Annotated in this window: 54 protein-coding genes and 1 pseudogene (2 of these 55 running past the window's edge); 32 read left to right on the top strand and 23 right to left on the bottom strand. The window is 71.9% G+C overall.

The window, feature by feature from the left end; all coding sequences use genetic code 11:
- Both DFQ13_RS20510 and DFQ13_RS20505 read right to left on the bottom strand, forming a co-directional pair.
- Nucleotides 1-45: the 5' end (the start) of an argininosuccinate synthase domain-containing protein gene (locus DFQ13_RS20510; RefSeq protein WP_146241301.1), read on the bottom strand. The gene continues 1,308 nt to the left of window position 1, outside the view; only the first 45 of its 1,353 coding nucleotides appear in the window; it begins with the start codon at nt 43-45; its stop codon lies off the left edge, out of view.
- Nucleotides 35-1,030 carry a TauD/TfdA family dioxygenase gene (locus DFQ13_RS20505; RefSeq protein WP_052021336.1) on the bottom strand — a complete coding sequence of 332 codons (996 nt, stop codon included), beginning with the start codon at nt 1,028-1,030 and terminating at the stop codon, nt 35-37. Before DFQ13_RS20505 ends, DFQ13_RS20510 begins: the two co-directional genes overlap by 11 nt.
- 715 nt (nt 1,031-1,745) lie before the next feature.
- On the opposite strand from DFQ13_RS20505, the gene DFQ13_RS20500 reads away from it, so the two are divergent.
- The 3 genes from DFQ13_RS20500 (at nt 1,746) to DFQ13_RS20490 (ending at nt 3,941) form a co-directional block, all read left to right on the top strand.
- Complete coding sequence (locus DFQ13_RS20500; RefSeq protein ID WP_110081033.1) at nt 1,746-2,825, top strand: ornithine cyclodeaminase family protein; 1,080 nt, start codon at nt 1,746-1,748, stop codon at nt 2,823-2,825.
- A 97-nt stretch (nt 2,826-2,922) separates the two neighbouring features.
- On the top strand, nt 2,923-3,315 hold the full coding sequence (locus DFQ13_RS20495; RefSeq protein WP_110080965.1) for a hypothetical protein: 393 nt from the start codon (nt 2,923-2,925) through the stop codon (nt 3,313-3,315).
- A 113-nt stretch (nt 3,316-3,428) separates the two neighbouring features.
- Entirely contained in the window at nt 3,429-3,941 is a 513-nt protein-coding gene (locus DFQ13_RS20490) for a hypothetical protein (protein WP_110080964.1), read from the top strand.
- A gap of 33 nt (nt 3,942-3,974) precedes the next feature.
- Here DFQ13_RS20490 and DFQ13_RS20485 read toward each other — a convergent pair whose 3' ends face one another.
- The 7 genes from DFQ13_RS20485 to DFQ13_RS20455 form a co-directional block, all read right to left on the bottom strand.
- Nucleotides 3,975-5,327, bottom strand: a complete 1,353-nt coding sequence (locus DFQ13_RS20485) for an alpha/beta hydrolase (protein ID WP_110080963.1) — start codon at nt 5,325-5,327, stop codon at nt 3,975-3,977.
- Nucleotides 5,324-6,709 (bottom strand): alpha/beta hydrolase domain-containing protein, encoded by a 1,386-nt coding sequence (locus DFQ13_RS20480; RefSeq protein ID WP_219994549.1) that lies wholly within the window; start codon nt 6,707-6,709, stop codon nt 5,324-5,326. The genes DFQ13_RS20485 and DFQ13_RS20480 overlap by 4 nt, the downstream gene beginning before the upstream one ends.
- 114 nt (nt 6,710-6,823) lie before the next feature.
- Nucleotides 6,824-7,402, bottom strand: coding sequence for a QsdR family transcriptional regulator (locus DFQ13_RS20475; protein WP_052021340.1), 579 nt, complete (start codon nt 7,400-7,402; stop codon nt 6,824-6,826).
- 535 nt (nt 7,403-7,937) lie between these two features.
- A complete protein-coding gene (locus tag DFQ13_RS20470; RefSeq protein WP_052021341.1) occupies nt 7,938-8,321 on the bottom strand; it encodes a lasso peptide biosynthesis B2 protein in 384 nt (127 codons plus the stop codon).
- Complete coding sequence (locus DFQ13_RS20465; RefSeq protein WP_035284307.1) at nt 8,318-8,584, bottom strand: PqqD family peptide modification chaperone; 267 nt, start codon at nt 8,582-8,584, stop codon at nt 8,318-8,320. The genes DFQ13_RS20470 and DFQ13_RS20465 overlap by 4 nt, the downstream gene beginning before the upstream one ends.
- Nucleotides 8,581-10,395, bottom strand: a complete 1,815-nt coding sequence (locus tag DFQ13_RS20460) for an asparagine synthase-related protein (RefSeq protein ID WP_146241300.1) — start codon at nt 10,393-10,395, stop codon at nt 8,581-8,583. Before DFQ13_RS20460 ends, DFQ13_RS20465 begins: the two co-directional genes overlap by 4 nt.
- Before the next feature lie 105 nt (nt 10,396-10,500).
- Complete coding sequence (locus DFQ13_RS20455) at nt 10,501-10,719, bottom strand: lasso RiPP family leader peptide-containing protein (protein ID WP_110080961.1); 219 nt, start codon at nt 10,717-10,719, stop codon at nt 10,501-10,503.
- A 168-nt stretch (nt 10,720-10,887) separates the two neighbouring features.
- Here DFQ13_RS20455 and DFQ13_RS20450 point away from each other — a divergent pair, with 168 nt between their 5' ends.
- The 4 genes from DFQ13_RS20450 to DFQ13_RS20435 all read left to right on the top strand — a co-directional run bounded on the left by DFQ13_RS20450 (nt 10,888) and on the right by DFQ13_RS20435 (nt 14,970).
- Nucleotides 10,888-12,600, top strand: coding sequence for an ABC transporter ATP-binding protein (locus DFQ13_RS20450; RefSeq protein WP_219994547.1), 1,713 nt, complete (start codon nt 10,888-10,890; stop codon nt 12,598-12,600).
- 128 nt (nt 12,601-12,728) lie between these two features.
- Complete coding sequence (locus tag DFQ13_RS20445) at nt 12,729-13,442, top strand: ABC transporter ATP-binding protein (RefSeq protein ID WP_035284311.1); 714 nt, start codon at nt 12,729-12,731, stop codon at nt 13,440-13,442.
- Nucleotides 13,439-14,200: an ABC transporter permease gene (locus DFQ13_RS20440; protein WP_035284313.1), complete on the top strand. Its 762-nt coding sequence runs from the start codon at nt 13,439-13,441 to the stop codon at nt 14,198-14,200. The genes DFQ13_RS20445 and DFQ13_RS20440 overlap by 4 nt, the downstream gene beginning before the upstream one ends.
- Nucleotides 14,200-14,970: an ABC transporter permease gene (locus DFQ13_RS20435; protein ID WP_035284315.1), complete on the top strand. Its 771-nt coding sequence runs from the start codon at nt 14,200-14,202 to the stop codon at nt 14,968-14,970. The genes DFQ13_RS20440 and DFQ13_RS20435 overlap by 1 nt, the downstream gene beginning before the upstream one ends.
- Before the next feature lie 43 nt (nt 14,971-15,013).
- Here DFQ13_RS20435 and DFQ13_RS20430 read toward each other — a convergent pair whose 3' ends face one another.
- Nucleotides 15,014-15,790: a hypothetical protein gene (locus tag DFQ13_RS20430; protein ID WP_110080959.1), complete on the bottom strand. Its 777-nt coding sequence runs from the start codon at nt 15,788-15,790 to the stop codon at nt 15,014-15,016.
- Between the two features lie 337 nt (nt 15,791-16,127).
- On the opposite strand from DFQ13_RS20430, the gene DFQ13_RS20425 reads away from it, so the two are divergent.
- From DFQ13_RS20425 to DFQ13_RS20395, 7 genes are all read left to right on the top strand, one after another.
- On the top strand, nt 16,128-16,973 hold the full coding sequence (locus tag DFQ13_RS20425) for a sensor histidine kinase (RefSeq protein WP_035284428.1): 846 nt from the start codon (nt 16,128-16,130) through the stop codon (nt 16,971-16,973).
- Entirely contained in the window at nt 16,970-17,632 is a 663-nt protein-coding gene (locus DFQ13_RS20420; protein ID WP_035284317.1) for a response regulator, read from the top strand. The genes DFQ13_RS20425 and DFQ13_RS20420 overlap by 4 nt, the downstream gene beginning before the upstream one ends.
- Nucleotides 17,633-17,792: 160 nt before the next feature.
- The gene (locus tag DFQ13_RS20415; protein ID WP_110080958.1) at nt 17,793-18,803 is read left to right on the top strand and encodes a protein kinase family protein; all 1,011 of its coding nucleotides are present in this window, start codon (nt 17,793-17,795) and stop codon (nt 18,801-18,803) included.
- A gap of 2 nt (nt 18,804-18,805) precedes the next feature.
- Entirely contained in the window at nt 18,806-19,792 is a 987-nt protein-coding gene (locus DFQ13_RS20410) for a hypothetical protein (RefSeq protein WP_110080957.1), read from the top strand.
- Nucleotide 19,793: 1 nt separating this feature from the next.
- A complete protein-coding gene (locus DFQ13_RS20405; protein WP_110080956.1) occupies nt 19,794-21,041 on the top strand; it encodes an adenylosuccinate synthetase in 1,248 nt (415 codons plus the stop codon).
- 19 nt (nt 21,042-21,060) lie between these two features.
- The gene (locus DFQ13_RS20400; protein ID WP_110080955.1) at nt 21,061-21,714 is read left to right on the top strand and encodes an NUDIX domain-containing protein; all 654 of its coding nucleotides are present in this window, start codon (nt 21,061-21,063) and stop codon (nt 21,712-21,714) included.
- Between the two features lie 581 nt (nt 21,715-22,295).
- Nucleotides 22,296-23,216 carry an aminoglycoside phosphotransferase family protein gene (locus tag DFQ13_RS20395; RefSeq protein ID WP_110080954.1) on the top strand — a complete coding sequence of 307 codons (921 nt, stop codon included), beginning with the start codon at nt 22,296-22,298 and terminating at the stop codon, nt 23,214-23,216.
- A 9-nt stretch (nt 23,217-23,225) separates the two neighbouring features.
- Here DFQ13_RS20395 and DFQ13_RS36000 read toward each other — a convergent pair.
- The 4 genes and pseudogenes from DFQ13_RS36000 to DFQ13_RS20375 all read right to left on the bottom strand — a co-directional run.
- Nucleotides 23,226-23,786, bottom strand: a pseudogene (locus DFQ13_RS36000) (transposase); the annotation flags it as partial.
- Nucleotides 23,787-23,837: 51 nt separating this feature from the next.
- A complete protein-coding gene (locus DFQ13_RS20385) occupies nt 23,838-25,289 on the bottom strand; it encodes an ArnT family glycosyltransferase (RefSeq protein ID WP_181400075.1) in 1,452 nt (483 codons plus the stop codon).
- A 189-nt stretch (nt 25,290-25,478) separates the two neighbouring features.
- Nucleotides 25,479-26,510, bottom strand: coding sequence for an NAD-dependent epimerase/dehydratase family protein (locus DFQ13_RS20380; RefSeq protein ID WP_110080951.1), 1,032 nt, complete (start codon nt 26,508-26,510; stop codon nt 25,479-25,481).
- 10 nt (nt 26,511-26,520) lie between these two features.
- Nucleotides 26,521-27,690, bottom strand: a complete 1,170-nt coding sequence (locus DFQ13_RS20375) for a hypothetical protein (protein WP_325050946.1) — start codon at nt 27,688-27,690, stop codon at nt 26,521-26,523.
- Between the two features lie 230 nt (nt 27,691-27,920).
- Between DFQ13_RS20375 and DFQ13_RS20370 the strand changes: the two genes are divergently transcribed.
- Together DFQ13_RS20370 and DFQ13_RS20365 are read left to right on the top strand one after the other, a co-directional pair.
- Complete coding sequence (locus DFQ13_RS20370; protein WP_110080949.1) at nt 27,921-29,060, top strand: DegT/DnrJ/EryC1/StrS family aminotransferase; 1,140 nt, start codon at nt 27,921-27,923, stop codon at nt 29,058-29,060.
- 28 nt (nt 29,061-29,088) lie between these two features.
- A complete protein-coding gene (locus DFQ13_RS20365) occupies nt 29,089-30,021 on the top strand; it encodes an aldo/keto reductase (RefSeq protein WP_110080948.1) in 933 nt (310 codons plus the stop codon).
- Nucleotides 30,022-30,080: 59 nt separating this feature from the next.
- Here DFQ13_RS20365 and DFQ13_RS20360 read toward each other — a convergent pair whose 3' ends face one another.
- The 5 genes from DFQ13_RS20360 to DFQ13_RS20340 all read right to left on the bottom strand — a co-directional run bounded on the left by DFQ13_RS20360 (nt 30,081) and on the right by DFQ13_RS20340 (nt 35,138).
- Nucleotides 30,081-30,680: a phytanoyl-CoA dioxygenase family protein gene (locus tag DFQ13_RS20360; RefSeq protein WP_110080947.1), complete on the bottom strand. Its 600-nt coding sequence runs from the start codon at nt 30,678-30,680 to the stop codon at nt 30,081-30,083.
- A gap of 8 nt (nt 30,681-30,688) precedes the next feature.
- The gene (locus DFQ13_RS20355) at nt 30,689-31,531 is read right to left on the bottom strand and encodes a glycosyltransferase (RefSeq protein ID WP_219994545.1); all 843 of its coding nucleotides are present in this window, start codon (nt 31,529-31,531) and stop codon (nt 30,689-30,691) included.
- A gap of 85 nt (nt 31,532-31,616) precedes the next feature.
- Nucleotides 31,617-32,660 (bottom strand): inosamine-phosphate amidinotransferase 1, encoded by a 1,044-nt coding sequence (locus tag DFQ13_RS20350; RefSeq protein WP_110080945.1) that lies wholly within the window; start codon nt 32,658-32,660, stop codon nt 31,617-31,619.
- Between the two features lie 53 nt (nt 32,661-32,713).
- Nucleotides 32,714-33,481, bottom strand: a complete 768-nt coding sequence (locus DFQ13_RS20345) for a phosphotransferase (RefSeq protein ID WP_219994544.1) — start codon at nt 33,479-33,481, stop codon at nt 32,714-32,716.
- A gap of 136 nt (nt 33,482-33,617) precedes the next feature.
- A complete protein-coding gene (locus DFQ13_RS20340; protein ID WP_110080943.1) occupies nt 33,618-35,138 on the bottom strand; it encodes an FAD-binding protein in 1,521 nt (506 codons plus the stop codon).
- A gap of 172 nt (nt 35,139-35,310) precedes the next feature.
- On the opposite strand from DFQ13_RS20340, the gene DFQ13_RS20335 reads away from it, so the two are divergent.
- From DFQ13_RS20335 to DFQ13_RS20325, 3 genes are all read left to right on the top strand, one after another.
- Nucleotides 35,311-36,555, top strand: coding sequence for a DegT/DnrJ/EryC1/StrS aminotransferase family protein (locus tag DFQ13_RS20335; RefSeq protein ID WP_219994542.1), 1,245 nt, complete (start codon nt 35,311-35,313; stop codon nt 36,553-36,555).
- A gap of 136 nt (nt 36,556-36,691) precedes the next feature.
- Entirely contained in the window at nt 36,692-37,792 is a 1,101-nt protein-coding gene (locus DFQ13_RS20330; RefSeq protein WP_110080942.1) for an inositol-3-phosphate synthase, read from the top strand.
- Between the two features lie 57 nt (nt 37,793-37,849).
- A complete protein-coding gene (locus tag DFQ13_RS20325) occupies nt 37,850-39,076 on the top strand; it encodes a DegT/DnrJ/EryC1/StrS aminotransferase family protein (RefSeq protein ID WP_110080941.1) in 1,227 nt (408 codons plus the stop codon).
- 50 nt (nt 39,077-39,126) lie between these two features.
- Here DFQ13_RS20325 and DFQ13_RS20320 read toward each other — a convergent pair whose 3' ends face one another.
- Nucleotides 39,127-39,909 carry an inositol monophosphatase family protein gene (locus DFQ13_RS20320; protein ID WP_219994540.1) on the bottom strand — a complete coding sequence of 261 codons (783 nt, stop codon included), beginning with the start codon at nt 39,907-39,909 and terminating at the stop codon, nt 39,127-39,129.
- 92 nt (nt 39,910-40,001) lie between these two features.
- Here DFQ13_RS20320 and DFQ13_RS20315 point away from each other — a divergent pair, with 92 nt between their 5' ends.
- From DFQ13_RS20315 to DFQ13_RS20305, 3 genes are read left to right on the top strand one after another with little or no spacing between them, the layout of a single operon-like run.
- On the top strand, nt 40,002-40,616 hold the full coding sequence (locus tag DFQ13_RS20315) for an HAD family hydrolase (protein ID WP_110080940.1): 615 nt from the start codon (nt 40,002-40,004) through the stop codon (nt 40,614-40,616).
- Complete coding sequence (locus tag DFQ13_RS20310) at nt 40,613-41,611, top strand: Gfo/Idh/MocA family protein (RefSeq protein ID WP_110080939.1); 999 nt, start codon at nt 40,613-40,615, stop codon at nt 41,609-41,611. Before DFQ13_RS20315 ends, DFQ13_RS20310 begins: the two co-directional genes overlap by 4 nt.
- 10 nt (nt 41,612-41,621) lie before the next feature.
- A complete protein-coding gene (locus DFQ13_RS20305; protein WP_110080938.1) occupies nt 41,622-42,416 on the top strand; it encodes a glucose-1-phosphate cytidylyltransferase in 795 nt (264 codons plus the stop codon).
- A gap of 26 nt (nt 42,417-42,442) precedes the next feature.
- Here DFQ13_RS20305 and DFQ13_RS20300 read toward each other — a convergent pair whose 3' ends face one another.
- Entirely contained in the window at nt 42,443-43,774 is a 1,332-nt protein-coding gene (locus DFQ13_RS20300; protein WP_233438500.1) for an NAD(P)H-dependent oxidoreductase, read from the bottom strand.
- Nucleotides 43,735-44,283, bottom strand: coding sequence for a dTDP-4-dehydrorhamnose 3,5-epimerase (rfbC, locus tag DFQ13_RS20295; protein ID WP_110080936.1), 549 nt, complete (start codon nt 44,281-44,283; stop codon nt 43,735-43,737). Before rfbC ends, DFQ13_RS20300 begins: the two co-directional genes overlap by 40 nt.
- A gap of 230 nt (nt 44,284-44,513) precedes the next feature.
- On the opposite strand from rfbC, the gene DFQ13_RS20290 reads away from it, so the two are divergent.
- The 8 genes from DFQ13_RS20290 (at nt 44,514) to DFQ13_RS33990 (ending at nt 53,639) form a co-directional block, all read left to right on the top strand.
- Complete coding sequence (locus DFQ13_RS20290; protein ID WP_110080935.1) at nt 44,514-46,295, top strand: ABC transporter transmembrane domain-containing protein; 1,782 nt, start codon at nt 44,514-44,516, stop codon at nt 46,293-46,295.
- Nucleotides 46,292-48,034: an ABC transporter ATP-binding protein gene (locus DFQ13_RS20285; protein ID WP_110080934.1), complete on the top strand. Its 1,743-nt coding sequence runs from the start codon at nt 46,292-46,294 to the stop codon at nt 48,032-48,034. The genes DFQ13_RS20290 and DFQ13_RS20285 overlap by 4 nt, the downstream gene beginning before the upstream one ends.
- A gap of 41 nt (nt 48,035-48,075) precedes the next feature.
- Nucleotides 48,076-48,837 (top strand): class I SAM-dependent methyltransferase, encoded by a 762-nt coding sequence (locus DFQ13_RS20280; protein ID WP_110080933.1) that lies wholly within the window; start codon nt 48,076-48,078, stop codon nt 48,835-48,837.
- A gap of 34 nt (nt 48,838-48,871) precedes the next feature.
- On the top strand, nt 48,872-49,564 hold the full coding sequence (locus DFQ13_RS20275) for a StsF protein (protein ID WP_110080932.1): 693 nt from the start codon (nt 48,872-48,874) through the stop codon (nt 49,562-49,564).
- Nucleotides 49,564-50,535 carry a phosphotransferase family protein gene (locus tag DFQ13_RS20270; RefSeq protein WP_110080931.1) on the top strand — a complete coding sequence of 324 codons (972 nt, stop codon included), beginning with the start codon at nt 49,564-49,566 and terminating at the stop codon, nt 50,533-50,535. Before DFQ13_RS20275 ends, DFQ13_RS20270 begins: the two co-directional genes overlap by 1 nt.
- 132 nt (nt 50,536-50,667) lie before the next feature.
- Nucleotides 50,668-51,831, top strand: coding sequence for a glycosyltransferase 87 family protein (locus tag DFQ13_RS20265; protein WP_181400074.1), 1,164 nt, complete (start codon nt 50,668-50,670; stop codon nt 51,829-51,831).
- 248 nt (nt 51,832-52,079) lie between these two features.
- Nucleotides 52,080-53,153, top strand: a complete 1,074-nt coding sequence (locus tag DFQ13_RS20260; protein WP_233438499.1) for a ParB/RepB/Spo0J family partition protein — start codon at nt 52,080-52,082, stop codon at nt 53,151-53,153.
- Nucleotides 53,154-53,498: 345 nt separating this feature from the next.
- Nucleotides 53,499-53,639, top strand: coding sequence for a hypothetical protein (locus DFQ13_RS33990; RefSeq protein WP_181400073.1), 141 nt, complete (start codon nt 53,499-53,501; stop codon nt 53,637-53,639).
- Nucleotides 53,640-53,647: 8 nt separating this feature from the next.
- Here the strand turns inward: DFQ13_RS33990 and DFQ13_RS20255 are convergent, their stop codons facing one another.
- Entirely contained in the window at nt 53,648-53,971 is a 324-nt protein-coding gene (locus DFQ13_RS20255) for a hypothetical protein (RefSeq protein ID WP_146241299.1), read from the bottom strand.
- A gap of 485 nt (nt 53,972-54,456) precedes the next feature.
- On the opposite strand from DFQ13_RS20255, the gene DFQ13_RS20250 reads away from it, so the two are divergent.
- Together DFQ13_RS20250 and DFQ13_RS20245 are read left to right on the top strand one after the other, a co-directional pair.
- A complete protein-coding gene (locus DFQ13_RS20250) occupies nt 54,457-55,662 on the top strand; it encodes a S1 family peptidase (protein WP_110080928.1) in 1,206 nt (401 codons plus the stop codon).
- Nucleotides 55,663-55,778: 116 nt separating this feature from the next.
- Nucleotides 55,779-56,421: the 5' portion of a helix-turn-helix domain-containing protein gene (locus tag DFQ13_RS20245; protein ID WP_110080927.1), read on the top strand. Its footprint extends 296 nt past the window's final position; the window shows 643 of its 939 coding nt (coding positions 1-643); the start codon lies at nt 55,779-55,781; the stop codon falls past the right edge of the window.

The following is a 56,421-nucleotide window of genomic DNA, read 5'->3' as shown; positions in this document are numbered from 1 at the left end:
GCTGGAGACGAGGCCGGGCCCGCGGCCCCCGCGCTCAGAAGACAAGGCGGTGCCGCCCGTCGAGGTAGACCCGGCTCGACCACAGGTCGCCGCTGCGCACCAGCACGCGCAGGCACCAGCGGTCGAGGCCGCGCCACTGCGGGGCGAAGCTGCTGCGCCCGTGCAGGACCTTGCGGTTGTCCAGCACCAGCAGGTCCCCCGCCTCCAGCGCGACCTGCGTGGCGCAGCCGCCGCACCGCTGCTCGAACGCGGCCATGGCCCGCTGCGCCCGGTCGTCGATGCCGCGCATGTCGGCGAACTCGGCGTGCACCTCGGGGGCCGAGGACGGGCCGCTGATCAGCGGGATCGGTCCGGAACCCATGGTGTGCCCGCCGAACGACAGCGGCGCCCGCACGTGGAACAGCGGCAGCCGCAGCACCTCCAGGACGTCCTCGGGCAGCCGGGCGCACACGTCCCCGGCCGCGACCACGCTGGTCCGCGCGTCCGCGGTGGGGTCACCGCGCAGGCACAGCAGCGCGACGAAGTCGGGGGAGTGCGGGTGCAGGTGCACCGACTCCGAGTGGTGCGGCAGCACCGCGCGGGCGCCGCTGCTGGACACCGCGTCGGCGGCGGCCCGCGTCGGCAGCACGTGGGTGACCAGGTCGCCGTGGTACTCGCCGCGGTAGCCGTAGGGCTCACCGAGCAGTCGGGTGGTGCCCACCAGGGCCCCGGTGGCCACCGGGGCCAGCCCGCGCGGGTCGCCCCGCTCGCGGTCGGTCGGCGTGGGCGGCAGGTCGCGGTCGACGGGCAGGCCGCGCACGAGCAGCACACCCGGCGCCCCGGGGTCGCGCAGGCCGAGCAAGCCGTGCAGCACTTCGGCGGGCAGGTGCGGCAGGACCGCGGCGGTGGCGTCGTCGGCGAAGGCCGCGTCGTCCCCGCCCGCGCGCACGGGGCCGAGGGCGTCGGCGAGCCGGGCGGCGTGCGGTGCGGGGAGGGTGCGGGTGACGTCGGCCAGGTCGAGCCCGGCGCCGAACGCCGTCGATCGGACCACGAATTCCCCCTGTCACCCGAAATGCTGTTCGCGACCAACAGCCCAATTCGGATGCTAACCACGCCCTCGCGGCTACCCGGTGGAATGTAACGCAGGTCACTTCTGGTTGGTGAAGATGTGGCAACGGCCGGTAGCGGCCATTCGAGCGGAATGGTTGCGATGTTCCCACGGGTGTGTGCTAAGGTGGATTTAGTCACTGTGTGTGACCATGGATAGCAATGGATGAGTAGTAGCCGTCTGATCCGTCTGGGGGAACAGAATGGTCCAAGTGATCGCGGAAAGATAAACGCCGGGCGTGGTGGCTGCCGTTGCCCCGGTGTGCCGCTCGGTGTCCCCGGCTGTCTCGACAACCGCCGTGACCTGCGCTTTTGCCATGGTCGGCGTCGTCGTTCGCCTGTGGGAACCAGCGCCGGACCGCGCCGTGCGCCGTGCCGCGAGTCGGGTGGGGTCGGTTCACCCCCCGCCGGTCGCAATCGCGGTGGCGTACCCCGATGGGGTGCGGGTGGTGTGCCGGGCGGGCTGGTCAAGATCGGGTTTGCGACCCGGTCGCGTTGGTGATCGCGCTATTCCCGGGCTGCGGTCGGCCGGGTTCGGTGAATCGATTCTTTCCGATTCCCGTCTCCTTTGCGCGGTCCGGCGGCCTTCTCCCCGTGCTTTCCGGATAAGGATGACCGGCCGGTCCGGCCGGTTTCTCGCCCTGCCTTGGGGGTCTGTGGTGGAAACGTGGCTGCTCGGCCAGGACGACGTGGGCCGCGTCCTGCGCGTCCTCGGTCGCGACACCGTGATGCGACGGGTGATCGACGCGCTGCGCGCCGCGCTGGCCGACCTCGGCCGGGGCGTCCTGGCCCCCTCGCCACCCCGCACCGGCTTCACCCGGGGCGGGGCGGTCCCCGGTGTCATCGAGGTGATGCCCCACCGCCAACCGGGCCGCGGCGTCACTGTCAAGACGGTCGCCTACAGCCCGCGCAACGCCCGCCGCGCCGGGCTGCCGACGATCCTGGGCACCGTCGCCCGCCTCGACGACGACACCGGCCACCTGGTGGCGCTGGCCGACGGGGTCCTGCTCACCGCCCTGCGCACGGGCGCCGCGTCCGCGGTCGCGACCAGCCTGCTGGCCCACCCGGGCGCCACCACCCTCGGCCTCGTCGGCGCGGGCGCCCAGGCGGTCACCCAGGCGCACGGCCTGGCCCAGGTCCTCGACCTGCGCCGGGTGCTGGTCAGCGACACCGACCCGGCGCACGCGGCGGGCTTGGCGGCGCGCATCGCCTTCCTCGGCCTGGACGTGCGGGTCGCCGCGCCCGCCGAGGTCCTCGCCGGGGCCGACGTGCTGTGCACTGCCACCTCGGTCGAACCCGGCCGGGGCCCGGTCTTCCCCGACGGCCCGCACCGCGAGCACCTGCACGTCAACGCCGTCGGTGCCGACGAGCCGGGCAAGACCGAGCTCCCGCTGTCGCTGCTGCGCCGGGCCCGCGTCTGCGTCGACCACCCCGAGCAGGCCCACGCCGAGGGCGAGTCGCAGCGCTTGGCCCCCGGCGAGGTCGCCGCGACCCTGGACCGGCTGTGCGCCGACCCGGCCGCTGCCGAGGGCTGGCGGCACGGGCTGACCGTGTTCGACTCCACCGGGTTCGCCCTGGAGGACCACGTCGCGCTCGACGTGCTGCTGGCCGCGGCCGAGGAACTCGGGCTCGGCACCAAGGTCGCCATCGAACACCTCCCCGAGGACGTGCTCGACCCCTATGCGACCCGCCGCGCCACCACTGACCACTATGGACAGTCCACCGTGGTCGACGAGTGAGGACGCACACCCCCGAACGGCGGTGTCGTGGGAAAGTGGCGACTGCTGTACTGGTTTGGCAAGGAATCAACCGATACACCGACTGGGGATCATGACCATGCGCAACTCCTTGAAGAACGCCTGTCGGAACGTGCTGGCCGCACTGGTGCTGGCGCTCCCGCTCGTCGCGGCGGGCGCCGGGTCGGCCGCGGCGGCGCCGGAACTGCCGAGCGTCCAGGTCGACGCCCGCGCGTGCAGCGACACCGACCCGACCCCGCAGATCCGCCTGGTGCTCGGCCCGGGCGCCGTCGTCTGCTACGGCGGCTACCGCGGCTCCCTCCGCGTCGACGACCTCTGGGCGACCGGGCTCGCGTCCGGCGGGTACTGGGGCTACGTCACGTGCAACCTGAACCCGAACTACCCGCAGGAGCTGTTCGCGCCCAACGAATTCGTCCCCCTCAGCTGCCCGGTGATGTGGATCGGCATCACCGGCCCGAACTGGACGCCGTGACAGCGGGAAGCACCACCTCCCGCTGACAGTCGCGTGTGGACCCCCCGATGACGGGGGGTCCACACGTGTACCGTGACGAGGACTCCACCCGACGACGGAAACAGGTGCGCGTGATGGGTCCCGGCGGCACACCCCCGGTCGGCGACGCCCCACCCCCCGGGGTGCTCGGGGTGCTGATCCCCAAGCAGGAGATCCTGACCCGCACGCGGGACGCGGTCATCGCCCTGACCTGCTTGCGCGTCCACGAGGAAGGCTGCGTCCTCGAACTGGTCGCCGCGGCCCGCCGGGGCGACCGGCCGCACGAAACCTGGTTCGGCCGCACCGACGCCCAGGCCGGTGCCCTCTTCGCCCCCGTGCCGGGCCGCACCGACCCCGCGGCGGTCCGGGTCCGCGTCGCCCACGCGGGCGCCGACCCCGGCACCCCGCCCCTGCTGCGCGGCAGCGCCGGAACGTCCACACCGGACCTGCTGGAACTCACCCTGCGCTTCTGGCTCTCCCCGAACCCGCCCCCGACCCCGTTCGACCTCGTCGTCGAGTGGCCCGCCGCGGGCATCGCCCCGCACCGCCACCCGATCGACGGCGGGGAGATCGCCGAGGCCGCCCGCCGCGTCCAGCGCTTCTGGTGACCCCGGAGCGCCGCCACCCGCCTCCGGCGGTGCTCAGGAACCGATGCCGACGTAGTCCTTGAACTGCACCGTGATCGAGTGCCGGTCCGACGGCCAGTTCCGCGTGGCCACGGTGCGGGTCGCGCCGCCGCTGCCACGCACCGCCTGGGTGACCCGGACGGTGCGGCCCGCGTCCGGCTGGGCGGGCACGTACCGGTCGGTCCCGGTCACGAAGGGCAGCGTGCTGAACGGGGGCAGCGCCACCCCCGGCGCGGACGCGCCGTCGCAGCCGTCGTCGAAGACGAAGGCCGCGAGGATCTGGCGCAGCCGGGGGGCGGTGGCGGGGGCCAGGACGTCCACGCCGTCGAACCGCAGGCGGTCGTTGTCGCCCGCCGCCTGCTGGTCGGCCCACCACTCGCGGTTGCGGATCACGGTGAAGGCGGAGTGGCCGGGGCACCTGTCGACGTGGTCGGTGATGCCGCCGGGGCGGGAGATCTGCAACCGCACGAAGCGGTTGGAGCGCTCGAAGGGCTCGAAGTAGTAGTGGTGGGTCTGCTGGCCCTCGCGCACCACCTCCGCCTCGTAGTGCTTGCGGCCGTTGACCTCCAGCGGGCCGAAGGAGCCGTCCGGGCCGGTCGTGACCGTGTGCGCGGCCCCGCCCCGGCGGGCGCCGGTGCGGTCGTCGACCTCCCAGACCCGCAGCACGCCCTCGACGCCCTGGTTCTGCGGGTAGTACAGCGCCCGCCCCGCGATCACGACCCGGTCGGGCGGTTCGGGCAGCACCGCGGTGGTGCGGGCCGGGCGGTCGCGCAGGAACCGGTGGATGTGGGCGAAGCCCTCGGCGGAGGTGGTGGTCTCGGTGTGCCCCAGGGTGGGCAGGTGCACGTTGGCCGCGCCGCCGATCGAGCCGTCGGGTTGCAGGCTGCCCCAGAGCGCGAGCGTGGGGACGCCGCCGGGCAGGGTGGCGCTGGAGCGCCCGTCGACGTTGACGTACCTGCGCACCGAGGCCGCCCGCTCGGGGGTGGCGAGGTAGGTCTGCGCGACCGACGTGCCCCGGGAGTGCGCGACGACGTCCACCCGGGGCGAACCGGTGCGGGCGCGGACGCCCGCGATGAACCCGTCGAGGCCCGCGACGGCCTGGTCGTTGCTCGCGGTGCTGGTGTCGTACTCGTAGGCGTGCAGCAGGCCGTCGGCGTAGCCGTTGACCGAGAACCGCATGGCGTTGGACTCCCACTGCTGCGCCGAACCCTGCTGGCCGTGGACGAACACGACCGGGGTGAACCCGGCCCGCACCGCCTCCACCGCGGCCCGCGCAGGCGCCACCGCCACCGCTGAGGTCGCGACGAGCGCCAGCAGCCCCGCGAACACCCCCGATCGGCGCCACCGGGTCGACGTCAGGACGTTCATGATCCTCCTCCGTGGCGGGCGGGCCGCCCGATGCCGCTCGCGACGGCGTCCCGCAGGTTCTCCCGCGCGTCGGCGGGCAGCAGGTGACCCGCGTGGACGTTGGCGGCGTCGGTGCTGACGACCGGGCCCAGGTAGCTCGCGGGGTTCGGGTAGAGCCGGGACAGCGTCGGCCCGTCGAAGGGCTCGTGGGTGCCGAACAGGCGGCAGAACGCCTCGCCGGTGTTGTCACCGGTGTTCAGCGCGATCGGCGCGACCACCTGCGAGAGGCGGATGCCGCCCAGCGCGAGCCCCAGCGCGTCGCGCTTCTTGGTGACCCCGTCGGCCTCGAACTCCAGCGGCCGGGCCGTCGGCGGCGGCGTGCCCCGCTGCACCCACGCGCGCAGGTGCTCGTAGGCCGCCGCGGTCACGTGGTGCATCGGCACCCGGCTGAACGGCGGCCGGTCGCAGGCGTACTCCGGCGCCCCGCCCAGGTCGCGCTCGGAGATGGGGGCCCGGTAGGCCTGCCCCTCGTACCCGGAGTGCGCCGCGCCCGCGACCTCCCAGCGGCGGAACCGGTCGGTGTCCGCGGGCCGCTGCGCGCTGCGCACGTCGGTCTCGGACTGGACCTGGAAGACCGGCTCCGCGCCCGCCCGCGTCGGCGCCGCGCCGACGACGAAGGCGTAGCCGTCGAACACCGGGCTCGTCTGCGGCAGCACCCGGTCGTAGAGGATCGCCATCCGGGCCGAGGACTGGGAGGCCCCGATCGCCAGCAGGGTCCTGGTCCGCAGCCCGCCCATGACCGTGCCCAGGTCCACGGCACGGCCGGCCTGGGTGAAGATGTCGTAGGACAGCTCGTCGGCGGGGAAGCGGCCGCCGCCGGTCACGTCGAGGTTTCCGTAGCGGGCGGGACTCCACCCGCGTAGCTGCTCCACCCCGACCCGCTGGGCCGACACCCCGACCCACGCGTGGCCCGCGCGCACCACCGAGTCGGCGTTCCACAGCGCGTCCAGGTCGTACCCGGCGGTGACGTTCTGCCACTCCACCAGGGTCGTCCCGGAGAAGTCGCGGGCCCGCGCGGGCCGCCGCACCACGACCCTGGTCGTGTACGGGACCTCGTCGGCCACCCGCGCACCCGCGGCGGACCAGCCGTCGGCCAGCCCGGAGAGGTGGAACTCCTGCTCGACGTAGCCGCTCGCGGCCAGGTCGACGGGGGTGGCGAAGAAGGGGTAGGTGTCCTCGATCCGCTCGGCCAGCCGATCACCGGGCGCGGTCCCCGGCAGCGGGCCGACGACCCGGGGCACGGGGTCCGCCGCGGCGGTGGCCGACGCCGGGACGGCGGTCGGGGCGAGCAGGGCGAGCGCGGCCGTGACCAGGCCGACGCGGCGCCAGGGGGAAATCGGCATACCGGCTCCCGCGACGATGGGGGGTGGGGGCACACGGAACGTAACCGGACCCGCACACCCCGCACCAGGACGGGCGGAAATCGTGAGACCGCCGTCGCACGGGCGCGGGGCACCTCACCCGGAGGGCCGCAGCACCGCCCTGGCGGCCCGCTCGGCCAGGGCGGGGTCGAGCGGGGCACCGCCCAGCAGCTCGGCGTAGATCATCGACTCGACGATGCGCACGTAGAGGTAGGCGAGCTGGTCCAGCGCCGACGGCGACCACGGCCCACCGGGGCCGTGCACCTCCCGCAGGATCTCCCGCTGCGCCGACACCGCCCGCCGGTGCACCCCGCCGGTGGCGTTGAGCAGCACCCGCGCGGCCGTCTCCGGCTCACCGCGCAGGAACGCCCGGAACGGCGCCGACCCGCGGATCTGGTCGGTGAACCGCTGGGTCACCTCCAGGACACCGTCGTCCCCGCCGCGCCTGCGCTGCTGCCGCGCCCGCACCAGGAGCCGCTCGGCCAGCAGCCACAGCACGTCACCGAGCAGACCGTCCCGGCTGCGCACCACCCGGTAGAGGGTCGCCCGGCTGATGGCCAGGGCCGTCGCCAACCGGTCCATGTCCACCGTGCCGTGCTCCAGGAAGAACCGGGACGCGCCCCGCACGACCTGCTCCCGGCTCACGACCCGCTTGGCGCCGATCGGGGTCGCCATGACGCCTCCACTCCCGCCGGGCCGCCCGCCCGCACTCCCACCCATCATCGTCCCCCACCACCCGGCCACGAGGGTCGCGCGTGCGCCGGTCCGCACCGCGCGGAAGCGGGGTGAGCCCACGAGGTGGCCGACCTCACGCGGCACCGGGCGACACCGTCGGTTCGTCCACCCCCGAACTCCGGTTCGCCCGGCGCACCTGCCCGTCTGCCACGTCGGGAGCAGCCCTCGCCGTGGGGGAAGCGGTCGCTGAGGACGTTCTCGCCCCCGCCGTGGTGCTTCCCGGCACCGCTGAGCCGCGCGGTCCCCCATCGTCGTCCGTGCCCGCTCGGTACCCGGGGAACTGGTCGCCGCGTGGTCGACGGTGTGTCCGGCGCCGCTGCGCACCAGCACAACCGGTTGAGTCGGCTCGGGTACGAGGACCTGGCCGAACCCGCACTCACGCCGTGCACGGGCCTGGGGGCACACCCCGCCCGTTGTCCTGACGGGCCGGGGGCGGTGCGGGATGATCGCACCGGCCCCGGCCTCGTCCGCTGCCTCAGGCAGCGGCAGGCGACCGCAGTCGGACAGCCTGGCTGATGATGTACTCGGCGACCTTGGGCGGTTCGCCGACCGGCGCGCCGTCCACCTCCACCCAGGCGTGCGCGGTGAACGGGTCCAGTGCGAAACCGGTGCACCAGTCCGGTGCGCGCCCGTGCAGGCGACAGTACACGACCACGGCCACCGAGCGCGGCAGGCAGCCCTGGCCGGTGCACCGCGCGCTCGTCGCGCAGACGGTGTCCCGCGCCCGCTGGGTGAGTTCCGCGGACGCCGGGCGCGCACCGCGGTGCAGGAACGCCACCGCCCGCGCCAGCCGCCGGGGCGGGAGCGTGATCAGCACCCGGGCGACGCCCACGGCGAGCCGGGCCCGGATGCCGGTCATCCGACGTCCTCCGCGAGCTTCGCGTCCACCAGTGCCGTCACCAGGTTCTCCACGTCGCGGCGGACCACGGCGGCGTCGGCCGCCACCAGCGCGGTGGTGGCCGTGACGACGGCCTCGACGTCGCGGCCGTCGAGCAGGAGGGTGACCATCTGCTTGGCGGTCCCGTTGAGGCGCCAGTAGGCGGCGTCGCGGCCGGTGCCGAGCAGGATCGCTTGGTCGCCGGACTCGTGGATGGTCACGCCGGGGCGCAGGCGCAGTGTCATCCGGTGCTCCTCGTCTCGTTGTCGATGGCCCGCAGCCACCGCTCGGCGCCGACGACCCTCTCCAGCTCCAGCAGACCCACGTCCGCCAGCGCGGGGGAGTCCAGGTGCGGCAGCAGGCGGTGCGGGTCGACCAGCCCGAGGTCTGCGAGGCGGGCCGTGGCGAAGCCCGCCACCAGGTCGTGCCTGCGCCTGCGGTGCTCGGCGTAGATGTCGGCGGTGAAATCACCGCGGTCCCGCTTGGCGAACAACGCGCGCGGCATGAACGGGGCCACCGCCTCGGCCAGCAGCCGCTTGTCCTCCCGGGCGTCCAAGCGCGCCGACACCGGCGCCCGCAGCGCCGCTTCGACCACCTGGCGGTCGGTGAACGGGGCCTGCCAGGTGATGCCGGTGCCCGCGAACACCACGCCGAACTGCCGCAGGATCTGCCCCTGGTAGCTGATCGACTCGACCACCTGGTGCGCGGTCGGGTCCGCGCCGAGCGGCTCGGGGTCCCCGGCCGCCGCCTCCTCGAGCGCGCCCACCACCAGCGCGCGCCCCTCGGCGGTCAGCCAGCCGGGCAGCACCGGCGGCGGGAACCACGAGTAGGAGTCCGCCCGCCGCGCGGCTCGGCCCGCGGCCACCGCGGCCACCATCGACCGCAGGTGCGCGGCGTAGGAACGCCGGTCGGCGACCCCGGAGGCGAACGGGCGCAACGGGAACTTGCCGGACAGCTGGTGCCTGCGCAGGACCCCGAGCGCGCCCAGTCCGCGCTCAGCCCACACCGACCGGTACACACCGGGCACGACGTCGAAGAGTTCGTCACCGCCGAGACCGGTGAAGTGCACCCGCGACCCCGTCGCGGCCACCGCCGGGGCCAGCACGTCCAGGTAACCGCGGGAAGCCGACCACACCACCGGGCCCTCGGCCAGCTCCACCGGGTCGGCGCGGGCGTCCAGCGTGAACGCCGTGCTGGTCTCCGACAGCGGTGGGAACTCGACCAGTTCGACCCCCAGATCGGCGGCGGCTGCCCTGGCCCGCCCGGTCTCGTCGTTCCACGGGCTCGTCGAGGAGGTGCGGAAGGCGCGGAACCGCCTGCCGAGGTCGTCGAGCGCATAGCAGATGCTCGTCGAGTCCAGGCCTCCCGACAGGTCCGCGGTCACCAGGCCCGCCGACCGCGACTGCGCGCGCAGGACGTCCCGCAGCGCGTCGCGCACACCGGCCGCGGCTTCCGCGACCGGGAGCGCGGGCCCACCGGTGGGTGACCACCAGCGGTGCGTGCTCGGGACCCCGCCGGGTGGCAGCCGCAGCCACCGCCCGATCCCCACCGCGGTGATCCCCGACCACATTGTGCGGTGCGCGAACGGCTGGATCGGCATCGCCTTCGCCAGCGACAGCGCCACCGAGGTCAGGTCGGGCGCGGCACCGGTCATGGCGCGCAGCACGGCGGGTGAGTCCGACACGAGTGGCAGGTTGTTGTCCAGCGCCCAGAAGAATCGACAGGAACCTGACAGGTTTCCCTGGAAACGGGTGCCGCCCGGCCCTTGGCCGATAAAATGGGCGTGGGCAGAAATATGTCCGGCGACGGAATTCCACGAGTGGTGATCAATGGGATTCCCGGTCAACCGGTCGATGTCGAGCGCGGTCGCCGGGGGGGTGGTGGAAACAATTCGGGCACCGGGCGGGGACGCGATCTCGTGCCACTGCGCGTCCGGTGTCGAGATGATCCACGGGCGCCCGGACGGGTACCGCAGGACCTGGTCGCCGACGATGTCGCCTGCCCGCTCCCCGGCGGCGGCGGAGAGTGGGTCGTCCGGGAGCACGACGAAGGGCACGACTGCCTCCGCGATCTTGGTTGCCTGGTCAGACCCGCTTTTGCCGCTGTGTGCGGCGGTGGTGCCGGTGGGGCGGGTTCCGGACCCCGCCCCACCGGCGGGTGCTCAGCCGATGAAGGTGTAGCCACCGAAGATGTCGCGGTTGTCCCAGAACGGGTAGCCGTTGGTGACCTCGCGGAAGCCGCCGATCTTCTCGAAGACCGGTGCGATGTAGACGGACAGCACGATGTACCTCCCAGTGTGTTCCAGCGTGTTGGTGGAAAGGAAGACAAAAAGGTCATCCTGAGCGGCGAAAATCACGCTCTCCCCGCTCGGCAGCCCCATGCCGTCTCCCCGAAATCAACGTAGCACGCACTCGACGGAATCGGCAAGAAATCTGTATGGTGACCACCGCGGCCGCAGATTGTCCGGCCGGGCGACCAATGAAAACGGGGGTTTGGTGCCATGGGTGCGATCACACGTCCACGCCCGGCGAAGGTGTTGTGGGGGTTGGTGCGGCAGCAGCGCGGGACACTGCTCCCCGCGGCCGGGCTCAGCGTGCTCGGCGCGGTCGCGGCCCTCGCGCAACCGGTGGTGGTGAACGCCATCATCACCGCGGTCCAGCACGGCGACCCCGGTGCCGCGCTCGCGGTGGGCGCCTGCGCGCTGTTCCTCGCGGTCGGGGTGATCATGTCGGTGCAGCAGTACCTGTTGCAGCGAATGGGAGAGGGGGTCGTGCTCTCCGCCCGGCGATCGCTGGTGTCGGCGCTGCTGCGGCTGCCGATCGCCGAGTTCGACCGGAGGCGCTCCGGCGACCTGGTTTCCCGGGTCAGCAGCGACACCACAGTCCTGCGCCTCGCGCTGGCCCGCGGGGTGCTGGCGGGAGTCGGCGGTACGGTCACGGTGATCGGCGCGCTGGGAGCGCTGGTCTACATCGACGCGCTGCTGTTCGGTCTCACCGTGCTGGTCGCGCTGGTGTTCGCGGCGATCACCGCGGTTCTGGCCAAGGGCGTGCGGCGCGCCAGCCAGGAGGTCCAGGCCCAGGTGGGGGCGCTCACCGCCGCGGTCGACCGGGCCGTGCGGGGAATCCGGACCATCCGGGCGGGGAACTCGACCGACCGCCAGGAGGAACTGCTCCAGCGGCACGCGACCGCGTCCTGGCACGCGGGGCTCCGGCTGGCGCGGGCGTCCTCGGTCATCGAGCCGATGTCGGTGCTGACCACGCAGGCCATGCTGATCATCGTGCTCGGGGTCGGCGGCTACCGGGTGGCCTCCGGGCAACTGGCGATGCCCGACCTGGTGTCGTTCCTGATGTTCGTCTTCCTGCTCGTCGCACCGCTGGGCCAGATCTTCGCCGCCGTCGGCACCCTGGGCTCGTCGCTGGGTGCCCTCGACCGCATCCAGGAGATCCGCGACCTGCCGTCCGAGGACGAGGTGCGGCGGCGGGCGGCGGTCGTCCCCACCGCGCCCGCCGACGGCGGTGGCGCGCGGCACGCGCTGTCCTTCCACGACGTCCGCTTCGGCTACGACACGGGTGGAGGTGGCGACCCGGCCCTGGACGGCGTGTCCTTCGACATCGAACGGGGGGCGCGCGTCGCGCTCGTGGGTCCGTCCGGAGCGGGCAAGAGCACCGCGCTCAACCTCGTCGTCGGCTTCTACCCGCCGGAGTCGGGGACCATCACCGTCGGCGGTGTGGACGCGGCCACGTTGACCGCCGCGCAGCTGCGCGCGGGTGTGGCCTACGTCGAGCAGGACGCGCCCGCCCTCGCGGGAACCCTGCGGGAGAACCTGACCCTCACCGCGCCCGGGGCCACCGACGTCGAGTGCTGGGAGGCGCTGTCCGCGGTCAACCTCACCGGCCTGGTCCAGCGCTCCAGCCGGGGTCTGGACAGCGAAGTCGGGGAATCCGGCGTCGCCCTCTCGGGCGGGGAGCGCCAGCGGCTCGCCATCGCGCGCGCACTGCTGTCCCGACCCGAGGTGCTGCTGCTCGACGAGTCGACGTCCAACTTGGACGGGCACAACGAGATGCTGGCCAGGCAGGCGGTCCAGCGCGCCTCGGCGGGGTGCACGCTGCTCGTCGTCGCGCACCGGCTGTCCACCGTCGTCGACTCCGACCTCATCCTGGTCTTCGACGGCGGCCGGATCGTCGCCCGGGGCACCCACGAGGGCCTGCTCACCCGCAGCGGGCTCTACCGCGAGCTCGCCACCCACCAGCTCATCGCGTGAACAGCCGCGTCAGACCCAGGTCCGATGCGCGGGCTCGACGAAGATCAGGCCCGGGGCCGATGTGCCCGCCCCGGCCCACCGGTTGACTGGACCTCGACAAACCAGTGCTCCGACGGGGTGAACGCCACATGTTGACGATCGACAGGCTCACGAAGCGGCGGGGGTCGGCGCTGATCCTCTCCGACGTCACCTTCCAAGCCCGGCCCGGCCGCGTCACCGGCTTCCTCGGCCCCAACGGCGCCGGGAAGTCCTCGACGCTGCGAATCCTGCTCGGCCTCGACCGCCCGACCTCCGGCACCGCCCTGGTCGACGGGGTCCCGTTCGAGCGGCTGCCCGACCCGCTGCGCACGGTCGGCGCCGTGCTCGACGGGTCCGGCGCCCACCGCGCGCGCACCGGGCGGGCGCACCTGAGCTGGGTGGCCGCCGCGGCGGGCATCCCACGGCGGCGGGTGGACGAGGTGCTCGCCGAGGTCGACCTGACCGGTGCCGCCCGCAAGCGCGTGGGCAGCTACTCGCTGGGCATGGGCAGGCGGCTGGGCCTGGCCGCCGCGCTGCTCGGCGATCCCGCCGCGCTGGTGCTCGACGAGCCGGTCAACGGCTTGGACCCCGAGGGCATCCGCTGGATGCGCCGGTTCCTGCGCGAGCGCGCCGAGGCCGGGCACACGGTCCTGCTGTCGAGCCACCTCATGGGCGAACTGGCCGAGGTGGTCGACGACGTCGTGATCATCAATGGCGGGCGGGTCGTCGAGCAGGGCACCCTGGCCGAGGTCACCGGCGCGCACCGCACCCTCGAGGACGCGTTCTTCGCGCTCACCACCGGGGCGCGGGGGGACGCGCGGTGAGCGCCTACTCGGGAGAGCTGCGCAAGCTGACCTCGCTGCCGTCGGTCTGGGCCGCGTTCGCCATCGGCATCGCCGTGCCCGCGGTCGTCGGTGTCCTGTCCGCGGTTTCGACGAGCTCGGCGATCGCGAACGGGTCCAAGCCCGAGGCCGGACCCGACCTCGGCTACCAGGAACTCGCGTTCGGGGTCGCGGGCGCCATCGTCCTCGGCGTGGTCGCGGCCAGCAGCGAGTACTTCACCGAGGGGGAGAGCGCGGGCTCCGGACGGCAGATCACCACCAGCCTCACCGCGGTACCGTCCCGGACGCGGTTCCTCCTGGCCAAGGTCGCCGCGCTGACCACCGCGGTCGTGCTGATGTCGGCCATCGCCACCGGGATCACCCTCTCCTGCGTGCAGGCGGTGGTCGGCGACCACGCGCACGCGCTCGACGGGGCCGCCGCGACCCGGGTGCCCGGCGTCGTCCTCTACTGGGTGCTGACCGCGTTGCTCGCCTTCGGCATCACGCTGCTGACCCGCAACGGAGTCGTCCCGCTGGCGGTGCTGGTCCTCAACACCTCCGTCGTCACGGTCACGTTCCTGCTCTCCAAGGTCACCCCGCTCGCGGTCTACTTCCCCGACCTGGCAGGCATGCGCATGTTCCTCACCGAGGTCAGGGTGCCGGTGGAGTTGTCCCCGCTCACCGGCGGTGTGGTGATGGCGGTGTGGGTCGTCCTGCTGCTCGCCTGCGGGTTCACCGCCTTCACGAGGAGGGACGCGTGATGACGACGGTCGCACCCACCCGGGCCCGCGGGAGCGAGTTCACCCGGTCCAGCCGCGCCGAGGTGCTCAAGCTGCTCAGCCTGCCCGCCACCCTGCTCACCGCCGCGGGCTCGCTGCTCGTCTCGGCGGTCCTCGCGGTTGCCTTCGCCACGGCGGGGAGGCAGGGCAGCACGGGCACCGCCTCGGCGCTCGACATCGGACTGGCCCCGATCGGCTACACCCAGGCCGGGTTCATCATCCTCGGGGTGCTGGCGGCGACGTCGGAGTACACCGGCGGTCAGGTCCAGACCTCCCTCACCGTCGTGCCCCGCCGCGTGCTCCTGCACCTGTCCAAGGTGGTGGCGCTGGTGCTGATCGCGGTACCCACCGCCCTGGTGGTGGTCCTCGGTGGCCTGGTGGTGGCCGATCTGGTGCTGGGTGATGCGGCGGTGGTGCCGCCGTTCGGCGACTTCGCGGTCGGTGTGGGTGGCGCCGCCGCCTACCTGGCGCTGACCGCTGTGCTGTCGTCGTCGGTGGCCACGGTCATCCGCCGCACGATCCCCGCGGTGGCCGGGCTGCTCGTGTACTACTTCATCGCCGGACCGCTGCTGCGCGACCGGACGGCGTTCGCGGCGTACCTGCCCGACACCGCCGGGTACGGCATGTGGTTCCACAGTGGAGCGGGGCGCTTCGGCTCGCTGAGCGCTCTGGTCGGAACGGGTTTCGTGGTCGCGTGGGTGGTGCTGGCCGTCGCTGTGGCCGCCGTCTCGTTCCGAGCGCGGGATGCCTGAGCGCGAGCACCACCGCCGGGAGTGCCCGCGCCCCCGCGCCCGGTCAGGGCGCGCAGCGCTCGGTCGGGAACAGGCCGAGCGCCGCGGCGCGGGCCCCGGCGGCGAACCGGGAGGTCACGTCCAGCTCGCGCATGATGTCCGCGACGTGCCTGCGGTAGGTGCGCACCGACATGCCCAGCTCGCGGGCCGCGGCGTCGTCGGTGTGACCGGCGACGAGAGCGCACAGCACCCGTGCGCCGAGCGCGCCCAGGCTGCGGTCGCTCAGCCGCGCGTGCTCGCCGAGGTCGGTCGCCTCGGCCCAGGTGCTGGCGAAGAAGGCGCTCAGCCCCGCCAGCACGGCGGGAGCGCGCACCAGCACCGCCTCCGTGCCGGACGCGAGCACCGCATCCGCCCCGTCCGCGATGAGCAGGTGCGGGCTCGGTCGCGCCGAGGCCCGCACCCGCACCGCGACTCCGTTGTCCATTGTGGACAAAAGGGTGCCCCGGACGGGCTCGGCCAAGTGCTTCACCGTGCACAGCAGCTCGACCCGGACCCCGCGCCCGGGCAGCGCGGCCACGAGGTCGACGAGTTCGGCGAACTCCGCACCCGGTGGCGGGGCGGTGCACCGCAACGATGTCGTCGTGGTGGAGACCAGCAGGCGTGCGGCGTGCCTGCGGGCGTGCGGCGTGGGCAACCGCTCGGCTCCGTCGCGGTGGTACTGGTGGTTGCGCGCGGCGAAGGTGATCAGGGCGGCCGCCTTCGCCAGTGCCTCCTCCACCCCGTCCTGGCCCGCGGTGGACCCGGAGGCCCCGCGCTCGATGTCTTCCCCCTGGTGCAGCACTCATCCCCCACGTGTGTGTCCTGCGGTGACCTCTCAACTCTCCGGTGCACCACCAGATCCGCTGTTCCGCCGGTTCTTCGCGCAGCTGGACCTGTGACCGGTGCCCCCGGTCGCGACGACGTCGGCGGTGCTCCCGGTCTCCCTGCCCCCGCAGGACCTGATCCGCTTCCACCAGATACCCTCTGGGACGCGCGTACAGTCGAAGCTACCACGGACCGCAACGAGCGGAAAGTGTTGTGCCATCACCTGAATGGGGTGATCGGGACTCCCTCGGTGCGCGGCTTGTGGGAATCCCGCGCATGCGGATTCCCGCCACGAGCGCGGTAGTGTGAACACGATGACAACAGGCGATCGACCCGTTCGGCGGTCACGCGCGTGGCTCGTCTGCGCGGCCGCGCTGCTCGTGCTCTCGGCGGTGCTCCTGGCGGTGGGCGCCCAGGGGCCGGGGGCGGTGGTGATCCCGCCCGCGGTGGCCGTGCTGGCCGTCGGGGTGACCGCCTGGACGGTGGTCCGCGCCCGCCGCCGCAGGGCGGAGTACGAGGCCCGGCTCACCGCGTGGGCGGCGGAGCGGGCGGCCGACCGGGAGCGGATTCGGATCGCCGGGGAACTGCACGACATCGTCTCCCACGGCCTGGGGGTGATCATCATGCGCGCCGCGGCCGCCCGCCGGGTGCCCGGGGAGTCCGAGCAGGCACTGGTGGACGTGGAGCGGTTGGGCCGGGACGCGGTCGCGGAGCTGCGGCGCATGCTGACCGTGCTGCGCGCGGGCGACCGGAACTCCGTGCCGCTGCGCCCGGTGCGGAGCCTGTCCGACCTCCCCGGCATCGTCGACGCCGCCCGCGCGGCGGGCCACACCGCCCGGTTGTCCGTCGACGACCTCGGCGAGGTCTCCCCGGGCGTCCAGGCGGCGGTCTGCGCGATCGTCCAGGAAGCCATCGCCAACACCTCCCGCCACGCGGGACCGACCGGCCTCCTGGTCCACCTGGCTCGCGACGGCGGCTGCGTCGTGGTGGTCGTGCGGGACGACGGCCCGCGCACCGAGTGGTACCCCACCCGCGGCGCAGGCCACGGCCTGGTGGGCCTGCGCGAGCGGGTCGACGCCTTGGGCGGCACGCTCGACGCCGCCCCCGCCGCCACCGGCTTCTCGCTCACCGCGCGCCTCCCCGACGGGGCCGCCCGATGACCGCCCCGATCCGGGTCCTGCTGGTCGACGACCAGGCACTGCTGCGCCACAGCCTGGCCGCGGTCATCGGTGCCGCGCCGGACCTGGTCGTGGTGGGGCAGGCCGAAACCGGCGACCACGGGGTGGCGCTGGCCAAGGAGCTGCGCCCGGACGTGGTGCTGATGGATCTGCGCATGCCCGGGCGCGACGGCATCGCCGCCACCCGCGACATCACCACCGACCCGGACCTGGCCCACACCAAGGTTCTCGTCCTGACGATGTTCGAGCTCGACGAGCACGTCCACGGTGCCCTGCGCGCCGGGGCCAGCGGGTTCCTGCTCAAGGACACCGACCTCGACGAGCTCATCAGCGCCGTCCGCCGCACGCACGCGGGCGAGTCCCCGTTCGCGCCCGTGGTCCTCACCCACCTGGTCGAGCACTACCTCTCCACCCCGCGCCACCAGCCGCTCCCCGCCGACGGGCTCACGCAGCGGGAGGTGGAGATCCTCACCGTCATCGGCCGCGGCCTGTCCAACACCGAGATCGCGGACACGTTGAGCATCTCGGTCAAGACGGTCAAGACCCACGTCGGCAAGCTGTTGAGCAAGCTCGAGGCGCGCGACCGCGCCCAGCTCGTCATCGCCGCCTACAACCTGGGGCTGGTGGTACCCCAGAACTGAACCGGGGGAGGGGTGGAGCAGCACGGGTTCATCAACCCCACCCCACCCCGCACGGACAGGCAATGCCTCGCCGCCGGAAGCGCTACCCGGTAGTGCGCGCCGCCGCCTTCCTCGGACGGGGACGGTTGCGCCCCGAGTTTGAGTCGTATAGACTCAAACTATGTTCACCAGGGCAGACGCGTTGGAACGGGTCGAGCGGGCCGGATCGGCCGCCGGGCTCTTCGGGTCCCCCACCACCGATCCGAAGCGGCGCGCGGAGGCGCAGCGGCTGTACCGGGCGCTGGCTTCCGTCCTGCACCCGGACGTGACCGGCGAGGGGGACACCCGGGCGCACGCGGCGTCCGCGGAGCTGAACCGGATGCACCACGAGTGGACGCGGGGCGCGACGGTCGAACTGCGCACGGCGACCGGCACCTACCGGATCGGTGAACCGTTCGCCGTCGGCAGCGTCGCGAACGTGTACCGGGCCGACGGTCCGCACGTGGTCAAGGTGGTGCGCAACCCGGCGCTGAACCCCCTGCTGCACAGCGAGTGGGACGCGCTGCGGGCGCTGGAGCGGTTCACCGACCGGCACCGCTGGCTGCGCCCCTACTACCCGCGCCTGCTCGACACCTCCGGTGCTCTCGGCCGGGGTGAGCGGGCGTTCACGGTGCTCGACCCGCTGGTGGACGGGTTCGTGACGCTCGCCGACGTGCGGCGCGCGTTCCCGGGCGGGTTGGACGGCCGCGACTACGCGTGGATGCACCGCAGGCTGCTCAAGGCGCTGGCCGGGGCGCACCGGCTCGGGCTGGTGCACGGTGCGGTCACCGCCGAGAACGTGCTGGTGCACCCCGAGGAGCACGGGATCGTGCTGGCCGGGTGGTCGTTCGCCGTCGAGAGCGGGCAGCGGTTGCTCGCGACCGGCAAGTCCACCGCCTACCCGCCGGAAGTCCGCCGGGGGGAACCGGTCACCACCGCGACGGACGTCCACATGGCACACACGCTGATGCTGGACCTGCTGGCACCCGACGAGAAGAGGCAGATCACGTTCGCCCGCGGGTGCGCGCAGGACCGGCCGTCGCGGCGACCGGACGCCGTCGACCTGCTGGGCGAGTACGACGAACTGCTCGACGAGCTCTACGGCGCGCGGGTCTTCCGCCCGTTCGCCCTCCCCCCAACGACAGGAGCATGACCATGGGACACGGCAAGTGGGACGACAACGCCTACCTGGCGGCCAAGACCTTCCGCGCGGCGAAGGGGATCGCCGACTTCGGCTACACCGCGGCGACGAAGGGCAAGCCGTCCAGGAGCTGGAAGGCCGCTCCCGCGCTGGACCCGCTGGGCGTGGCGGCCCGCGAGTGCCGCGACTCGCCCGACCACGCCGACTCGACGCCGATCGCGGTGCTGTTCGACGTGACCGGCTCGATGGGCGCGGTGCCGAGGATCATGCAGGGCAAGCTCGGCAAGCTGCACGGGCTGTTGCAGCGCAAGGGGTACCTCGCCGACCCGCAGTTGATGTTCGGCGGGATCGGTGACGCCGACAGCGACCGCGTGCCGCTGCAGGTCGGGCAGTTCGAGTCGGACAACCGGATGGACGAGCAGCTGCGCGACATCTTCCTGGAGGGTGGTGGCGGCGGGCAGAAGAGCGAGTCCTACGAGCTGGCCGCCTACTTCGTGGCCCGGCACGTGGTCACCGACGCGTGGCAGAAGCGGGGCCGCAAGGGCTACCTGTTCCTCATCGGCGACGAGCTGAACAAGCCCCGGCTGGAGGCGCGGCACATCCGCCGGGTCATCGGCGACGACGTCGCGCAGGACATCGACCCGGTGTCGGTGTACCGCGAGCTGGCCCGCAAGTGGAACGTGTACTTCATCCTGCCCAACCAGTCCTCGTACTACGACGACGACGCCATCGGTGAGCACTGGCGCCAGATCCTGGGGCAGAACTTCCTCAAGCTGGACGACCCCGGCGCGGTGTGCGAGCTGATCGCCGCCACGATCGGCGTGGAGGAGCGGGTGGTCGACCTGGACCAGGCGCTGGTGGACCTGGCCGACGTCGGCTCGGTCGCCGAGAGCAGGGCCGTGGGCAAGGCGCTGGTCTCGGTCGGTGCGAGCGCGAGGTCGCTGGCGAAGTCGGCCGCCCCGCTGGGCATCGACGGTCCCGACGACGTGGTGCTGAGCTGACGTGGACCAGCACGTGGTCGTCGTCGGGCTGGGGTTCGGCGACGAGGGCAAGGGGGCGGTGGTCGACGCGCTGTGCGCCGACGGCTCGGTGTCGGCGGTGGTGCGGTTCAACGGGGGCGCGCAGGCCGCGCACAACGTGGTCGCGGGCGGCAGGCACCACACGTTCAGCCAGTTCGGGTCCGGCACGCTCGCGGGCGTGCCGACCTGGCTGTCCCGCCACGTGCTGGTGGAGCCGATCGCGCTGGCGGCGGAGTCGCGGGAACTGGCGGCGCTCGGCGTCGCCGACCCGTTGGGCCTGGTGTCGGTCGACGCCGACGCGCTGCTGACGACCCCGTTCCACGTCGCGGCGAACCGGGCGCGGGAGGACGCCAGGGGACGCGACCGGCACGGGTCGTGCGGCAAGGGCATTGGCGAGACCGCCTGGTACGCGCTGCTGGCCGCGCGGGGAGCCCGGCCGGGCGAGGTGGTGGAGGGCCAGGAGCTGAGGGGTGTTCCTGGCCCCCCACCGACGGTGGGCGACTGCGCGAACCCGGTCGCGCTGCGGCGCAAGCTCGACGCGCTCGCCCGGTTCCACGAGCCGCTGATCGGCGACGGCCCCCGGGTCGACGACCTCGTGGCCCTATACCGGGCGTTCGCCGACGCCGTGCGGATCACGACCGGCGACGAGGCGGGCAGGCTCGCCGACGCCGGGCGGCTGGTCTTCGAGGGCGCGCAGGGGGTCCTCCTCGACGAGACGCACGGCTTCCACCCGCACACCACCTGGTCCACCGTCACGCCGCGCAACGCCAGGGCGCTGCTCGCGGGTCGGGGCGCGCGGGTGCTGGGGGTGACGCGGACCTACCAGACGCGGCACGGCGCGGGCCCGCTGCCGACCGAGGACCGCGGTGTCCTCGACCGGTTCCCCGAGCGCCACAACGGAACCGGGGAGTACCAGGGCGCGTGGCGGGCCGGTCACCTGGACGCCGTGCTGCTGCGGTACGCCGTGGCCGCGTGCGGCGGCGTCGACGGCCTCGCCGTGACGCACCTGGACGCGCGGGACCTCCAGGTCGCCACGGCCCACCGGACCGGCACGGGCCACCTCACCGAACTGGGGTCCCCCTCGGACCTGGTGGCGGGTTGCACCCCGGTCCTGGAACCCCTGCCCGACCCGGTGGGTTTCCTGGAGGACCTGCTCGACGTCCCGGTCCTCGTCACCGGAGCGGGCCCCACCCGGGCGGACTACACCGTGCGGGCACCGGCCCACCGCTGACGTGCGGGACAATCCCCCCATGATCGAGTCGACGCTGGTCTCGGTGGACGTCCTCGTGCTGCGCTTCGACCCGGACGCGCGCGCGGTGCTGCTGGGAGTGGCACCGCGCGCACTGGACCCGTTCGCGGGCGCCCTGGCCCTCCCGGGCGTGCTCCTGGGCAGGGGCGAACGCCTGCGCGAAGCCACCCGCCGCGCCGTCACCGGCAAGCTCGGCGTCCCCGACGCGGCCGTCACCGCGACCGGCCAACTCGCCACGTTCGACGAACCCTCCCGCGATCCCCGCGGCCCGACCCTGTCGATCGCCCTGTGGGCCACGGTCGCCCCCACCCGCCCCGACGACGGCACCACCACCTGGACCCCCCTGGACGCCGTCCCCCCACTGGCCTTCGACCACGACCGCATCATCACCGACTGCCGCCCCCTGCTGGCCGACAAGCTGTGGCGCGACCCGCAGTTCACCGCGGGCCTCCTCGGCGGCGAGTTCACCACCGCGCAAGCCCTCGACGTCACCGAATCCCTCACCGGCGACCGCCCCTACCCGGCCAACCTGGGCCGCACCATGGACCGCGTTCCCGGCCTCGAACGCACCGCGCAGCACGCCGCGGCCCTGCCGAAGGGCGGCCGCCCGCCACTGGTGTGGCGGTGGACCTCCCAGGGGACCGGTCTGAGGTGAGTCCGCGGTGTGCTCCCCCCAGCCCGATCCCGCGGCGGCGGGTGTCAGCAGGGACAGCACGAGCATGTCGGCCCGCCCGCGCAGCACCTGACGGCCCGTGCCCTCCTGACGGCCCGTGGCCGCACCGCCCGCTGGGACCTCCCCCGTGGGCGGTGCGGCGGGGACCACCACGACCCGCCTGTCCCGCAGGACCGCGGGTGGCGGTCCAGCCGTTCGACGTGGTCGGCGTGGGAGAGGAAGGCGACGCGGTCCGCTCGGTCCGGCTGCGGCTCAGCCACGTCGGCCAGTCGTCGGCTTCGCCCTGCCACGCTGCGCCCCTCCCGTTCGAGGGTTCCGCGCAGAGGGCCGACCGTCAAGACGCGGGCCCGCTCAAGCGATCCGCCGTGGCGCCACCACGACCGGATCGACCCGGCACGACACCGCGAGATCGGCGCCAGCGTTGTGTTCGCCGATGCCGCGGTACACCGCCGTCGGTCCAGAATCATGCGCTGAGCACTGAATTTCATCCCAACGGGTGACAGAGGCGCCCGGTAGGATTGATCCACAAGGTCGGTCGTCCACCTCGAAGGAAGATCCCGCGCATGAGTTCGTCGTTCCGATTGGACCTCCCCGAGGCATTGGTCGCTTCCTACCGCCGCAGCGGTGAGGCGGGCAGCGCCTGGATCTCCGGCCTGCCGGGACTGGTCGCCGAGTCGCTGGAGCGGTGGGGGGTCGTGCCCGACGGGCCCGTGGCCTCCGGCGAGGCGTCGCTGGTGGTGCCGGTGCGCGACGCGGACGGGCGGCGGGCGGCTCTGAAGTTCCAGATGCCCAAGGAGGAGTCCGCGGCCGCGATCGCCGGGTTGGCGGCCTGGGACGGCCGGGGGATCGTGCGGTTGCTCGACCACGACCCGGCCAGCACCACGATGTTGCTGGAACGCCTGGATGGTTCCCGCACCCTCGAACAGGTCGAGGACGACGAGGCGGCCATGGGCGTCCTCGCCGACATCTTCACCAGGCTGCACTCGGTGCCCGCGCCCGACGGGCTGCCGAGCCTCGGCGACGTCGCGCGCCGCGCCGTCGAGCAGGTCCCGGAGGCGGAGCGGGCGCTGCCCGACGCCGACGACCGTCGACTGCTGCGCACCTGCGCCTCGGCCGTCGCCGAACTGCTCGACGAGCCGGGCGACCGCCTGCTGCACTGGGACCTGCACTGCGGCAACGTCCTCGCCGGTGACCGGGAACCGTGGTTGGCGATCGACCCCGAACCCCTCGTGGGCGACCCGGGCTTCGACCTGATGCCCGCCATCGACAGCGGGTGGGACGCGGTGGTGGCCACCGGCGCCCCGGACCTCGTCGTGCGCAGGCGGTTCGACACGCTCACCGACGCCCTCGGCCTCGACCGCGAGCGCGCCGCGGGCTGGACCCTCGGCCGGGTGCTGCAGAACAGCCTGTGGGACATCGAGGACGGCCGCACCCGACTGGCACCCGGCCAGGTCACCGTCGCCCACGCCGTGCTGGGCCGCTAGGGCCTGTCCTCAAAGCCAGAGGGTGAGGGTGGTGAGGTCGATCGTGCCTTGGAGTGAAGTGGCGGTTCTGTCGTAGCGGGTGGCGATGGCGCGGAACTGCTTGAGTCGGTCGAAGCAGCGTTCGAAGACGTTGCGGCGGCGGTGGACGGTGCGCTCACAGGCCGACGGTCGTCCGCGGGTGGGCCTGCCTGGACCCGTCCCGCGGAAGCGGACTCGGGCCATGACCTGCTCGAAGACGGTGCGGTCATCGACCTTGTCGCCGGTCACGACGACGGGTAGTGGTCGGTCGTGGCCGTCGCAGGCCGAGTGGACCGTGGTGGGTCCGCCGCGGTGGCGGCCGGTGGCATGATCGGCTGGCTCGGTGCGTCCATGCGGAATCCGCTCGCCCCCTGTGGGATGCGGTCGCCGATGTGTGGTGGGCTCCGGCGGCGCGCCGTTGCGCGACCGGCGCCAGAACCGGTTGCGGACCGCGTTCGACGGTCCGTGCCGCTCGGGCAGATCACGCCAGGAGACGCCGGTCTCTGCCTCGAAAAGCAATCCGTCGACCACCCGCCGGTCGTCCACCCGAGGCCCTGCTGCCCGAGGTGGGCAGCGGGGCGAGGACCCGCTGGGTCCGCTCCACTACGACAGGTCGCGCAGTGCAGGCCAAAGCCGGTCCCAATCCTCCGTCGCCCCGGTCAGCAACCAGATCGGCGTTCCCTCGGCGTGCACGGTGCCCGGCAATCCGGTTCGGACCACCCCGACTTGGACCACCCGCTCGGCGGCGCCCCGCATCGACTCAGGCACGGTTCCCAGGTACAGCAGGGAATCCGTCTCCCGCGGCGGTCGGGACAGTGACCAGCAGCCCCAGTTCGGGCTGTGCGCCTCGATTCCGCCGTGCCGCAGGGCGCTGGCCACCCAGCAGCTCTGGGCGACCACCACCGCTCCCGGGTGGGTGTCCGCGACCGCGGCCACGGCGCGGGTTGTCTCGGGCCAGCCCAGCTCTCCTTCAGGAACGGGGAGCCACGGGTTCGCGCGCACCTGGTCCAGTGGCCACACCGGCAGCACCATCGCGACGGCGAGCACGCCGCTCGCGAGGCGGACGGGCGGGCTGAGGAGCAGGTGCCACCTCCGGGCCGCCCGCTCGACGCACACGGCTGAGGCCGCCCAGCACAGGGGGAACATCCCGAGCAGGTAGTAGGCACGTCCGCCTGCCACCGCCACCGCGACGGCCAGCACGACGGTCGTGTGTCCCAAGAAGCGGTATGGGCGCAATTGCTCGTCCCGGTACAAGCGGGTCAACCCGTGGCACAGCATGACCGCGCCAACCACCAACCCGGCACCGACCAGGTAGCCCACGGGCTGGGTGAACCGACCGGCAGAACTGCTCGTCTCAGCGGCGACCGCGCTGGTGAAGTCCGCCTGCGGCCACTCGTTGGCGATCTGCCAGTACAGAACGGGGGCGAGGCCCGCGATCGCGATCAGGGCCCCGGGGAGGACCGCCCTCGGTGGAGGCAACGCCGGTCGCTGCCTGGACAGCACCAGGCAGACGAGGGCCACCGCCCAGAACGCGCAGACCAGCAGTTTCACGTTCACCGCCACGGCGGTCACCAGACCCAGCGCGAGCAGGTCGCCCTGGGAACGGGTGCGCAGGGAGCGGACGACCAACCAGGTCGTCACGGTCCACAGAACGGGGTCCAGTGCGGCGGTGTGGAACAGGTGCCCGGCGACGAGGAAACCGTTGGACACCGCCACAGCGCTCGCTGCGAGCACCTGCGCGCGCCTGCCGCCACCCAGTTCGCGTGCGATCAACGCGGTCACCACGATCGCCCCACCCACCGCCAGCGCTGAGGGCAGGCGCAACACGAACAGCGATCCCGGGGCCAGCCGGTCGAGGGCGGCCGCCAGCACCGGTACGAGCGCGGGTTGGTCGAAATAGGACAGTGCGGGGTGCTGCCCCGCCCAGATGAAGTAGAGCTCGTCCCCGTCGTACCCGTGGCGGCCCGCGGTGAGCAGCAGCACGAGCGTCGTCGCGCCCGCCACGAGCAGGACCGGTGTCGCATGCCACGTCCGAGCTGCCGAAGAAGCGACCATGACAGCGATCATGGCAGTCACGGCATGATCGGCATAGGCACTGCTCCGCAGACGAACACCCCGGGTCCCGGCACGAACCTGTGGCTGATCCGGCGGATGGGGCCCAAGGGCGACGAGGACGCCCACGGGTTCGCAGGCGGGTCGGGGGGACTCGGGAGGCGGGCCCGTGCGGGTGCCTTCCCGGTTGGCTCAGGACGGGTGGACCACGCGCAGCAACTCGTCCAGCGATCCCTCTTCGCGCCTTCGGTGAAGCACCGCCAACCGGGTGAAGTCGCCGTCGAAGGCTGCCTGGGTGAGTTGCCTGCGACGGTAGTGCTCGGCCAGTTCTGCCGCTCCTGCCTGGATCGACCAGCGGGCGTGGAAGTCGAGCGCGGTTCGGGCCCTGCTGAAGTCCACTCGGTAGGAGCGCGGGTCGTTCCCGGTCTCACCGGTGATCTCCAGGACTGAACCGGGCACCGCCGCGGCCGCGGCCTCGGCGATCTCGGCCACCGTGCGGTTGTTCTCCTCCGTGCCGATGTTGAACGCCCGCGACCGCACGGCCGCCTCGGGCGCTGCCAGCCCCGCGACCACGGCGCGCGCGATGTCCTCGGCGTGCACCAGCGGCCGCCACGGCGTGCCGTCGGAGAGCACGGTGACACGGCCGGTGAGCACCGCCCTGCCGACCAGGTTGTTGAGCACGATGTCCGCCCGGAGCCTGGGTGAGAACCCGAACGCGGTGGCGTTGCGGAGGAAGAAGGGCGTGAAGTCGTCGTCCGCCAGCCCGACCAGGTCCTCCTCCACGCGGACCTTCGACTCGGCGTAGGGCGTGACGGGCTTCAGGGGCGCATCTTCGTCGACCAGCCGGTCGGTGGGCTGCGCGCCGTACACCGAGCACGTCGAGGCGTAGGCGAACCGGCGTACGCCCACCTCCTTCGCCAGGAGTGCGAGTCGCGTCGAGGCGTGGTGGTTGATGTCGTGGGTCACCCGGGGGGACAACGAGCCGACGGGGTCGTTCGACAGCGCCGCGAGGTGCACCACCGCGTCGAAGCCGCGCAAGGCGTCCGCGGTGACGTCACGCAGGTCGATCGCCAGCCCCGGCACGTCCGGGCTGATGAGCTCGCCCAGGACGCGGGTTGCGAACAACCCGTTGTCCAACCCGGTCACCTGGTGCCCCGCAGCGACGAGCACGGGGGCCATGACGGTGCCCAGGTAACCTTGGTGTCCGGTCAGCAGGACCCGCACGCTGCCCGCCTCACCCGAGCACCGCGGCCCAGCGCGGGTCCGCGACGTCCACACCGGCTCCGGACAGCTTGCCGCGCAGAGCCGTGCGCAGCCCCTCGACGTCCACGTCGGACTGGCGCAGGGCCGCACCCAACCGCTTGCGGCGCGCGCGGTAGGACGCCGGGGCGTCCGCCCGGCCGGTGAAGCTCTCCAGCAGCAGGCCGTCGATGTGCGCCGACCACGGCAACTCGCTGATGCCCGCGGCGATCTCGCTCGGTCGCAGCCGGTGCCAGTAGGAGATGCCGCCCGCGTGCACCATCTGGGGCGCGAACACCTTCGTGCCCGGGAAGCTGTGGAAGTGCTCGATGCGCAGGCCTGCTGCCAACGCCATCAACTGGTAGAGCATCAGCCCGTCGAAGACCACCCGGATGACGGTGTTGCCGTTGTTGAGGTGGTGATGGCGCTCGTGGCTGCGCACCTCGCGGCCGTCGTCCAGCACGTCCAGCAGACCACCTTGGGGAAACGGCAGACGGTGGCCTTCCAAGGCGAGCACCGAGGTGAGCGCGGCCTCGTGGTGCGGCTGGATCAGGCGCACCATGGCGCCGTCGATCTCCTTCTCCGGGCCGGGTGGGGTGTAGGAGTAGGCCGCGGGTGAGATCGGACCGCCGATGGCGCTTTCGATCACCGCGCGGGCCGCCGGGTCGATGGCCATGAACGGGGGAGCCGCGAGCGGGATGGGCCCGTAGCTCAGCGGGCTGCTGATCGCCACGCCCGGTTGCAGCCCGTCCGTGCACCGGGTGAACCACTCGGTGTCCATGACGAAGCAGTCGCTGTCGACGATGCCGAACGGGCGGTCGAGGTTGCGCAGCAGGAACTCGAAGATCTCGTGACTGCCGACGCGCTCGGTCAGGTCGAACGCGGGCAGGCCGTCGCTCATCTCGTCCCGGACCTTCCGCTCTTCCGCGGTCAGGCCGCTGCAGACGAAGGCGAAGTTCAGGGTGGGTGGGAGAAAGCGCAGGAAGTGCTGGATGACGTGCAGCAGACCGGAGGAGAAGAAGCAGAACCACGGTGGGCCGTCGGTCGGCAGTTCGCCGACGAACTCGCGGAATTGCCGGTCCCGGCCCAACAGGAACTCCGCGTCTGCGGCGTTCTCCGTGGAATCGGCAGATGAATGGGGTGACATTCCGATGCTGGCTGCCATGAATTCAGGCTACTTCGGGTCCGATGTGGCTGTCAAAGCGCGCGTGAGCGGTTTGGCGGTGTTCGTGTTGCCTATTGCGAGTTTGCGGTCACTCGGGAATCTTGATCGTGGATGCGCTGCTGATCTCGCGGCTCGAACGCTTTGAGGAATGGCCGCGTCCAATACATCACCGCCTTGCGCGACAACGGGGCGTGCAATGCCGCCCCTTCCACCGTCGAAGGATGGGACACATGACCTCTGTCACTCGATTGCCCGGCTGGCCGCAACTCACCGACGACGACGTCGAAGCCGCCGTCTTCGCGTTGCGCTCCAACCGCCTCGTCGGCGCACCCGGGAGCGCGGTCGACGACCTGGAGTCGGCCATGGCCGACAAGTTGGGTGTCGCCCACGCGGTGGCGGTCTCCTCGGGCACCGCCGCGGTGCACCTGGCGCTTCAGGCGGCCGGTGTCGGACCGGGGGACGAGGTGATCGTGCCCGCCCACACCTTCGTCGGCTCGGCCAGCCCGGTGGTCTACCTCGGTGCCCGGCCGGTGTTCGCCGACGTGCTGCCGGACACCCACAACATCGACGTCCAATCGGTCAAGTCGCTGCTCACCGAGCGCACCAGGGCGGTTCTCGCCGTGCACCTCAACGGCTGCGCGGCCGACGTGGTGGCGTTGCGCAGGCTCGCGGACGAGGCGGGGGTCACCCTCGTCGAGGACATGGCGCAGGCGCTGGGCACCCGCATCGGCGACCGGTCGGTCGGCGGCTTCGGCGAGCTGGCCTGCGTGAGCATGTTCGAGCAGAAGGTGATCACCTCCGGTGGTGAGGGCGGAGTGGTGCTGACCGACAACCCCGAGCACGTGGAGCGCCTCAAGCGCTTGCGCTCGCACGGCGAAGGGCCCGTGGCAGGCAAGCCCGGACTCATCTGGGCGCACGAGGTCGGCTACAACTACCGGCTGACGACGCTCCAGGCCGCCATCGGCGCCAGCCAACTGTCGCGGTTGGACGAGCAGGTCGCGCGGCGCCGCGAGAACGCCTTCCACCTCAACGAGTCGCTCGCGGGCGTGGAGGAACTGGAGCTGCCGTCCGAGCCCGCGGGCACCGTGCACGCGTTCTGGAAGTACGTGGTCCGCGCGGTTCCGGGGAAGGGGCGCCGCAGCGCCGCGGAGCTCGCTGCCGAGCTGCGCGCGCGGGGTGTGCACACCCTGCTGCGCTACCCCTACCCGCTGCACCACCTGCCCGCGTTCGCCGAGCACCGGGACGAGTCGTGCCCGGTCGCCGAGCGGCTGTCGGTCGAGCTGTTCGCGCTGCCGTCGCACCCAGGCCTGCGCACCGAGCACCTCGACCACATCGCCACGCAGGTCAAAGAGGTCGTGGTGGGCAAGTGAGCGGCGCCGAGACGTGGGGAGAGCGAGCATGACCGACCTGATCCCCCCGGCACCGCGGCAGCAGACCGTCGTGCTGGGCACCTCGTCGTTCGGGCAGCCCGAGCGCGCGTTCCCGGTCTACGACGCCTACTGGTCGGCGGGTGGCCGGGCCTTCGACACCGCGTGGCTCTACGGGTTCGACTACGGGCCCGGCTGCTGCGAGCGGGCCTTCGGCGAGTGGGCCGATTCCCGCGGCCTCAACGACGAGGTCTGGGTGCTGGCGAAGGGCGCGCACACCCCGGAGTGCTCCCCGGACCGCATCGAGATCCAGCTCGACGAGAGCCTGGACCGGATGCGGCGCGGCGACGCGGCCATGTACATGCTGCACCGGGACAACGAGGACGTCCCGGTCGGCGAGTTCGTCACCGCGCTGGTGGACCTGGTCAAGCGCGGGGTGATCGGCGGCTATGGCATGTCCAACTGGACGCTGCCGCGCCTGCGGGCGGCGGTGGGGTACGCCGGTCGACACGGCCTGCCTGCCCCGTCCGGGGTGAGCAACCAGTTCAGCCTGGTCGAGATGGTGAATCCGATCTACCCGGGCACGATCAGCGCGAACACCCCTGACTGGCGCTCCTGGCTGGAGAGCTCCGGCGTCGTGCTGTACCCGTGGGCCAGCCAGGGCCGCGGCTGCCACGCCGTGGCGGATGACGACGAGCTGCGCACCGGGCCGCTCGCGCGAAGCTGGTACAGCGAGGCGAACCTGGAGCGCGTCCGCCGCACCCGGCTCCTCGCCGAGCGGTGGGGCGTGTCGCCCACCGGTCTGGCCCTGGCCTGGACCCGTTCGCGGCCGTTCCCGGTGAGCCCGCTGATCGGTCCGCGCCAGGTGGACGAGGTCCACGACTCGATGGCGGCACTGGACCTGGTGCTCGACCCGGCCGCGTCCCGCTGGCTGGAGACCGGGGAGGGCGACGAACCCAGGTAGCCCGGGAACGGCGAAGGCGGCACAGCGGAATCCGCTGTGCCGCCTTCGTCCGCGTCTCCTCAGAGGACGTCCCAGTAGTCGCCGAGCAGGAAGGGCATGCCGAACGAGACGCTCTTGCGGTCGTTCGGCCGGTAATTCCCCCTCGGGATGGTGCGGAAGTCCACGCTGACCCGGCTGGTCCCGGTGTCGTTCACCACGTTGCCGTGCAGGGTGTTCGCGCCGTCGAAGACGATGACGTCGCCGTACTCCGCCTCCACGGGCTCGTCTTCGATCCACAGCGTGTTGCTGCCGTATGCGCGGGTGAGCGGGACCCAGAAGTTCGCCTCGCTGGGGTCGTGCCCGAAGTCGAGGTCCCGGTGCCAGGTGCCGACCGCGACGGAATTGGGCAGGTGCACCCGGCAGGTCGGCACCCGCTGGACGTAGACGTCGTCGGATTCCCGGCCGAGCAGTTCCTGGAGGAGCTTCCGGTACACCGGGGAGATGACGTCGAAGTTGTCGTAGAAGAGCTTGTGGTACCTGGTGCTCTGATCGGTTTCCCTCGTGGCCACCCGGTCGCTCGCCGCCAGGTTGTCGAGGCTGTCCACCCGCATGACCTCGCGCACCAGGTCGGCTATCGGGAACTTCCTCACGTCGTAGTGCCGCCGAACGTACTTCGCCATGTCACCCCTCACACCGTCATCCGGCCGCGTAGGCGCTTGCACCGCCTGTACCAGGCATCCACGACCCCGTCGACGGCTGGGTCGCCGGATTCCCCGTCGCTCGTCTCGTGTCCGCGCCCGGCCAGCCGCAGGGCCAACCGCCGCGCGCCGATGCGCAGCGGGATCGCGGGCACCGCGAGGTCCTCCAGGTGGTTGCCGATCCGCTCCAGCGGGCTCAGGTCGAAGAACTGCCGCTGCCAGCGCAGTTCGTTGCGCCGCCAGTCCTCGAGGCCGTTGAAGCCGCGACCCGCGTTGTGGTGCATGACGTCCCGGAGGTCCTCCACCACCACCCGCTTGCCCGAGGCCCGGACGATCGTCGCGAGGATGACGCCGAGACCCTCGAAGCCGACGTACCGGCCGGGCGGGAAGCGGACGTTCTCGATGGTCCAGCGGTTCACGCACAGGATCACGTCGTCGAGGGAGTCGACCTCGTGCCTGCCGGAGCCGTGGTCGTGGACCTTGTCGTAGTCGGTGACCCGACCGCGTCGGGTCTCCTTCTCGTTCCACCAGGCCAGCGAGACGGTGTCCGAACCGCCCAGCGAGCCCATGAGGCCGACGGAGGGGTCCTCGAAGACGGCCTCGGCCACCTCGGCCGGGTTCTTCCGCAGTTCGACGTCGTCGTGCAGCAGAACGAGACCCGTCACCTCGGAGTTGGCCGCGGCCTGGTCGAACAGCGAGTTGTAGGCATCGAACAGCGAGCGCTGGTCGCGCATGGTGAACAGCGGGCTGCCCGGCGTTCTGACCTTCTCGATGCCCGGGCGGCAGATGCGGTTGAAGAGGTCGGAGGGGCCGACGCAGACCCCGTAACCCATCACTGTGGACAGCCTCCTGGTGCTCGGAATGGGCCCGCGGCGGGCAGTCGTGCCGGACGCGGGCCGGACGGGAGGTTCACCGCGTTCAGCGGTAGGTCTCCAGGGACCCGGTGCGCCGGACGTCGAGGGTCGCGCAGTGGAAGCCGCCGCCGAGGGTCCGCGAGTGGCTCAACTGGAGCGGCAGGACGTCCATTCCGTGCTTCTCCAGGAGTTTGATCAGCTCGGTCTGCCGCCGGTCGACCACCGCGAGGCCGGGGCGGACCACCAGCAGGTTCATCCCGATCCAGACCGAGCAGTGCGCCTTGGCCCCGGTGAAACCGATGTCGACCAGTTCGGGGCAGGTGATCGTGTCCCACGACCGCAGGAAGTCCGGGATGTTGTCGTCGTTGACCCGGGACGGGTTCACCAGCACCAGACCGGGGCGCAGCGGCACGATCGTGGAGTCCACGTGGGTGGACGCGTACAGACCGCGGCACGGGTGCACGGTGTAGGCGTCACCGACGGCCGCCTGGAGCCACCTCGCACCCAGTTCGTTCCCGCTGTCGGAGACCAGGTAGAGCAGGTCCGTGCCGAACCGCAACACGTTCGCGGCGTCGAAGACCGGCTCCAGGTCGTTGAGGCGCTGCCCGGCCGCGGCCGACGGGGAGTACATCCCGTCGGTGAGGCGCGGTTTCGGCGCCGAGAGCCAACGGCTGCCACTGGCGAAGTAGTCGAGCAGGATCTCCTTGTACGCCAGCGAGTCCAGGAACCTCGACCGGAGCGCCATCGGCGTCTCGATGATCGTTTCACCGACCGCGAGCAGGCCGTCCCGAGGGCAGTAGTCGTGGAAGCCGTCGGTTTCCCAGTCCGGGGTGGAGATCCGGGCCGAGCTGTCCCGCTCGGCCGGGCGCCGCACCGCGACACCGAGCTCGGCCAGTTCCCCGCAGAGGACCTGCAACTCCTCCTCGGTCTCCTTGAGCACCCGGTCGGGGTAGGCGCCCGAGGGGATCTGCTCTTGGCGCTCGTAGTCGCTCGCGTACTCCACGGCGTGGACACTGCGATCGGCCACCGGTATGCGCGCGCCCACCGCCGTCCCGACGATGATCTCCTCCAGTGGGTCCCACTCGTTGTGCACACTGACCAGGCTCATGGCACTCCTCGGTGTCTGTCGGAAAAACGGGGACGGGCGTGCTGGTGGTCCGGTCAGCCTGCGTGCAGGTAGCGCAGCAACCGGACCCACATCGCCCGGTCGTCGCTGTCGCCGGTGTGGGGCTTGACGAGGTGCGAGGTGTACTCCGCCACCTCGGCGAGAATCCAGCGCAGTTCGTAGAAGCGGAGCATGTCGGAGCTGCCCCGGGGTGGAAGCCCGAACGCCCGGGTCAGCGCCGCGTGGTCCCTTTCCGGCGGTGAGACCATCAGTCCACCCCAGTCCAGGATGAGCAACTCGGGTTCGAGCACGACGTTGGCCGCGCTGGGGTCCCCGTGGGTGAGCGCGCGGGGTGATCCCTGCGCCCACCGGTGCGCGCAGGCCGCGGCCACCTCGGCGAATTCCGCGCGGCGCCGGTCCAGGGAGTCCCGGTGCTCGGCGATCAGCAGGCGCAGGTCGTGGCTGAGCGGGCCGACCGCGGCACCGCTCTCGACGGCGGTGCGCAGTGCCGTGGCCAGGTCCTCCTCGAACGGAGCCCGGAAGTCCTCCTCGGGCAGGTCCACGTCGAGAGCGGTCTCGTGCACCTCGGCCAGCCGTCGTACCAGTTCGTCCAGTTCGCCGGGTGTCGGGTCGTGGCCCGCGGAGGCGGCGACGTGGTCGAGGTAGGGGAAGACGACCACCGGCAGGCCGCCGACGGTGTGCACCACCCGGCCGTCGCGACCGGCCAGTGGCGCGAGCACGTACTCCTTTCCTCCCGCGCGGAGCAGTCGGGCTCCCTCGTACGCCGCCGGGAAATGCCCGTCGAGGTCGCGGCGGACACTCACCCACAATGACCCGGAACGGTACGACCAACTGTCCTCGCCGAGCGGCATGAATTCGACCGGCGCCTTCGGGTCGTGGGTGTTTCCGAATTCTTCTGAAATCAGTAGCCGTATGTCCTCGCGAGTTACCAGACGATTCTCAACGAGCATGCCGAATATTAGCACCGAGATCCGTTTCGGCGAGTGTCGCGGCCAACCGGCGGGACAGCGCGAGGGTGGTCAGCGACGGATTTGCCGCACCGATGCGCGGAAAGACCGCCGGGCCGTTGGCGAAGAGGCCGGGCAAGTGCGCGAACTCCTGCCCGTCGGTCAGCACGGACCCCAGGGCCAGGCAGCCGCCCTCGTGGTCCTCGGTGCCCAGCAGGCTGGTCCAGCTCTCCGGGACGCCTTCCGGCAGCGCCTTGGTCAACGACGGCAGCACCTGCGTGTTCGTGCGCCGCGCGCTGCCGAAGTCGACGAACCCCAGCGGCGCGGGCGTGCGCCCGAGCTCCTCCGCGAGGGTGCGCCAGAACGCGTCGAGCAGTGCCCGCTGACCGTGCACCACGACCTCGTCGCGAGCGGCCAGCGCGGTGCGCACGTGAGCGCGCCAGGGCAGTTCCGCGGTCGGGTCGCACTCCACCGCGCTGTTGCGGTCAGGCGACTGCTCACCGGTGGCGCGGACATCCACCAGCAGCTCACCCGGCCCGGTGCGGTGCAGGTCGACGCGCAGGTACGAGCGGATCGCCGGGTCCGCAGGCAGGTGGTAGGAGCCCGGCGCCATCCCCCGCTCGGCGAAGAACCCGTCCGCTCCGACGAGGCGCAGCGTGAAGCCCTGCACGATGTGGTCGGCCAACCCGCCCAGCCGCGGTGTCGGCAGCACGCCTGCCTCGTGCAGCGCCTGGAGGGCCAGGCGGGTGCTCTCGACCGTTCCCGCGCACAGCACCACCGCGCCTGCCTCGACGGTGAACACGCCGCGTGCGTCCCGCGCGACCACCCCGTGGGCGGAGCCGCCGCGCACGTCGACCCTCAGCACCTCCACCCCGCAGCGGGCGCGCACACCGGACCAGGGCGCTCGGAGCCCGTCGCCGTCGGCGTGCCAGCCGTCGACCGGCGCGTAGGCCGCCCACATCCCGTCCCCGGTGTCCCGGCACGCCGTTGGCAGCGTGCGGAAGCGGTGCCCGCCAACCGGCCCGGTGATCGCCCCGCCGCCCAGCGGCCGACCGGCCCACGCCTCCAGGTCGGCGGTGACCCGGTCGTAGAGCGGGGGGCCGCCCCGCCACCCCCCGGTGAGGTCGGCGGCCACCTCGGCGGGCCAGTCGGCCAGCGCCCACGGCTCCAGCGGCAGGCTCACGCCGTGCCAGTACAGGGCGCGCCCGCCGAAGCGGCGGCGGAGACCGGAGACACCGGTGTAGTGCGCCGAGTCGGACGTCCACGAGCGGTGGAAGTGCGGGTCGGTGTCCGGCGCGAACACGAGTTCGGTGGCCGCGTCACGGGTTCGACCGGTGTGGATGTGGGTCGGGTCCGAGACCGGTCCCGCCTCCAGCACGAGGACGTCCCCGGCACCGTGCTCCGCCAACCGCCGTGCCAGTTCCAGGCCGGCCAGTCCAGCGCCCACCACCACGATGCCGACGCGTTCGACAGACGGACCCCGCCCGGTGTGCTCAGTTCCGACGACGTTCATCCGCCCTCCGCGCCAGGGTGTTCCGGACCGTTCGACTGATTACCGTAAGCAGTCGGACGGAAGGCCACCAGCACGTCGTCGGACGGGTGCCCTTTTGTCCCGGCGGCTCTTCTCCTACATTTCGGCACATTCGCCTTTCCACCCGACTTCCCCCCAGGAAGGAGAGGCCATCGTGTCGTACCGTGAATGGCCCGATTGGCCGCAGCCGGGTGAGCGCGCGCTCGACAACCTGGCGGACGTGCTGACGAGCGGCAGGTGGACGATCAGTTGCGCCTACCGGGGCCGCCGGTCGTACGAACAGCGGTTCGCCGACGCGTTCGCCGGGTACTGCGGCACCCGGTACTGCGTCCCCGCTGCGACCGGGACCGCGAGCCTGGCCATCGCCTTGGAGGCGTGCGGCGTCGGCGCCCACGACGAGGTGCTGGTGCCGGGGTTGAGCTGGGTCGCCTCCGCCTCGGCGGTCCTCGGCGTCAACGCGGTTCCGGTGCTGGTGGACATCGACCCGGCCACCTACTGCCTCGACCCGGCCGCGGCCGAGGCGGCGATCACGCCCCGGACGAGGGCGATCACCGTGGTGCACGCCTATTCCGCGGTGGCGGACCTGGACGCGCTCACGGCACTGGCGGAGAAGCACGACCTGCCGCTCGTGGAGGACTGCGCGCACTCCCACGGCGCCCGCTACCGGGACCGGTCGGTCGGCTCCTTCGGCCGGGCGGGTGCCTTCAGCATGCAGGGCAGCAAGTTGCTGACCTGCGGCGAGGGGGGAGCGGTGATCACCGACGACGCGGAGGTGGCCTCGCTGGCCCAGCACCTGCGCTCCGACGGGCGCGTGGTGAACCCCGAACCCGTCGCGGTCGGCGAGATGGAACTCGTCGAGAGCGGCCGGATCATGGGCAGCAACAACTGCCTGTCGGAATTCCACGCCGCCGTGCTGCTGGACCAGCTCGACCTCCTGGACGGCCAGCGCGCCCGCCGCGCGGAGAACGCCGCCCACCTGGACGAGCGGCTCACCGCGCTGGGCTGCCTGCCGCAGGGCACCGCGCCGGGCACCTCCGCCCGCGCCCACTACCGCTACGCCGCGCGGCTGCCCGCCGAGGTGCTGACCGCGCGCACCGCCGCCGGGATCGCCGCGCACCTCACAGCCGAACTCGGCTTCCCGGTCGTGCAGACGCACCGGCCGCTCAACGACAACCCGCTGCTGCGACCGAGGACTCGCCGCAGGTTCGCCACCGACGCCGACTACCTCTCCCGGGTGGACCCCGCGCGGTTCGACCTGCCGGTGTGCCAGGACGTGCACGAGAGCGTGGTCAGCTTCAGCCACGAGATCCTGCTCGCGCCGGAGGAGGCGGTGGAGGAGATCGCCACCGCGTTCGAACGGGTCCTGACCTCCGTTCGAACGGCGACCGGGTCCGGTTGAGGCCGATCCCACCGCCGACCGATCCCGCCACCCGGCGGGGGCACAGCGGGAGCAGGCCGGACCGGTCCGCCCGACGCCGCGGTCTGCGCACAGGTTCCCGCACCACCCGCTCCACGCCGCACGACATCGGAGGACCATGAAAAGCACCGCCAACGGGGAAAGCCCGCGCGAAGTCCGGGTCGCGATCGTCGGAGTCGGCAACTGCGCGGCGTCACTCGTGCAGGGCGTGCACTTCTACGCCGACGCGGACCCGCGCGCCGAGGTGCCCGGCTTGATGCACGTCGTCTTCGGCGACTACCACGTCGGGGACGTGTCCTTCGTGGCCGCGTTCGACGTGGACGCCAAGAAGGTCGGCGCCGACCTGTCCGAGGCGATCGTCACCGGCGAGAACAACACCATCCGGATCTGCGACGTGCCGCCGCTCGGGGTGACCGTGCAGCGCGGTCCGACGCTGGACGGCTTCGGGCGCTTCTACCGGGAACGCGTCGAGGAGTCGGCCACCCCGCCGGTCGACGTGGTGGCCGCCCTCCGCGACGCCGCGGCCGACGTCCTGGTCTGCTACCTGCCGGTCGGCTCGGAGGCGGCGGCCAAGTTCTACGCCGGGGCAGCCATCGAGGCGGGCGTCGCCTTCGTCAACGCGTTGCCGGTCTTCATCGCCAGCGACCCGGAGTGGGCCGAGAGGTTCCGGGCCGCGGGTGTGCCGATCGTCGGCGACGACATCAAGTCCCAGGTCGGCGCCACCATCACGCACCGGGTGCTGGTCAAGTTGTTCGAGGATCGGGGGGTTCGCCTGGATCGCACGATGCAGCTCAACGTCGGGGGCAACATGGATTTCCTGAACATGCGCGAGCTGGATCGCCTGGAGTCGAAGAAGATCTCCAAGACGCAGGCCGTCACCTCGCAGGTGCGCCACGACCTCGACCGACGCAACATCCACATCGGACCGAGCGACCACGTGCCGTGGCTCGACGACCGCAAGTGGGCCTACGTCCGCCTGGAGGGCAGGGCGTTCGGCGACGTCCCGCTGAACCTGGAGTACAAGCTGGAGGTCTGGGACTCGCCCAACTCCGCGGGCATCGTCATCGACGCGCTGCGGGCGGCCAAGATCGCCAAGGACCGGGGGATCGGCGGCCCCGTGGAATCGGCCTCGGCGTACTTCATGAAGTCGCCACCGGTGCAACACCCCGACTCCGAGGCGCACGACGCGGTCGAGCGCTTCATCACGGGTCAGGCGTGACGCACGGCACCGGAGCCGTCCGACCAGCGTTGTCCCCCACATCGAGAGGTGAGCCCCTTGCCAGGTCCGGGTTTCAGCGCGTTCGGCGAACAGGAGCGCGCGAACGTCCTCGCCGTGCTCGACCGGTGGGCACGGCGCCGGGACGCCTTCGGTGATCCGGGGGAGGCCGAGACGGTGCGGGACTTCGAGCGGGCCACGGCCGGGAAGTTCGGGGCCGACCACTGCCTCGCCCTCAACAGCGGCACGTCGGCGCTGATCGCGGCCCTCGCCGGGCTCGGCATCGGGCCGGGCGACGAGGTGATCGTGCCGGGCTACATGTTCGTCGCCACGATCGCGGCGGTGGTGCACAGCGGGGCCGACCCGGTGCTCGCCGAGGTCGACGAGTCCCTCACCCTCGACCCGGTCGACGTGCGGGCGCGCATCACGCCGCGCACCAGGGCGATCCTGCCGGTGCACATGCTCGGCGCGCCTGCCGACCTCGCCGCGCTCACCGCCATCGCGGAGGAGCACGGCTTGGCGTTGGTCGAGGACTGCGCCCAGGCCGCGGGCGGGAGCTACCGGGGCAGGCGGCTCGGCACCATCGGCGCGGTCGGCGCGTTCTCGCTCAACCACTTCAAGGTGATCACGGCGTTGGACGGCGGGTTCCTGCTGACCGGCGACCCGAAGTTGTTCCAACGCGCCTACTCGTTCCACGACCAGGGCTGGTTCCCGTACCGGGAGGACGTCGGTGATGGAGACCTGCTGGTCGGGATGAACCTGCGGTTGAGCGAGCTGAACGCGGCCGTCGGCCTGGCGCAGGTGGCCAAGTTGGACGCCATCCTGGCCCGTTTGCGCGCGCGCAAGCGCGCTCTGGTCGAGGAGGTCGGTGACCTGCCGGGCGTGCGGCGCAGACCGCTGCACGACGCGGACGGTGAGTGCGCGACGCTGGCGGTGTACCTGTTCGACGACGCCCGGCACGCCGAGGCCACCGCGGGCCTGCTCGGTGCCACCACCCTGCTCGACTCGCCCAAGCACTACTACGGCGGGCTGCCGGAGCTGGCTGCCTTCGGGCGGGGGGAGCGGGGACCGGTCCCCTTCCGCGCCCCGATCAACCCGGCGACCGAGGTCGACTTCGGCCCCGGCGCCCTGCCGCGCACCGACGACGTGCTCGGTCGGTCGGTCGCGCTGGCGGTCGGCGTCTCCGACGACTACCTGGGCGCGGGTTTCGGCCTCACCGCCCGGGGAGACGGCGCGGAGGTCGTCGAGGTGGCGGCGCGCTTCCGCGAGGCGGTCCTGGCCGGGTAGCCGGACGGGCGCGCACGGTCCCGAGCCGTGCGCGCCCGATGCCGCCCAGGTCATGACCGCCCAGGTACGTCCCGCCGGGACAATCGGTCCACCAGGAAGTCGGTGATCCCGGTGCCCAGCCCCGGCGTCGAGTACACCAGCCACGGCAGGTCGAGCCGCGCTCCGCCGCGCAGGTCGTCCACCCGCCCGCCCGCCTCGCGCACCAGCAGCGCGGCGGGCGCCCGGTCCCACACCTTGCCGCCCTCGTCGACCAGCGCGTCCAAGCGGCCCTCCAGCAGGTCGCCGACAGCGCTGACCGGCGACCTGGTCCAGCCCGGCAGCGCCTCCAGGTCTCCCCGCACCGGCGAGTCGTCGAACAGGAAACCGGTCACCCGCGCCGAGCCCAGGGCGCCACCGCCGTGGACGTGCAGCCGTCGCCGTGCCCCGTTCTCCCGCACGTGCGCGCCATGGCCACGCCGCGCCCAGTACACCCGTCCCTCGGTGGGGCGGCTGAGCAGCCCCAGGACGAGTTCCCCGTCCACCTCCAGCGCCACGTGCGTGCCCCAGTCGCGCGCGCCGCGCAGGAACGGGATGGTGCCGTCGATCGGGTCCAGCACCCACCGCCGCCGGGAGTCGCCGAGTGCCCCGCACTCCTCCGACAGCACGGCGTCGCCGGGGCGCTCGCGTCGCAGCAGGTCCAGCATCGCGCGCTCCACGGTCAGGTCGGCCTCGCTCACCGGGCTGCCGTCCACTTTGGTCCGCACCGGGTTCCGGCCCCGGAAGTGGCGGAGCGCGATCGAATCGGCCCGGGCCACGAGTTCATTCGCCAACATCAGGTCCGCGTATTCGTCCACGACGCCGACAATAGTCTGCGGCCTGGACAGGGGTCTGCCTGTGCGGAATTGTGATGAGTGTCGGGCGCACGCCTCACTGGAAAGGAGATCCGGTGCTGAAGGTGGTCTTCATGGACGCGGGCGGAGTGCTGTTCAACAATGTTCTCGAGGAAACTCCCTTCCTGGCCTCCATCGCCGACCGGTACGGCTTGGAGGAGCGGCAGTTCACCCGTCAGGTGCACGTCAACGCCCCTCTGTACGAGAGTGGCCGGTACCACGTGCACGACGTCTTCCGGCGTATCGTAGGCAGCGACCTGAACGCGAAGTGGTTGGACGAACTCTATCTCGAATGTGTCGAACCCCATCGGCCGAACCTCGCCGTGGTGCGACAACTGCGGGACAGCCACCCCGGGGTTCGGATAATCCTCACCAACAACGAGTCGGCTCACTGGGACGAATTGAAGAACGCCGAGTTCGGGCATTATCGGCTGTTCGACCGGTTGCTCTCCTCGTGGCGCGTGCGGCAGGTGAAGCCGTCTGAGGACTACTTCGCCGAGCTGTGCCGAGCCTGCCCCGCGACCGAGTCCGCGCTGCTGGTCGACGACCGGCGCGCTGTGCTGCGGGTGGGCGCCCGACTCGGCATGCGCGTCCTGCACGTGCACTCGCCGGAGGTGCTGGCCCAGCGATTGGCCGTCGAACTCGACCGACCCAGATCGGAGGCGTCATGAGGCTGGGAGTGTTGGGAGTCGGCCGCATCGGCACGGTCCACGCGACCACCCTGAGCGGGCTGCCGGGCGTGGAGTCGCTGGTGCTGGCGGACGCGGACGGCGACCGGGTCGCGGAGTTGGCCGCCGGACTGGGCGCGGAGCACGTCCCGGACACCGCCGCGCTGTTCGACGCCGGGCTGGACGGGCTGGTGGTGGCCACCCCGACCGAGACCCACCCGGAACTGCTGCTCGCCGCCGTGTCGGCCGGGCTGCCGGTCTTCTGCGAGAAGCCGGTGGCCGCGGACCTGACCGCCACCCGCGCCGTGCTCGAGGCGGTCGGCACCACCCAGGAAGCGGTGCAGATCGGCTTCCAACGGCGTTTCGACCCCGGCTTCACCGCCGCACGCCGCGCGCTCCGGGCGGGGGCGCTCGGGTGGCTGCACACCGTACGGGCCACCACCCTCGACGCAGCGCCGCCGCCGCCCGCTTACGTGGCGGGCTCCGGTGGCCTGTTCCGCGACTGCTCGATCCACGACTTCGACGTGATCCGGTGGGTCACCGGGCGCGAGGTGGTCGAGGTGTACGCGGCGGGCGGCAACCGCGGTGAGGAGCACTTCCGCGCCTCCGGCGACGTCGACACTGCCGCGGCGGTGCTGACCCTGGACGACGGCGCGCTGGCCCTGGTCTCGGGGGGCCGCTACAACGCTGCCGGGTACGACGCGCGCCTGGAGCTGCTCGGCTCCGCGGACAGCGTCGTGGCCGGTCTGGACGGGCGAACGCCCCTGCGCTCGGTGGAGCCGGGGGCGCCAGTGGCCGCCGAGCCCGCCCACACCGACTTCCGGGACCGCTTCCGCCACGCCTACCGCGCCGAGATGGCCGCCTTCACCGACGTGGTGGCCCGCCGCGCGCCCAGCCCCTGCGGGGTGCCCGACGCCCTGGCCGCCCTGCGCGTGGCCGAGGCGTGCGCCCTGTCCGTCCGCGAGCGCCGACCGGTGCGCCTCGCCGAGATCGACTGAGGAGACGCACGTGGTCCAGGACATTCCGGTGGTGATCCTGTGCGGTGGCTACGGCACCCGGATCAGGGAGGCGAGCGAGCGCCTGCCCAAGGCCATGGTCGACGTCGGCGGCAGGCCCATCCTCTGGCACATCATGAAGATCTACGGGCACTACGGCTTCCGGCGGTTCATCCTGTGCCTCGGTTACAAGGGCTGGGCGGTCAAGCAGTTCTTCCTGGACTACCGGGCGCAGATGTCGGACTTCACCATCTCGCTCAACGACGAGCACCGCCTGCACTTCCACGACGACCGGGCGGACGAGAACTGGGAGATCACCTTCGCTGAGACCGGGCTGGACACCGCGACCGGCGCGCGGCTGCGCCGCGTCCGGCACTACCTGGACACCGACGACTTCATGATGGGGTACGGCGACGGAGTGGGGAACATCGACCTGACCGCACTGGAGAAGCAGCACCGCGCGGCGGGTCGGATCGGCACGGTGACCGGCATCCACCCCACGTCGAAGTTCGGCGAGATGGACGTGGATGGCGACCTGGTCGCCGAGTTCAACGAGAAGCCCACCCAGGTCAGGGGATTCGTGTCCGGCGGCTTCTTCATGTTCCGCAGGGAGTTCGTCGAGGACTACCTCGACGACGACCCGATGCTGTGGCTGGAGAGCGAGCCGTTGCAACGGCTGTCCCGGGACCGGCAGCTGACCCTCCACCCGCACCACGACTTCTGGTGCGCGATGGACACCTACAAGGACTACCAGCACCTGAACTCGCTGTGGGCGGCCGGGGACGCCCCGTGGAAGGTGTGGGGTTGAACCACCGTTCGGCCTGCCCGGCGCACTCACGCCCCGGGCAGGCCGAACAGGGTGTCCTGCTCCTCCCGGAGCGCGTCGACGAGCCGCCCCGGCGGCAACGCCACGTCGTCGTGGGAGAGCACGGCGTCCTTGGCGACCGCCCGCCGCAGTACGCACCCCTCGGCCAGGCCCATGGGGAGCAGGCGCTCCACCCTCGTGGTGCGGTGGGTCTCGGCCACCCCGTAGGTGTCGAAACCGCCGAGGCCGTCCAGCGCCTGCCCCACCGTCAAGTCGCGCTTGGCCACGGCCACCACGTCCACCCTCGGCGCCCCGGGAGGCGACAGCGCCGCGTCGGCGAAGTCGACCGCCCTGACGACGCTGTTCGGCGTCTCGAGGTGGCACAGGTGGTAGGGCGCGTAGAAGCTGTAGAGCGGTCCGGGGCCGAGCTTGTAGAGCTCCAGGTAGTGGCGCTGGCTCGGGTCGTCGTGCGTGCCGAGCACGTACACGCCCGGGCCGGGCCTCGCCCCGACGACGTAGTCGACCACCCCGCCCAGCCCGCGCAGCTCATCCACGTCGTAGCGCCCGGTCAACTCGTCCACGTGACCGGTGTGCGCACGCCCGTACATGCCGCGTCGGCCGGTCGTGAAGCCGAAGGCGTTGGCGACGATCGCCTGTTCGAAGGACACCTTGGTGCCGTCGGCGAAGCTGGTGACCATGTGCGGGCTCTGCCCCCAGCGCTCGGCGAACGCCCGCTGCGTGGTCGGCGTCCGGTACTCGTCCTGGAGCCCCTTGACGTTGCCTGCCACCAACGGGGTCACCCCGAGGCCCGCGACGAAGCGCAGCAGGTTCGCCTGCACCGCGGGCTGGTCGCCGTCCGCGCCGGTGAGCACGACCCCGGCCGCGCGGGCGCGGTGCGCGAGCAGCGGACCCACCGTGCCGTCGAGCTCGGCGTTCATGGTCACCACCGGCAGGCGGCGTTCGATGGCGGCCACGGTGACCGCCGCGCCGAACCCGACCGCGCCGGTGACGTCGACCAGGCAGTCCAGTTGTTCGACCGCGAGCAATTCGAAGGCGTCCTCGGTCACCGCGGGCCGCCCGGCCGCCACGGCGGCGTCGATCCGGCCCGCGGTGTCCGCCCGCACCGGCCGGACCCCGGCCTCGACGTAGGCGCGCTCGGCGTTGGCGAGGTTGCGGTTGGCGATGGCGACCAGGCGCATCCCCGGGACCGACTTGACGATGTGGTTCGCCAGCCCGCGCCCCATGAACCCGGCGCCCACCATGCCGACCCTGATCGGGCGGTCCTGCTCCGCGCGCTCCCGCAGCGCGTTGTCGACGATGATCACAGGCGGTCCGCGGTGCTCGCGGGCAGCAGCGGCCACGCCGCGTCCTTGGCCGAGAGCACCGCCACCGGCTCCGGCCAGTCCACGCCGAGCACCGGGTCGTCCCAGCGGAGGCCGTGTTCGGCGCCCGGGGCGTAGGCGGCGGACACGTGGTAGAGGACCTCGGTGTCGTCCGTCAGCGTCAGGTAGGCGTGTGCGAAGTTCCGGGGCACGTGCAGCGCCAGTCGGTTCTCCGCCGAGAGGGTCGCGCCGAAGTGGTGCAGGTACGTCGGCGAGCCCCGTCGCAGGTCCACGATCACGTCGTGGATCGCGCCCCGGGTGCACCGGATGGTCTTCGCCTCCGAGTCCGGCTCCGCCTGGAAGTGGAATCCGCGCAGGGTGCCGCGGCGGTGGTTGTACGAGATGTTGCACTGCTCGATCGCGGGCTCGAGACCGGCGGCCAGGAATTCACTTCGGCAGAACGCGCGCGCGAAGAACCCGCGTTCGTCCTCGAGTGTTCTCAGCTCTACCAACGCTGAGCCGTCCAATGGGGTGGGGTGGACGAGCATGGGTGATTCCTCGAATTCCGTGGCGAATTGCGAAAGGAATCACGAGGCTATGGCAGCCCGATGACCCCCGGCAACCGCCGACACTTCCTTTTCGCGCACGGCGACCGCCGGTAATGTGATCGGCTCGACTCGGCGAGGACCGGGGGCATTCGACTGCTGACGGTGAGCAGTCGAACAGCTTGTCGACGCGGGGTTGACGGTTCGGTCGGAGTGCTCACTAGTCTCGGGCAATGCGCCCGTTGCCCGTGGCCGATCCAGGTGACCCCGACATCCGCACCGCCGCACGGTACCTGACCTGGCTGGGCAGGCAGGTCCGCGGTCCGCTCGGCGCGGCCGCGTTCTTCGGCGTGCTCTGGCTGGGGTCGCAGGCACTGGTCCCGGTCGTCATCCGCGAGGCGATCGACCACGGCCTCGTGCCCGGCGACATGCACACCGTCCTGGTGTGGTCAGCGGTGCTGCTCGGCCTCGGTGTCGTGCAATCCGTGTCGGGGACCATTCGGCGCCGGTTGAACATGCACAACGCGCTGTCCGCCGGATTCCGCACCGTGCAACTGGTCGTGGCGCACGCCAACCGTTTGGGCGCGTCGCTGCGGCGGCGCGTCGACGAAGGCGAGATGATCAGCGTCGGCACCTCGGACATGGCCGCGATCGGCAACGCCTTCGACGTGGTCGGCCGCGCGGTCGGTGCGCTGGTCTCGCTCGTACTGGTCGCCGTGGTGCTGTTGGAGCAGTCCACCCCGCTCGGGCTGTTGCTCGTGGTCGCGCTGCCCGCGGTGATCCTGACCACGGGGTACGCGCTGCGCCCGCTGCACCGCAGGCAGGAGGCGTACCGGGATCTCCAGGGAGAGCTGACCTCCCGGTTGACCGACGTGGTCGCAGGCCTGCGGGTCCTGCGCGGCGTCGGCGGCGAGGCCCCGTTCGCCCGCTCCTACCGCGAACGTTCGCAACGCGTGCGCCAGGCCGGTTCTCGGGTCGCGGGCGTCGAAGCGCTGATCCGGGGCAGCCAGGTCCTGCTGCCCGGTCTGCTCGTCGGCGCGGTCACCTGGATCGGGGCGAGAGCCACCCTCGACGGGTCGGTCACGCCGGGCGAGTTGGCCGCCTTCTACGCCTACGCGGCGTTCCTCGTCGAACCGCTGGGCATCTTCACCGACACCGCGGACCGGTTCGCCAGGGCGCACGTCGCCGCCCGCCGGGCCGTCGCCGTCCTCAACCTCGTTCCGGAACCCGCTCCCGGAGCCCCTGCCGAGCCGCTCCGGCACGGCGGAGGGCTCCCCGTACCGCCCGGCCCCCGTGAACTGGTCGACCGGACTTCCGGCCTGGTGGTGCCTGCCTGCGCGTTCCTCGTGGTGGTGACCCCGCACGCCGCGGGGGTCCGGCTCGCCGACCGGCTCGGTGGCCACACCGGGGAGGGCGTCACCTACGACCGGCAGCCGTTGCCCGCGTTCGACCCCGATGGACTCCGCAGTCGGGTACTGGTGGTCGACAACGACTCGCGCCTGTTCCGCGGTCCGCTGCGGGCCAGCCTCGACCCGCACGGCGCGGCCGGTCCCGACCAGATCGCGCGTGCGCTGCGGGTGGCCTCGGCCGAGGACGTGGTCGAGGCCCTTCCCGACGGCTTGGACACGGAGGTCACGGCGGACGGCCACCGCTTCTCCGGCGGTCAGCGCAGGCGGCTGGTGCTGGCCCGCGCCGTGCTCACCGACCCGGACGTGCTCGTCGTGGTGGACCCGACCTCCGGGTTGGACACCCACACCGAGGACCGCGTCGGCCGCCGCCTGTACTCCGCGCGCGCCGGGCGCACGACCGTGCTGATCAGTTCGAGCCCGTTGCTGCTCGACCTGGCGGACCGGGTCGCCTTCCTGCCCGGGGGTCGCGTCACCGCCGTCGGCACGCACCGGGAACTGCTCGCCACCGACCCGGGCTACCGCACGGCGATCCAGCGCGAGACGGGCGAGGCACCGCACGACGGCGCGCCGACCACCCCGCGCACGGTGATCGGGAGCGCTGAATGAGCCATACCGCCCTGCCGGTGGCGGATGCCGCCGAGGTCCGCCGCCACGGCCTCGACCTCGCCCGCCGCCACGCCCGCGACCTCGGTTGGATGCTCTCCCTGCACGGCCTCGCCGCGGCCTGCGGCCTCGTCGCGCCGTGGCTGATCGGCAGCCTGCTCGACGAGGTGGTGCGCGGCACGACGGCCACCACGGTCAACCTGTTCGGCCTCGGCCTGGTGACCTCGCTGGTGGCGCAGTCCGCGCTGACCTACTGGGCGGTTCGGCGGTCCTGCCGGTTCGGCGAGCGGATCACCGCCGAGGTGCGCGAGGACTTCGTCGACCGCGTGGTGGGCCTCCCGCTGTCCACCGTGGAGGACGCCGAACCCGGCGACCTCGTCACCCGTGCCTCCCGTGACACCGACGCGCTGACCAACACCGTGCGCTACGCGGTCCCGGAGATGCTGATCGCGCTCGCCACCTGCCTGTTCACCTTCGGCGCCCTCCTGCTGGTCGGACCGTTGACGGCGCTGCCGAGCCTGGTCGTCATCCCGCTGCTGTGGTCGAGCACCCGGTGGTACCTGCGCCGGTCGGGACCCGGCTACCGGCGACGCGGCGCCAGCTACGTCGCGCTCGGCGACACCCTCGCCGAAACGGTGCCCGGCGCTCGAACCGTGGAGGCGCTGGGACTGCGGTCGTGGCGGCGGGACGTGCTCGACCGCGACCTGGCCGAGGCGTACCAGGCCGAGCGCCACACCATGTGGTTGCGCAGCTCGTGGTACCTGGCGGTGGAGTTCAGCTACGTCGTCCCGGTGGTGGCCACGCTGGTCGTCGGCGGCGTCCTGCACGCGAACGGGTTGGCCACGCTCGGCCAGGTGGTCGCGGCGACCCTCTACGTCCGGCAGCTGATCTTCCCGCTTGACGACGTGCTGAGCTGGATGGACGAGGTCCAGATCGGCTCGGCCTCCCTCGCCCGTGTGCTCGGCGTCAGCAAACTGCCGCCAGACCGCGAGCCCTCCGGCGAACAGCCGCGCGGCGAACGCTTGACCGCGCGTGCCGTCACCTACACCTACGAGGGCGGCAACCGCGTCCTGCACGGCGTCGACCTGGACCTCACCCCCGGCGAACGCCTCGCGGTCGTCGGCCCCTCCGGGTCGGGGAAGTCCACCCTCGGCAAGCTGTTGGCGGGCATCTACGAGCCAGAATCCGGCGTGGTCGAACTCGGCGGCGTGCGTCTCGTGCGGCTGGGTGAACAGGAGTTGCGCAGGCACATCGCACTGGTGAGCCAGGACCACCACATCTTCCGGGGCACCCTCCGGGAGAACCTGACCCTGGCCAAGCCCGGGACGGGCGAGGCCGAGGCCCGGCGAGCACTCGACGCGGTCGGAGCCGCGGCGTGGGCGGCGGCGCTGCCCGACGGCCTCGACACGCTCGTCGGCTCCGGCGGGCACGACCTCACCGCGGCGCAGGCGCAGCAGGTGGCGCTGGGCCGCCTGGTGCTGGCCGACCCGCACACCGTCGTCCTCGACGAGGCCACCGCGCTGCTCGACCCGGCGACTGCCCGGCACACCGAGCAGGCCTTGGCGGCGGTCCTCGGCGAGCGCACGGTCATCGCCATCGCCCACCGGCTGCACACCGCGCGGGACGCCGACCGCATCGCGGTGCTGGAGGACGGCCGCATCACCGAACTCGGCAACCACCACGAATTGCTCGCCGCGAACGGTGCCTACGCCGCGTTGTGGCGGACCTGGCACGGCGACTGATGTCCTTGCGGGTGAAAGGTGTCGAGTCCTAGCCTGGATTCATGGAGTCGAAAAAGCCGCACGTGGACTGGGAAAGCCTTTTCGGTGCCGACTACGACCACTTCGACCTGCCTGATCTCACCCCGGAACTGAGCGCGGGAGAAGTGGACAGAATGGTGGAGCTCGGCCGGTTCACGCCGGGCGGCACCGTTCTCGACGCACCTTGCGGGCACGGCAGGCACGCCAACATCCTCGCGTCCCGCGGTTACACCGTGGTCGGCATCGACCGGTACGAGCGATTCCTGGGCATGGCGGCCGAGGAAGCGGGGCGGATGGGCGTCCGGGTCGACTACCGGCACCTCGACCTGCGCGAGATGGATTTCGAAGCCGAGTTCGACATGGCGGTGTCCTGGTACAGTTCATTCGGCTACTTCGACGACGAGACCGACCGGGACATCCTCCGGCGCTATCGCCGGGCACTGCGCCCGGGTGGGACTTTCCTGCTCGACATGCATTCCCCGTACCGGCACATCCCCAGCGTCCTGGCGAACCACGAGATGCACGTGGACGTCCTCCGGCGCGGCCCCGACATGGCCATCGACATCCAGGAGTTGGATGCCGAGAACAGCCGGTACTTCTCGGAGAAGCTCACCATCCGGAACGACGTGGTGACGCGGGCGCGGTACAGCGTTCGCATGTTCACCGCCCCGGAGATCCTGGAGTGGTTCCGCACCGCCGGGTTCTCCGACGCGAAGGTCATGGACGAGAACGGCGGCACGTTCACGGTCAGCAGCAAGCGCCTGACGGTGCTCGGAACCGCCTGAGCCTCGTCCTCCCGATCACGACAGGAGGGGTTCCGTGCTCGCCAACTCCGCCAGGCTCCTGGCCTCGGCAGCAGGCATCCGCACCGCGGACGCGGACGTGGGAGCGCTGCGGGCGCACTACGCCCGGCACCGGTGCGCGCAGATCCGGCAGGTCGTCGACGCCACCGAGCTCCGCCTCGCCGCCCGGTCCGCCTACGAGCAGTTGGGCGACGGGCCGGTGGTCGACGCCCAGGAGCACGTCGATGACGACGGAACGCTCGGCTACGGTTTCCGCCTGCTGCGCATGGACGCGAAGTCCGACTCGCCGGAGCACTCCCGCCGCGTCACCGAGGTCTTCGACGAACACGGCCTGTCGGACTGGGCGCACGAGGTCGCCGTCGAACTCGTCCCGCTGGTCGGCCGGATCACCGGGCGCGCGATGCGCTACGAGCGGGTCTTCATGCTGGCCTACCGGGAAGGCGACTACATCGGACCGCACGGCGCCGAGCAGGACACCGACCTCGACCGCTTCAACCTCCAGTTCCCGCTGTGCTACAACACGGTCGGTTCCATGCGCGTCCTCAAACAGGGTTACCTGGAACCGATGTACGACCGCGACGGTGACGCTCGACTGCTCGGTCCGCGGATGTGGCACGAGGTGCCGCCGCTGCTGCGCCTGCCCGATGGCCCGGACCCGCTGCGGCTGGTCGTGTCGCTGCGCCTGGCGGCCCTCCCGGAAGCGGACTAGTGCGATCCCAGGACACCAGGGCGGAGGCACTCGCGCAGGCGGCGGCGGAGGTCTTCGCCGGGTTCGGCGTCGATTTCGGCAGGGCGCGGCGCGCGGGCGGCCGGACCAACGTCACCTGGATCGGCGGCGGGCTGGCTGTGCGATTCGCGGGCGGGGCGGGCACCTCGAACCTGGAGCAGGAGACCCTCCTCGCCGCAGTGCTGCCGCCAGAGGTCGGCTACCCCCGGGTGATCGGTTCCGGGGTGACCCGGGGTGTCCCCTGGGTGGCCGCCGTCGAGGTGCCCGCGGTCAACCTCGACGACGCTTGGCCCGACTTGGGGCCGGACCAGCGGGCGCGCGCCACCCGGCAGCTGTGGGCGAAGGCCCGGGCGGTGCACGGCGTGGCCCCGGGACTCGTCAGCCCCCTTCTGACCGGCCGCAACCCCTTCTACGCCTGCGACCTGGCCGAGGCGGTGGCCGGCCCGTCGCGGCTGTACCGGGCCGGTGTGCTCAGCCGACTCGAACGGGACCGGCTGTGGGAGCTGCTGGAACGCCACTGGGAGGTGTTGCCGGGCGCCGCGGTGGTGCTCAACCACGGTGACCTCTCACCGGTCAACGCGCTGTGGGACGGCACGGGTGTCGTGTCGTTGTTGGACTTCGAGTTCGCCGTGCTGGCGCCGGTGCACCTCGACCTGAACGAGCTGGTGAAGCACGCCTTCGCCCCGGTCGCGCCGGGCGCCGGGGTCGACGACGGGACCCGGTCCCTGGTGCGGGTCGAGGTGACCGCGGCGGCTCGGTCGCTGCTGCGCGGCCAAGTCGACGTCGACCTCCTGCTCGGCCACAGCATCCAGCTGGAGGTGTGGGGTTTGGAGCGCGAGCTGGCCAAACCCCACCGCGGCGACTTCACGGCGTGGGAACCGTACCTGATGCTCGCCGAGTGCGCACGGGTCGAGGGCGGCTGCTACGCACCACTCCTGCAAGAGGTGCTTTGACCATCGATGCCCTGTGGCATCGCAGACCGCGACCGGGGAGCCGTTGCACGACGGATCAGCGAGGTGGACGTGGGCGAACGGCGGCCCCGATCGGATCGGTGTTCTCCCACCAGGTGGGCCCTGGCCTGCGCGGTGGGTCTGTTCGGGATCGCCAACGCGGTCCTCGCGCTGGATGCCCCGATGGTGGACCTCCACGTCTACCGAGCGGCGGGCGAGGCGGTGTCGGCGGGCCGAGAGCTGTACTCGGAGCCGGTGTGGCGCGACTTCCTGTTCACCTACCCGCCGTTCGCGGCACTGGTCTTCGTGCCGCTGGCACTCGTGGAGTCGGGGGCGGTGGAGGTCGGCGCGGTGGTCCTCAACTGCGCCCTGCTGGTCCTCGTCGTCGAGCGGTCGTGGCGCTCGCTCGGCGTGCGGAACCCCCAGCGGCACGTTCCAGCGGTGATCGCGACGGCAGGCGCTGCCTTCCTGATCGAAGCGGTCCACACGAACTTCCACGACGGTCAGATCAACCTGCTGCTGCTCGCCCTCGTGCTGACCGACCTGACGGGGCGGCAGGGTGGTCGGCTCCGCGGCGCGGGGATCGGGGTGGCGGCGGGTCTGAAGCTGACACCGCTGGTCTTCTTGGTGGTCCTGCCGGTGTTGGGGCGGCGTCGACACGCCGTCAGGGCGGCGGCGTGGGCGGTGGGGACCGCGCTGCTGGGTGCGCTCGTGCTGCCCGGCCCGTCGAGCGCGTACTGGCTGTCTGGCGCCTTCGCCGACACGAGTCGGATCTTCCCCGATCCCACTTCACGCCACAACCAATCGCTACGCGGAATGCTCCTCAAGTCCGGGGTGCCCGAGCCCGGTGCGACCTGGGCGTGGCTGGTCCTCGCGGCGCTGATGGGGGTCGTCGTGCTCGCCCTGGCCTCGGCCGAACCGCGCGAGCCGCTGCTGGTCGCCTCGTTGATCGGCCTCTACACAACGGCCGTGTCGCCGTGGGCGTGGGGGCACCACTGGGTTTGGGTGGTGCCGTTGGGCGTGTTCCTCGCCTCGGTCATGGGCGACGCCGACCGCAGGCGGACGTGGCTGCCCAGCACGGTGCTGCTGGCGGGCACGGCGCCGTGGGTGCTGGCCCTCGCCGACCCGCAGGGCGACGGCGAGGTCCCCGTCCTCTCCGGTGGGCCGCTCGCGTTCGTGTTGGGAAACTTCTACGTCCTGTTCTTCGTGGCCGTGCTCTGCACTGCCGTGCGCGATCACCGCGAGCGGTGCTCCAGCCACCCCTGCCGGGCGCTGGGCAGGCGTCGGGCGGGAGATTAAGCGGGTGTTCGGGATTATTCTTCCGCTTGATTGATGTCGATCGCAGGACTGAATTGGTTCGAGCGTGCTTCATCTATGCCATCAATCCTGGTTGCGGGCAAGACCGTCTTCGGGTAGCCTAAAATATGTGTGTAAATTATAAATCATCCGACGTGTTCATTCAATTGATTCACATGTCCGCGGGTGCGGATTCGGCTGTTTTGTTGATCTCTGGTTGTGTTGTTGGCATGTGACGTGGGGGTATATCCGTGCTCAACGGGAATGATCCTGTTTCAGCCCGTCATGCGTTCATTGAAAGTGAGTTGCATGTGGGGGAGTCGGTCCGGGTTCCCCTGCGGGAACTCCTCCCGGCGGATTCGCCCAGGCTTGCCGGGGAGGACGCCGACCACGTCCGGACCTTGGCGGAGGCCGAGGCGGAGAAGCCGCCGATCATCGTGCACCGCAGCACCATGCGGGTCATCGACGGAATGCACCGGCTGCGCGCCGCGGCGGCGCGGGGTGAAGACGAGATCGCGGTGCGCTTCTTCGACGGTGATCTGAAGGAAGCTTTCATCCTCGCGGTTCGGGCCAACATCAACCACGGCATGCCGCTTTCGTTCGCCGACCGCACCGCGGCCGCGGGCCGGATCATCCTCTCGCACCCCAACTGGTCCGACCGCGCCATTGCCAGGACCGTCGGCATCTCCGCGAAGAGCGTGAGCAAAGTGCGGTTCAAGATGCTCGGTGAGTCCACGCAGGTGGCGGGCCGGATAGGTGCGGACGGACGTGAACGACCAGTCAACTCCTCGCCGGACGGCAGGTTGAGGGCGGCTGAATTCCTGGCCAACAACCCAGACGCTTCCTTGCGTGAGGCTGCGGCAGTCGCTGATGTTTCGGTGAGCACGGTCAACGACGTCCGCAACCGTCTCCATCGCGGTGAGGACCCGGTGCTGCCGAGCCAGCGGGGCACGGTCGAAAGCAGCACCGCCGACGCACCCGCGGCGAGTGGTCGGTCGCGACCGGAGAGACGCGACGACCCGGCCAGAAGCGGTCTGGGAATTCTGCAGCACCTCACGCAGGACCCCTCCCTCCGTTTTTCCGAACCGGGGCGGGACCTGCTCCGCGTTCTCCACCTGACCGCGGTCAGCTCCGTGAAGTGGCCGACGCTGATCGGCGCCATCCCGGACCACCAAGTGGGCGTGGTGGCGGACCTGGTGGAGGAGTTCGCGATCCAGTGGAAAGATCTCGCCGAGCAGATCCGGTCGAAAGCGTGCGCGACTCCCCACGCTGCCGCGGAGACCGGAGCAGACTCCGCTTGCGTGCGGCCCTCCGGCGACCGCTGACCACGGGGTGAGCCGAATCGCCCAACTCCAACCGGGCTTCGTGCCGGAGGCCGCGTCCACGGGTTTCGGACGTCGCGGACGACGATCCCACAGGCCCGGCGTCGTGGAGCCCGAGGGGAACACAGCGGGGTCGATGTGGTGGTGATCAGGTAGGCGTCGGTCGCCAACTGGCGCGCGGGGAATCCGTCCATTCCTTCGGCATCGCCCGGTGGCTTCCGAATGCGCACCGCTGGTGGACCGCGCCCCCCCGGAACAGCGGGGAGCCCGGTCGGTGCCGGGCTCCCCGCTGTCGTGTGCCGGTCAGGGCCCCGCGACGGCCTGGGCTTTGGCGTTGCGTTCGAAGGGGTGGATGGCGTCAACGCGCGGGTCGGCGCCCGCGTCGATCGCCGCTCCGCCGCCGAAGGAGTGGCCGGTGGCGCCGACGTCGGTCAGGTCGACCTGGCCCTGCGGGGGCTGCCCGCGCGGGTGTTCCCGGCGGTCACGTGATCCAAGCCCTACGGCATGGGGCCCGCGTTGCCCGCGTTGCCTTCCGCGGCGATGGTGAAGTTGTGTGGGGCGAGGTGGTTGAGCAGCGGGAGGTAGCGGTCCAACTTGGAGCGTGCGCCGTTGTTCCACAGGATCACCGGGTGGGTGGTGCAGCCCAGGGTTCCCGGGATGATGATCACCGGGTCGTGTTCGACGGCCGCGAGGGTCGTCAGGTCGCCACGTGCCTGGGGTGCGATCCCGAGCGGCGACGGCGTCGCCGCGACCGCGGCCGGCACCGCGAGCAGTGCCGTGCCGCGTTGGCGGACCACGGCGCGTGCGTGACTCGTGGACATCGGATGGCCTCCCGGGCAGGAAGTGACGGCAACCCCGATGCGGAGCGGAATGCGGGTCGCTCACCAACCCGGGTGCGCTGATCCGCTTCGGCGGCAGCGTTGCCGTCGGTGGCGGCGCGGGCCATGTCGTGGAGTGCGCGTCCTCGGTGCCGGGCCGAGTGCGCCTTCCGCGCAGGTTGTCGACCGCCGGCGACGGACAGGGTCCTTGTCGTCCTAATTGGACCTTCGGGGGTCGTGGGTGGACTCGGCGGTCGCCCCGCTCTGCGGGCGTGGGAATCGGTGTTCAACGACTTGCGTTCTCTCTGTGAAAAATTCTTCCGGGAAACCCCTTGTCCACGGGTCGGGGCCGATAGCAGAGTTCTTCCCCATCGACCGGTTGTCCCACCGGTCGTCGGAGATCCACACGCTGAGTGGGTGCGGAAATGGCAGTTCCGCGCCCCCTCCACCCCTGCGCGTGTGGACTTCGGTGAGGAGAGGCATGGTCTATGTCGATCAGTTTCCGGAAATCCTTGATCGCAGGCGCCGCGCTGTGCGCGCTCGTCCCCGCTGCCCTGGTGTCCGCCGGTTCCCCGGCGAGTGCCGCACCGCAGCAGTACCAGCCGGAGATGGTGACCGCGCTGGCGCGCACCCTGGGTGTCGACGAGCGGGCCGCCGTGTCCAGGTTGGACCGGGAGGCGGCCCAGCGGCAGCGGCTCGCCGACCTGACCCGCGGCGGGTTGCGGGTGGACGGTGCGTTCGTCGACGGTGGTGGCACCCTGACGGTGAACACCGCTGACCCGGCGAGCGCGGCGCGGGTGCGGGCGGCGGGCCTGGCGGCGCGCACCCCGGCCCGCGGCGAGGCGGCGCTGAACCGGGTCCAGGCGCAGCTCGACCAGTTCGCCACCCGCCAGGTGCCCGAGGGCATCTCGGCGTGGGGGGTGGACGTGGCCGCCGACGTGGTCGAGGTCGAGGTGGGCGACGCGGCGAAGCCGCAGGCCAAGGCGTTCCTCGCGGAGGCGGCCCGGTTCGGGCAGGCGGTGCGGGTGAAGAACGGCGGGAGGGCGTTGCAGACCCAGGCCACCGTCTACCCGGGCAGCAAGATGACGATCAACGGCGGCAGCGGGTACTGCTCCGTCGGGTTCGGCGCGCGCAGCTCCTCCGGCGTGCAGTACCTGGTCAGCGCCGGGCACTGCGTCGCGGGGGCGCCGACGTTGCACCTCAACGGCGTCCGGTTCGCCAAGGGCACGAGTTCGCGCTACGCGCTGGGCTCGAACAGCGTCGACATGGGCATCGCCAAGGTCGACTCCGGCAACTCCATCGCCACCCAGGTCGGCACCTGGGGCGCGGTGGGCAACATCGCCGTCCGCGGCGGGCAGCGCGCCGCCGTGGGTTCCTCGATCTGCAAGTCCGGCGCCACGTCCGGCTGGACCTGCGGCACCATCAAGGGCTACAACGTCACCGTCACCTACACCGACCCCAACGGCGGCCCGAACACCGTGGTCCGGGGGCTGGGCAGTTCCTCGGTGTGCACCATGGGCGGTGACAGCGGCGGGGCGTACATCTCCGGCAACCAGGCCCAGGGGATGACCTCGGGTGGCCCGACCGGGCAGCAGTGCACCTACAACGGCGGCAACCAGGCGGGCAAGTCCTCCTACTTCCAGCCGCTGAGCGACGCGCTGTCGTACTACGGCCTGACCCTGAACGTCGGCTGATCACAACAAGACCCACGCGCCGTGGTTGTCACTCCCCCTCAGGGGTGACAACCACGGCGCTTCGGGTGATACTGCGTTCCCGTCCGGAGGAGACCCCCGAACGAAAGAGCGCCGCCGTGAGCCGGTTCCCGACAGCACAGGGGCCCACCACCGACCCCGACACCGCGTCTCGCGCGGAGAGCTTCGGCGAGGTGCTGCGGGCCGCGATCCAGCGGCGCGACCTGACCCTGCAGCGAATCCGCTGCAGGCTGGCCGACCGCGGCGTGGACGTCGGCCTGGCCACGCTGAGCTACTGGCAGCAGGGCCGCAGCAGGCCGGAGCGGGCCAAGTCGCTGCGCGCGCTGCGCGAACTCGAGGCCATCCTCAACCTGCCCCGCGACACCCTGTTCGACCTGCTGGAACCACCCCGGCCCCGGGGCCGGGGGGCCACCACCGCGGGGGTCACCGGGAGCCACCTCTACGGCGTGGACTCACCCTTCCAGCGGGTGCTGGGGGATTCGTTCGAGCACTTCAACGACGGGGTGGCCCCGTTGAGCGTGTCCGAGCTGTGCACCGTCGACGCCGACCGCTCGCTGCGCCGGATCGCGGTCACCCAGGTGCTGCGCGCGGTGGCCGAGGGCCAGGACCGCTTCCTCATCGCCCACGGCGTGGACGACGGCGAGGTCATGCCCTCCGACATCCGGGTGCGGGCGGGGCGACTCGGCGAGGTGGCCGCCGACCACGAGAACGGGTACCTGGCCGCCGAGATCCACTTCGGCC

The organism is Actinokineospora spheciospongiae (genome assembly GCF_003182415.1).
Taxonomy (GTDB): Bacteria; Actinomycetota; Actinomycetes; order Mycobacteriales; family Pseudonocardiaceae; genus Actinokineospora; species Actinokineospora spheciospongiae.
This window is presented reverse-complemented; position numbering and strand designations above follow the sequence as displayed.

What these genes read in the sequence shown, in the direction of transcription:
- DFQ13_RS20255 (WP_146241299.1), bottom strand. Translation starts at nt 53,971, where the DNA reads ATGTCCACGAGTCACGCACGCGCCGTGGTCCGCCAACGCGGCACGGCA.
- DFQ13_RS20370 (WP_110080949.1), top strand. Translation starts at nt 27,921, where the DNA reads ATGACCTCTGTCACTCGATTGCCCGGCTGGCCGCAACTCACCGACGAC.
- DFQ13_RS20395 (WP_110080954.1), top strand. Translation starts at nt 22,296, where the DNA reads ATGAGTTCGTCGTTCCGATTGGACCTCCCCGAGGCATTGGTCGCTTCC.
- DFQ13_RS20495 (WP_110080965.1), top strand. Translation starts at nt 2,923, where the DNA reads ATGCGCAACTCCTTGAAGAACGCCTGTCGGAACGTGCTGGCCGCACTG.
- DFQ13_RS20375 (WP_325050946.1), bottom strand. Translation starts at nt 27,690, where the DNA reads ATGGCAGCCAGCATCGGAATGTCACCCCATTCATCTGCCGATTCCACG.
- DFQ13_RS20310 (WP_110080939.1), top strand. Translation starts at nt 40,613, where the DNA reads ATGAGGCTGGGAGTGTTGGGAGTCGGCCGCATCGGCACGGTCCACGCG.
- DFQ13_RS20410 (WP_110080957.1), top strand. Translation starts at nt 18,806, where the DNA reads ATGGGACACGGCAAGTGGGACGACAACGCCTACCTGGCGGCCAAGACC.
- DFQ13_RS20290 (WP_110080935.1), top strand. Translation starts at nt 44,514, where the DNA reads ATGCGCCCGTTGCCCGTGGCCGATCCAGGTGACCCCGACATCCGCACC.
- DFQ13_RS20355 (WP_219994545.1), bottom strand. Translation starts at nt 31,531, where the DNA reads ATGGGTTACGGGGTCTGCGTCGGCCCCTCCGACCTCTTCAACCGCATC.
- DFQ13_RS20475 (WP_052021340.1), bottom strand. Translation starts at nt 7,402, where the DNA reads ATGGCGACCCCGATCGGCGCCAAGCGGGTCGTGAGCCGGGAGCAGGTC.
- DFQ13_RS20465 (WP_035284307.1), bottom strand. Translation starts at nt 8,584, where the DNA reads ATGACACTGCGCCTGCGCCCCGGCGTGACCATCCACGAGTCCGGCGAC.
- DFQ13_RS20360 (WP_110080947.1), bottom strand. Translation starts at nt 30,680, where the DNA reads ATGGCGAAGTACGTTCGGCGGCACTACGACGTGAGGAAGTTCCCGATA.
- DFQ13_RS20285 (WP_110080934.1), top strand. Translation starts at nt 46,292, where the DNA reads ATGAGCCATACCGCCCTGCCGGTGGCGGATGCCGCCGAGGTCCGCCGC.
- rfbC (WP_110080936.1), bottom strand. Translation starts at nt 44,283, where the DNA reads ATGCTCGTCCACCCCACCCCATTGGACGGCTCAGCGTTGGTAGAGCTG.
- DFQ13_RS20490 (WP_110080964.1), top strand. Translation starts at nt 3,429, where the DNA reads ATGGGTCCCGGCGGCACACCCCCGGTCGGCGACGCCCCACCCCCCGGG.
- DFQ13_RS20415 (WP_110080958.1), top strand. Translation starts at nt 17,793, where the DNA reads ATGTTCACCAGGGCAGACGCGTTGGAACGGGTCGAGCGGGCCGGATCG.
- DFQ13_RS20435 (WP_035284315.1), top strand. Translation starts at nt 14,200, where the DNA reads ATGACGACGGTCGCACCCACCCGGGCCCGCGGGAGCGAGTTCACCCGG.
- DFQ13_RS20445 (WP_035284311.1), top strand. Translation starts at nt 12,729, where the DNA reads ATGTTGACGATCGACAGGCTCACGAAGCGGCGGGGGTCGGCGCTGATC.
- DFQ13_RS20280 (WP_110080933.1), top strand. Translation starts at nt 48,076, where the DNA reads ATGGAGTCGAAAAAGCCGCACGTGGACTGGGAAAGCCTTTTCGGTGCC.
- DFQ13_RS20365 (WP_110080948.1), top strand. Translation starts at nt 29,089, where the DNA reads ATGACCGACCTGATCCCCCCGGCACCGCGGCAGCAGACCGTCGTGCTG.
- DFQ13_RS20250 (WP_110080928.1), top strand. Translation starts at nt 54,457, where the DNA reads ATGTCGATCAGTTTCCGGAAATCCTTGATCGCAGGCGCCGCGCTGTGC.
- DFQ13_RS20425 (WP_035284428.1), top strand. Translation starts at nt 16,128, where the DNA reads ATGACAACAGGCGATCGACCCGTTCGGCGGTCACGCGCGTGGCTCGTC.
- DFQ13_RS20470 (WP_052021341.1), bottom strand. Translation starts at nt 8,321, where the DNA reads ATGACCGGCATCCGGGCCCGGCTCGCCGTGGGCGTCGCCCGGGTGCTG.
- DFQ13_RS20340 (WP_110080943.1), bottom strand. Translation starts at nt 35,138, where the DNA reads ATGAACGTCGTCGGAACTGAGCACACCGGGCGGGGTCCGTCTGTCGAA.
- DFQ13_RS20330 (WP_110080942.1), top strand. Translation starts at nt 36,692, where the DNA reads ATGAAAAGCACCGCCAACGGGGAAAGCCCGCGCGAAGTCCGGGTCGCG.
- DFQ13_RS20485 (WP_110080963.1), bottom strand. Translation starts at nt 5,327, where the DNA reads ATGAACGTCCTGACGTCGACCCGGTGGCGCCGATCGGGGGTGTTCGCG.
- DFQ13_RS20350 (WP_110080945.1), bottom strand. Translation starts at nt 32,660, where the DNA reads ATGAGCCTGGTCAGTGTGCACAACGAGTGGGACCCACTGGAGGAGATC.
- DFQ13_RS20385 (WP_181400075.1), bottom strand. Translation starts at nt 25,289, where the DNA reads ATGGTCGCTTCTTCGGCAGCTCGGACGTGGCATGCGACACCGGTCCTG.
- DFQ13_RS20400 (WP_110080955.1), top strand. Translation starts at nt 21,061, where the DNA reads ATGATCGAGTCGACGCTGGTCTCGGTGGACGTCCTCGTGCTGCGCTTC.
- DFQ13_RS20420 (WP_035284317.1), top strand. Translation starts at nt 16,970, where the DNA reads ATGACCGCCCCGATCCGGGTCCTGCTGGTCGACGACCAGGCACTGCTG.
- DFQ13_RS20455 (WP_110080961.1), bottom strand. Translation starts at nt 10,719, where the DNA reads ATGGGGCTGCCGAGCGGGGAGAGCGTGATTTTCGCCGCTCAGGATGAC.
- DFQ13_RS20480 (WP_219994549.1), bottom strand. Translation starts at nt 6,709, where the DNA reads ATGCCGATTTCCCCCTGGCGCCGCGTCGGCCTGGTCACGGCCGCGCTC.